At 69.0% G+C, this 57,332-nt stretch carries 53 protein-coding genes and 2 tRNA genes (2 of these 55 only partly in view); 26 read left to right on the top strand and 29 right to left on the bottom strand.

Annotated features, from left to right (window positions below):
• The 4 genes in view from KE274_RS12625 to KE274_RS12610 are tightly spaced (at most 9 nt apart) and all read left to right on the top strand, a layout consistent with a single transcriptional unit that may run on beyond the window.
• Positions 1-1,377: the 3' portion of an acetyl/propionyl/methylcrotonyl-CoA carboxylase subunit alpha gene (locus KE274_RS12625; RefSeq protein ID WP_211544241.1), read on the top strand. It extends 543 nt beyond the left edge of the window; only the last 1,377 of its 1,920 coding nucleotides appear in the window; the start codon falls outside the window, past its left edge; it ends in the stop codon at positions 1,375-1,377.
• A complete protein-coding gene (locus tag KE274_RS12620) occupies positions 1,374-2,525 on the top strand; it encodes an acyl-CoA dehydrogenase family protein (protein ID WP_211544239.1) in 1,152 nt (383 codons plus the stop codon). Before KE274_RS12625 ends, KE274_RS12620 begins: the two co-directional genes overlap by 4 nt.
• A gap of 9 nt (positions 2,526-2,534) precedes the next feature.
• Positions 2,535-3,020: a MaoC family dehydratase gene (locus tag KE274_RS12615; RefSeq protein WP_211544237.1), complete on the top strand. Its 486-nt coding sequence runs from the start codon at positions 2,535-2,537 to the stop codon at positions 3,018-3,020.
• Entirely contained in the window at positions 3,017-3,823 is an 807-nt protein-coding gene (locus tag KE274_RS12610) for an HpcH/HpaI aldolase/citrate lyase family protein (protein ID WP_211544235.1), read from the top strand. Before KE274_RS12615 ends, KE274_RS12610 begins: the two co-directional genes overlap by 4 nt.
• A 25-nt stretch (positions 3,824-3,848) precedes the next feature.
• Here KE274_RS12610 and KE274_RS12605 read toward each other — a convergent pair whose 3' ends face one another.
• The gene (locus KE274_RS12605) at positions 3,849-4,436 is read right to left on the bottom strand and encodes a histidine phosphatase family protein (protein WP_211544233.1); all 588 of its coding nucleotides are present in this window, start codon (positions 4,434-4,436) and stop codon (positions 3,849-3,851) included.
• Entirely contained in the window at positions 4,433-5,272 is an 840-nt protein-coding gene (locus KE274_RS12600; protein WP_211544231.1) for a Sir2 family NAD-dependent protein deacetylase, read from the bottom strand. The genes KE274_RS12605 and KE274_RS12600 overlap by 4 nt, the downstream gene beginning before the upstream one ends.
• Before the next feature lie 74 nt (positions 5,273-5,346).
• On the opposite strand from KE274_RS12600, the gene KE274_RS12595 reads away from it, so the two are divergent.
• Positions 5,347-6,138 (top strand): TrmH family RNA methyltransferase, encoded by a 792-nt coding sequence (locus KE274_RS12595; protein WP_211544229.1) that lies wholly within the window; start codon positions 5,347-5,349, stop codon positions 6,136-6,138.
• Between the two features lie 4 nt (positions 6,139-6,142).
• Here the strand turns inward: KE274_RS12595 and KE274_RS12590 are convergent, their stop codons facing one another.
• The gene (locus KE274_RS12590; RefSeq protein WP_211544227.1) at positions 6,143-6,970 is read right to left on the bottom strand and encodes an SGNH/GDSL hydrolase family protein; all 828 of its coding nucleotides are present in this window, start codon (positions 6,968-6,970) and stop codon (positions 6,143-6,145) included.
• A gap of 145 nt (positions 6,971-7,115) precedes the next feature.
• Between KE274_RS12590 and KE274_RS12585 the strand changes: the two genes are divergently transcribed.
• The gene (locus KE274_RS12585; protein WP_211544225.1) at positions 7,116-8,858 is read left to right on the top strand and encodes a DEAD/DEAH box helicase; all 1,743 of its coding nucleotides are present in this window, start codon (positions 7,116-7,118) and stop codon (positions 8,856-8,858) included.
• Between the two features lie 129 nt (positions 8,859-8,987).
• On the top strand, positions 8,988-10,085 hold the full coding sequence (locus tag KE274_RS12580) for a VIT1/CCC1 transporter family protein (protein ID WP_211544223.1): 1,098 nt from the start codon (positions 8,988-8,990) through the stop codon (positions 10,083-10,085).
• Between the two features lie 53 nt (positions 10,086-10,138).
• On the opposite strand, the gene KE274_RS12575 is transcribed toward KE274_RS12580, so the two are convergent.
• Positions 10,139-10,221, bottom strand: a tRNA-Leu gene (locus tag KE274_RS12575).
• A 113-nt stretch (positions 10,222-10,334) separates the two neighbouring features.
• Here KE274_RS12575 and KE274_RS12570 point away from each other — a divergent pair.
• Positions 10,335-11,630: a M20/M25/M40 family metallo-hydrolase gene (locus KE274_RS12570; protein ID WP_211544221.1), complete on the top strand. Its 1,296-nt coding sequence runs from the start codon at positions 10,335-10,337 to the stop codon at positions 11,628-11,630.
• A 49-nt stretch (positions 11,631-11,679) separates the two neighbouring features.
• Positions 11,680-12,504, top strand: a complete 825-nt coding sequence (locus KE274_RS12565; protein ID WP_211544219.1) for an undecaprenyl-diphosphate phosphatase — start codon at positions 11,680-11,682, stop codon at positions 12,502-12,504.
• Between the two features lie 15 nt (positions 12,505-12,519).
• On the opposite strand, the gene KE274_RS12560 is transcribed toward KE274_RS12565, so the two are convergent.
• Complete coding sequence (locus KE274_RS12560; RefSeq protein ID WP_211544958.1) at positions 12,520-13,368, bottom strand: PAC2 family protein; 849 nt, start codon at positions 13,366-13,368, stop codon at positions 12,520-12,522.
• 122 nt (positions 13,369-13,490) lie between these two features.
• Here KE274_RS12560 and KE274_RS12555 point away from each other — a divergent pair, with 122 nt between their 5' ends.
• Genes KE274_RS12555 through lnt form a run of 9 tightly spaced genes read left to right on the top strand, consistent with a single transcriptional unit; the run spans position 13,491 to position 23,173 of the window.
• Positions 13,491-14,138, top strand: a complete 648-nt coding sequence (locus tag KE274_RS12555) for an HAD family hydrolase (protein WP_211544957.1) — start codon at positions 13,491-13,493, stop codon at positions 14,136-14,138.
• Positions 14,135-15,148 carry a tRNA (adenine-N1)-methyltransferase gene (locus tag KE274_RS12550; protein WP_211544217.1) on the top strand — a complete coding sequence of 338 codons (1,014 nt, stop codon included), beginning with the start codon at positions 14,135-14,137 and terminating at the stop codon, positions 15,146-15,148. Before KE274_RS12555 ends, KE274_RS12550 begins: the two co-directional genes overlap by 4 nt.
• Before the next feature lie 10 nt (positions 15,149-15,158).
• The gene (locus tag KE274_RS12545; RefSeq protein ID WP_211544215.1) at positions 15,159-16,091 is read left to right on the top strand and encodes a hypothetical protein; all 933 of its coding nucleotides are present in this window, start codon (positions 15,159-15,161) and stop codon (positions 16,089-16,091) included.
• On the top strand, positions 16,091-17,083 hold the full coding sequence (locus KE274_RS12540) for a helix-turn-helix transcriptional regulator (protein ID WP_211544213.1): 993 nt from the start codon (positions 16,091-16,093) through the stop codon (positions 17,081-17,083). The genes KE274_RS12545 and KE274_RS12540 overlap by 1 nt, the downstream gene beginning before the upstream one ends.
• Complete coding sequence (locus tag KE274_RS12535) at positions 17,080-18,063, top strand: helix-turn-helix transcriptional regulator (protein ID WP_211544211.1); 984 nt, start codon at positions 17,080-17,082, stop codon at positions 18,061-18,063. The genes KE274_RS12540 and KE274_RS12535 overlap by 4 nt, the downstream gene beginning before the upstream one ends.
• A gap of 45 nt (positions 18,064-18,108) precedes the next feature.
• Positions 18,109-18,345: a Sec-independent protein translocase subunit TatA gene (gene tatA, locus KE274_RS12530; RefSeq protein ID WP_211544209.1), complete on the top strand. Its 237-nt coding sequence runs from the start codon at positions 18,109-18,111 to the stop codon at positions 18,343-18,345.
• A gap of 57 nt (positions 18,346-18,402) precedes the next feature.
• Positions 18,403-19,161 (top strand): twin-arginine translocase subunit TatC, encoded by a 759-nt coding sequence (gene tatC, locus KE274_RS12525; RefSeq protein ID WP_211544955.1) that lies wholly within the window; start codon positions 18,403-18,405, stop codon positions 19,159-19,161.
• Positions 19,158-21,632 (top strand): DEAD/DEAH box helicase, encoded by a 2,475-nt coding sequence (locus KE274_RS12520; RefSeq protein WP_211544207.1) that lies wholly within the window; start codon positions 19,158-19,160, stop codon positions 21,630-21,632. The genes tatC and KE274_RS12520 overlap by 4 nt, the downstream gene beginning before the upstream one ends.
• Positions 21,633-21,643: 11 nt before the next feature.
• Positions 21,644-23,173, top strand: a complete 1,530-nt coding sequence (gene lnt / locus KE274_RS12515) for an apolipoprotein N-acyltransferase (protein ID WP_307872208.1) — start codon at positions 21,644-21,646, stop codon at positions 23,171-23,173.
• On the opposite strand, the gene KE274_RS12510 is transcribed toward lnt, so the two are convergent.
• The 4 genes from KE274_RS12510 to KE274_RS12495 all read right to left on the bottom strand — a co-directional run bounded on the left by KE274_RS12510 (position 23,170) and on the right by KE274_RS12495 (position 25,857).
• Positions 23,170-23,553 (bottom strand): RNA polymerase-binding protein RbpA, encoded by a 384-nt coding sequence (locus KE274_RS12510; protein ID WP_136032364.1) that lies wholly within the window; start codon positions 23,551-23,553, stop codon positions 23,170-23,172. The genes lnt and KE274_RS12510 overlap by 4 nt on opposite strands.
• Before the next feature lie 119 nt (positions 23,554-23,672).
• On the bottom strand, positions 23,673-24,449 hold the full coding sequence (locus tag KE274_RS12505) for a glycerophosphodiester phosphodiesterase family protein (RefSeq protein ID WP_211544205.1): 777 nt from the start codon (positions 24,447-24,449) through the stop codon (positions 23,673-23,675).
• The gene (locus KE274_RS12500) at positions 24,446-25,375 is read right to left on the bottom strand and encodes an SPFH domain-containing protein (RefSeq protein ID WP_211544203.1); all 930 of its coding nucleotides are present in this window, start codon (positions 25,373-25,375) and stop codon (positions 24,446-24,448) included. The genes KE274_RS12505 and KE274_RS12500 overlap by 4 nt, the downstream gene beginning before the upstream one ends.
• Positions 25,376-25,383: 8 nt before the next feature.
• On the bottom strand, positions 25,384-25,857 hold the full coding sequence (locus KE274_RS12495; protein WP_211544201.1) for an NfeD family protein: 474 nt from the start codon (positions 25,855-25,857) through the stop codon (positions 25,384-25,386).
• Positions 25,858-25,977: 120 nt separating this feature from the next.
• On the opposite strand from KE274_RS12495, the gene KE274_RS12490 reads away from it, so the two are divergent.
• Positions 25,978-26,742: an SDR family oxidoreductase gene (locus KE274_RS12490; protein ID WP_211544200.1), complete on the top strand. Its 765-nt coding sequence runs from the start codon at positions 25,978-25,980 to the stop codon at positions 26,740-26,742.
• Between the two features lie 63 nt (positions 26,743-26,805).
• On the opposite strand, the gene KE274_RS12485 is transcribed toward KE274_RS12490, so the two are convergent.
• A complete protein-coding gene (locus KE274_RS12485) occupies positions 26,806-27,402 on the bottom strand; it encodes an HdeD family acid-resistance protein (RefSeq protein ID WP_211544198.1) in 597 nt (198 codons plus the stop codon).
• Between the two features lie 140 nt (positions 27,403-27,542).
• Between KE274_RS12485 and KE274_RS12480 the strand changes: the two genes are divergently transcribed.
• From KE274_RS12480 to KE274_RS12470, 3 genes are read left to right on the top strand one after another with little or no spacing between them, the layout of a single operon-like run.
• A complete protein-coding gene (locus KE274_RS12480; RefSeq protein ID WP_211544196.1) occupies positions 27,543-27,980 on the top strand; it encodes a helix-turn-helix transcriptional regulator in 438 nt (145 codons plus the stop codon).
• Between the two features lie 5 nt (positions 27,981-27,985).
• Positions 27,986-28,396, top strand: a complete 411-nt coding sequence (locus KE274_RS12475; RefSeq protein WP_211544193.1) for a VOC family protein — start codon at positions 27,986-27,988, stop codon at positions 28,394-28,396.
• A 37-nt stretch (positions 28,397-28,433) separates the two neighbouring features.
• Positions 28,434-30,794 (top strand): ATP-binding cassette domain-containing protein, encoded by a 2,361-nt coding sequence (locus tag KE274_RS12470; protein WP_211544953.1) that lies wholly within the window; start codon positions 28,434-28,436, stop codon positions 30,792-30,794.
• Between the two features lie 541 nt (positions 30,795-31,335).
• Here the strand turns inward: KE274_RS12470 and KE274_RS12465 are convergent.
• On the bottom strand, positions 31,336-31,764 hold the full coding sequence (locus tag KE274_RS12465) for a pyridoxamine 5'-phosphate oxidase family protein (RefSeq protein WP_211544191.1): 429 nt from the start codon (positions 31,762-31,764) through the stop codon (positions 31,336-31,338).
• A gap of 30 nt (positions 31,765-31,794) precedes the next feature.
• The gene (locus KE274_RS12460) at positions 31,795-32,163 is read right to left on the bottom strand and encodes a VOC family protein (RefSeq protein WP_211544189.1); all 369 of its coding nucleotides are present in this window, start codon (positions 32,161-32,163) and stop codon (positions 31,795-31,797) included.
• Between the two features lie 73 nt (positions 32,164-32,236).
• Between KE274_RS12460 and KE274_RS12455 the strand changes: the two genes are divergently transcribed.
• Positions 32,237-33,559: an MFS transporter gene (locus KE274_RS12455; protein WP_211544187.1), complete on the top strand. Its 1,323-nt coding sequence runs from the start codon at positions 32,237-32,239 to the stop codon at positions 33,557-33,559.
• Between the two features lie 18 nt (positions 33,560-33,577).
• On the top strand, positions 33,578-34,756 hold the full coding sequence (locus KE274_RS12450) for a DUF4232 domain-containing protein (protein WP_211544185.1): 1,179 nt from the start codon (positions 33,578-33,580) through the stop codon (positions 34,754-34,756).
• Positions 34,757-34,780: 24 nt separating this feature from the next.
• Here the strand turns inward: KE274_RS12450 and KE274_RS12445 are convergent, their stop codons facing one another.
• The 7 genes from KE274_RS12445 to polA are packed head-to-tail and all read right to left on the bottom strand — an operon-like array spanning position 34,781 to position 44,011.
• Complete coding sequence (locus KE274_RS12445) at positions 34,781-35,593, bottom strand: arginase family protein (protein WP_211544183.1); 813 nt, start codon at positions 35,591-35,593, stop codon at positions 34,781-34,783.
• Between the two features lie 47 nt (positions 35,594-35,640).
• On the bottom strand, positions 35,641-36,387 hold the full coding sequence (locus tag KE274_RS12440; RefSeq protein WP_211544181.1) for a formylglycine-generating enzyme family protein: 747 nt from the start codon (positions 36,385-36,387) through the stop codon (positions 35,641-35,643).
• Positions 36,384-37,130 carry an SGNH/GDSL hydrolase family protein gene (locus tag KE274_RS12435; RefSeq protein ID WP_211544952.1) on the bottom strand — a complete coding sequence of 249 codons (747 nt, stop codon included), beginning with the start codon at positions 37,128-37,130 and terminating at the stop codon, positions 36,384-36,386. Before KE274_RS12435 ends, KE274_RS12440 begins: the two co-directional genes overlap by 4 nt.
• 43 nt (positions 37,131-37,173) lie before the next feature.
• The gene (locus KE274_RS12430; RefSeq protein WP_211544179.1) at positions 37,174-38,526 is read right to left on the bottom strand and encodes an MFS transporter; all 1,353 of its coding nucleotides are present in this window, start codon (positions 38,524-38,526) and stop codon (positions 37,174-37,176) included.
• A gap of 41 nt (positions 38,527-38,567) precedes the next feature.
• Positions 38,568-39,602 carry an LLM class flavin-dependent oxidoreductase gene (locus KE274_RS12425; RefSeq protein WP_211544178.1) on the bottom strand — a complete coding sequence of 345 codons (1,035 nt, stop codon included), beginning with the start codon at positions 39,600-39,602 and terminating at the stop codon, positions 38,568-38,570.
• Between the two features lie 60 nt (positions 39,603-39,662).
• Entirely contained in the window at positions 39,663-41,339 is a 1,677-nt protein-coding gene (locus KE274_RS12420; protein ID WP_211544176.1) for a DUF885 domain-containing protein, read from the bottom strand.
• A 38-nt stretch (positions 41,340-41,377) separates the two neighbouring features.
• On the bottom strand, positions 41,378-44,011 hold the full coding sequence (polA, locus tag KE274_RS12415; RefSeq protein ID WP_211544174.1) for a DNA polymerase I: 2,634 nt from the start codon (positions 44,009-44,011) through the stop codon (positions 41,378-41,380).
• A 45-nt stretch (positions 44,012-44,056) separates the two neighbouring features.
• Between polA and KE274_RS12410 the strand changes: the two genes are divergently transcribed.
• Positions 44,057-44,485 carry a hotdog fold thioesterase gene (locus tag KE274_RS12410; protein ID WP_211544172.1) on the top strand — a complete coding sequence of 143 codons (429 nt, stop codon included), beginning with the start codon at positions 44,057-44,059 and terminating at the stop codon, positions 44,483-44,485.
• On the opposite strand, the gene KE274_RS12405 is transcribed toward KE274_RS12410, so the two are convergent.
• Both KE274_RS12405 and KE274_RS12400 read right to left on the bottom strand, forming a co-directional pair.
• Positions 44,460-45,029, bottom strand: a complete 570-nt coding sequence (locus KE274_RS12405; RefSeq protein ID WP_211544170.1) for a GNAT family N-acetyltransferase — start codon at positions 45,027-45,029, stop codon at positions 44,460-44,462. The genes KE274_RS12410 and KE274_RS12405 overlap by 26 nt on opposite strands.
• Positions 45,030-45,031: 2 nt before the next feature.
• Positions 45,032-45,658 carry an ANTAR domain-containing response regulator gene (locus KE274_RS12400; protein ID WP_206253382.1) on the bottom strand — a complete coding sequence of 209 codons (627 nt, stop codon included), beginning with the start codon at positions 45,656-45,658 and terminating at the stop codon, positions 45,032-45,034.
• Positions 45,659-45,750: 92 nt separating this feature from the next.
• Here KE274_RS12400 and KE274_RS12395 point away from each other — a divergent pair.
• A tRNA-Leu gene (locus tag KE274_RS12395) sits at positions 45,751-45,833 on the top strand.
• 14 nt (positions 45,834-45,847) lie between these two features.
• On the opposite strand, the gene KE274_RS12390 is transcribed toward KE274_RS12395, so the two are convergent.
• The 8 genes from KE274_RS12390 to trpB all read right to left on the bottom strand — a co-directional run.
• Complete coding sequence (locus KE274_RS12390; RefSeq protein ID WP_307872207.1) at positions 45,848-46,384, bottom strand: esterase/lipase family protein; 537 nt, start codon at positions 46,382-46,384, stop codon at positions 45,848-45,850.
• A gap of 125 nt (positions 46,385-46,509) precedes the next feature.
• Entirely contained in the window at positions 46,510-47,298 is a 789-nt protein-coding gene (locus KE274_RS12385) for an alpha/beta fold hydrolase (protein WP_211544166.1), read from the bottom strand.
• A gap of 107 nt (positions 47,299-47,405) precedes the next feature.
• A complete protein-coding gene (pyk, locus tag KE274_RS12380; protein WP_211544165.1) occupies positions 47,406-48,854 on the bottom strand; it encodes a pyruvate kinase in 1,449 nt (482 codons plus the stop codon).
• Positions 48,855-48,913: 59 nt separating this feature from the next.
• A complete protein-coding gene (locus tag KE274_RS12375) occupies positions 48,914-50,380 on the bottom strand; it encodes a glutamate synthase subunit beta (RefSeq protein WP_211544164.1) in 1,467 nt (488 codons plus the stop codon).
• Positions 50,373-54,896, bottom strand: coding sequence for a glutamate synthase large subunit (gene gltB / locus KE274_RS12370; RefSeq protein ID WP_211544951.1), 4,524 nt, complete (start codon positions 54,894-54,896; stop codon positions 50,373-50,375). Before gltB ends, KE274_RS12375 begins: the two co-directional genes overlap by 8 nt.
• Positions 54,897-55,040: 144 nt before the next feature.
• Positions 55,041-56,066 (bottom strand): prolipoprotein diacylglyceryl transferase, encoded by a 1,026-nt coding sequence (gene lgt, locus KE274_RS12365; protein ID WP_211544163.1) that lies wholly within the window; start codon positions 56,064-56,066, stop codon positions 55,041-55,043.
• A 10-nt stretch (positions 56,067-56,076) separates the two neighbouring features.
• Positions 56,077-56,880 (bottom strand): tryptophan synthase subunit alpha, encoded by an 804-nt coding sequence (gene trpA, locus KE274_RS12360; protein ID WP_211544162.1) that lies wholly within the window; start codon positions 56,878-56,880, stop codon positions 56,077-56,079.
• Positions 56,877-57,332, bottom strand: the 3' end of a protein-coding gene (gene trpB / locus KE274_RS12355; RefSeq protein WP_211544161.1) for a tryptophan synthase subunit beta. 813 nt of this gene lie beyond the right edge of the window; only the last 456 of its 1,269 coding nucleotides appear in the window; its start codon lies off the right edge, out of view; it ends in the stop codon at positions 56,877-56,879. The genes trpA and trpB overlap by 4 nt, the downstream gene beginning before the upstream one ends.

Here is a 57,332-nt window from a genome sequence, read left to right as displayed (position 1 = left end):
ACAGCCCTCCGGTCGGCGCTGGCCTCGGCGCGACGGGTCGCCGCGGCGGCGTTCGGCGACGACGCCCTCATCCTGGAACGGCTCATCGCGCGGCCACGGCACATCGAGGTGCAGGTGTTCGGGGATGCGCACGGGACGGTGATCGCGCTCGGTGAGCGGGAGTGCACGCTGCAGCGGCGACACCAGAAGGTGATCGAGGAGGCGCCGTCGGCCGGGATCTCCGACGCAACGCGCGCGCTGCTCCTGAGTGCCGCGGTCCGGGCGGCCGAGAGCGTCGCATACGTGGGAGCCGGCACGGTGGAGTTCCTCGTGGATGCGGACGCGCCCGAGAATGTGTACTTCATCGAGATGAACACGCGACTCCAGGTCGAGCACCCGGTGACCGAGGAGGTGACCGGACTGGACCTCGTGGCGCTGCAGCTGCGCGTCGCCGACGGTCGCCCGCTGGAGGTGCAGCCGCACGTGCACGGTCATGCGGTCGAGGCGCGCGTGTACGCCGAAGCGCCCGAGCGGGGCTTCCTGCCCTCCACCGGCACCGTTCTGCTGTTCGAGGTTCCCGATGGCGTCCGCGTCGATGCCGCGGTCGAGACGGGTAGCGAGGTGACCGGCTACTACGACCCGATGATCGCGAAGGTGATCGCCCACGCGGACGACCGGGCGACCGCGCTGCGGCGACTCGACGAGGCTCTGGCTCGCACCGTCGTGCTCGGCGTGGACACCAACATCGGTTTCCTGCGCCGTCTGCTGCGCGATGAGCGCGTCGCTGCGGGCGACCTCGACACCGGGCTGATCGAGACGCTGCTGCCGCTCGAACCGACCAGGCCGTCCGCGGCGCACCTGGCTGCGGCGGCCGCGGTGGCCGGAGCCGCGGAGCCGTCTCCCGCGAGCACGCTGTGGCAGAGCCTCTCCGGGTGGCGTCTCGGTGCCGCGCCCGCGCCCGTGACTCCCTTCGCCGTCCTGACCGATGACGACACGGTCGTGGAACTGCCCCGGACGGACGTCGGGCATTCGCACGTGCGGGCCGCTGTGGCCGAGGACGGTGCCGTGTGGGTGGCTGAGGACGGGAGCACGCTGCGGCTACGGCCCCTGGACCGGCGCGCGCGTCTACGGCATCGGCTCGCTGCGGCCGGGAACGGCGATCGGGCGACGGAGCCGGAGGGTCGCGCACCCATGCCGGGCAGCGTGGTGGCCGTGCACGTCGAGGACGGCTCGCTCGTGTCTGCGGGCGACCCGCTCGTGGCGATCGAGGCGATGAAGATGGAGCACCAGGTGCTCGCTCCACACGACGGCGTGGTGCACCTGCTGGTCGCGATCGGCGACCAGGTGCGGCGCGACCAACCGGTCGCCCGCGTGACGACGACGGAGGACAACCGATGATCGAGAGCTTGACCGACGAGGAGCGCGAGCTCGCAGCCATGGTGCGGGAGTTCGCCGATACCGTCGTCGCCCCGCAGTCCTACGAGGCCGACCGCACGCACACCCTGTCGATGGACGTCGTCGGGCAGATGGGCGAGCTGGGGCTGTTCGGGCTTCCCTTCCCCGAGGAGTACGGGGGGCAGGGCGGTGACTACATGGCGCTGGGCATCGCGATCGAGGCGTTGGGGCGGGTCGACCAGTCCATCGCGATCACGCTAGAGGCCGGCGTGAGCCTGGGGGCCATGCCGATCTTCCGCTTCGGCACGGAAGAGCAGAAGCGCGAACTGCTGCCCGAACTGCTCGCCGGGCGCGCCCTCGCCGGGTTCGGACTGACCGAGCCGGAAGCCGGGAGCGATGCGGGGGCCACGCGCACCACGGCGCGGCTGGACGGCGACGCGTGGGTGATCGATGGGTCCAAGCAGTTCATCACCAACTCGGGCACCCCGATCACCCGCTTCGTGACCGTGACGGCCGTCACGGGTGTGCACGAAGGGCGCAAGGAGATCTCGACGATTATCGTGCCCAACGGCACGCCCGGTTTCACGGTCGAGCCGCCGTATGACAAGGTCGGCTGGAACGCGTCCGACACCCACCCGCTCACGTTCGACGGGGCCAGGGTTCCGGCGGCGAACCTGCTGGGGGAGCGGGGCAGCGGGTTCCGCAACTTCCTGAGCATCCTCGACGAGGGGCGCATCGCGATCGCCGCGCTCTCCACCGGTGCCGCCGAGGGATGCCTGGAGGCCGCGGTCGAGTACGCGAAGAGCCGCACCATCTTCGGCAGCGCTCTCAGCACGCGCCAGAACGCCCAGTTCACTCTCGCCCGCATGCGCGCCCGCGTGCACACGGCGCGGCTCGCATGGCACCACGCCGCCCGGTTGCGCGACACCGGAGCGCCCTTCGCCGAGGCGGCGGCGATCGCGAAGCTGGTGGCCGGTGAGGCCGCGATGGACAACGCCCGGGATGCGACGCAGATCTTCGGCGGCAACGGCTTCATGAACGAGTTCCCCGTGGCGCGGCACTACCGGGACTCTAAGATCCTCGAGATCGGCGAGGGCACCACGGAGGTCCAGCTGCTCGTGATCGCCAGGGCCCTAGGGCTCGCCGGGTAGCGTGAGGGGATGGGCATGCGCGACATCGAGCAGCGCGGGTTGTACTTCGAGGAGTTCGACACGGACGCGCGGTACCTGCACCGGCCGGGGCGCACAGCGACCGAGGCCGACAACGTCCTGTTCACCACGCTCACCATGAACACGCAGGCGCTGCACCTCGACGCGGCCTTCGCCGACGCGAGCGAGCCGTTCCACGCGCGGCTGATCAACTCGATGTGGACCCTGTCGACGATGGTGGGCGCGTCGGTCGCGCAGCTCACGCAGGGCACGCTCGTGGCGCAGCTCGGTATGGGCGACATCGCGTTCCCGCACCCGCTGTTCGCCGGCGACACCCTCACCACGGAGACGGTGGTGGAGGAGAAGCGGCTGTCGTCGTCGCGGCCGGGCACGGGGATCGTGCGGCTCGCCCACACCGGTCGCAATCAGGACGGGACGGTGGTGGCGACGGCCACGCGCACGGTGCTGGTCCGCTGTCTCCCGGAGGGATCTGCATGAGATTCGATCTCGGCCCCGCGCTGCTGTTCTGCCCCGCTGACCGGCCGGAGCGGTTCACGAAGGCGCTCGACCGTGCCGACGCGGTGATCCTCGACCTGGAAGACGCGGTGCTTCCCGCCGCGAAGGCCGCTGCTCGGGCGAACGTGCGCGACGCCGCGCTCGACCCCGCACGCGTGATCGTGCGGGTCAATGCCCCGGGCACGGCGGACTTCGACGCCGACCTCACCGCCCTCGCGTCGACGCCGTTCCGGACGGTCATGGTCGCGAAGACCGAGAGCGCGACCGCCCTCGACATGTTCGGCGTCGGATACGACCTGATCGCGCTGTGCGAGACGGCTCGCGGCATCCACGCCGCGGCGGACATCGCCGCGCACCCGGGCGTGGTCGGGATGATGTGGGGCGCAGAGGATCTGGTCGCCTCGCTCGGCGGCACCTCGTCGCGGACGCCGGGAGGCGAGTACCGGGACGTCGCCCGCTACGCCCGCTCCCGCGTGCTGCTGGAGGCCGGAGCACACGGCAAGGCGGCGATCGACGCGGTGCACGTCGACATCGGCGACCTGGAGGGGCTGCAGCGCGAGGCGACCGATGCCGCGGCGTCCGGCTTCCGTGCCACCGCGTGCATCCACCCGAGCCAGGTGACGGTCGTCCGCGAGGCCTACCGCCCCGACGCGGAGACCGTGGCGTGGGCGAGGGCTGTGCTCGACGCGGCGGCGAGCGAGCGCGGGGTCTTCCGGTTCGACGGGCGCATGGTCGACGAGCCCGTGCTGCGACACGCCCGCTTCGTGCTCACCCGCGTGCGCTGAGCCCGCGGCGGCCGCGGCAGGTCGGTCAGAGGACGGGGGATTCGTCGAGCAGACGCAGGTAGCCGGGTGCCGCCACGAAGCGGTGCGCCGAGCCGTTGCGCAGCACATCGCCGTCGCGGGGAAGGGTGCCCCCGGAGACGTGGTCGATCACCGCGCGGATCACCCCTCCGTGCGTGACGACGAGCACCGACTCGGCTTGCGGAGCCGAGCGACGGCGGGCTTCCCTGGCGATGCGGTGAAGCGCGGCGATCGCCCGCACTCCGACGTCGGGAAGGGACTCGGCGCCGGGGACTTCCGCGTGCCAGTCGCCGTACGTGGCGATGTAGTCCGGGACGAGCAGGCCCTCGCCCTCGCCGAACTCGCGCTCGCGCAGATCGGGCACGACCCCGGCGATCTCGAGCCCGAGTCGCGCGGCGATGATCTCCGCGGTCTCTCGCGCGCGGGAGAGGGGGCTGGTGTACACCGCGTGGTGCGTGGTGCCGGCGAGCTTCTCAGCGGCCCAGCGCGCATCCTCCCGACCGGTCTCGTTGAGGGGGATGTCCGTGGACCCCTGGATGCGCCTCGCGAGGTTCCAGTCCGTCTGTCCGTGGCGGATGAGGGTGAGATGGGTCACTGCAGCAGCTCCAGGAGGGCGGGGAGGACGTCGCTTGTGCCGGCGGCGAGCGTGGCGTCCGCCCAGGCATCGGCGCGCGTCGCCTCACGGTTGACGATGATCAGCGGGATGCCGCGACGACGGGCGCGGTCGACGAGCCGCACACCCGAGTTCACGACGAGCGAGGAGCCGGCGACGACCAGGGCCGTGCTGGAGCGCAGCAGCGACTCGGCAGCGCGGAAGCGGTCCTGCGGGACGTATTCGCCGAAGAAGACCACGTCGGGCTTGAGCATGCCGTCGCACACCGTGCACGTTGGGATCACGAAGCCCTCCGTGCTCTCCGGGAGTACATCGCCGTCGGGTGCGAGCGCCACATTCTCCGGGACGGCGATCCAGGGGTTGAGCTCCTCGATCTGCACCGCGATGTCGCGTCGGTCGAACACCTGGCCGCAGTGCAGGCACAGCACGCGGCGCATGGTGCCGTGCACCTCGATGACGTGCGAGCTCCCGGCCCGCAGGTGCAGCCCATCGACGTTCTGGGTGATGACGCCGGAGACGTGACCGGCGGACTCCATCGCGGCGACGGCGAGGTGACCCGGGTTCGGCGAGGCCTGGGCGAAGGCCCGCCAGCCGAGGTGCCCGCCCACCCAGTACCGCCGGCGCGCGGCCTCGTCGCCGAGATAGGTCTGGATCGTCATCGGGTTGCTGCGCGTGCGAGCGCCCTCGCCCCGGTAGGCGGGGATGCCGGAGTCGGTCGAGATCCCGGCGCCGGTGAGGAAGGCGATACGTCGACCGCGGAGCAGGTCGGCGACCCTGGCGAGTGTGGCCGACGACTCGGCAGTGTTCGACGCGCTCACAGGACCTCCCCGAGCGAGTCTACGGGGCGCCGATGACACGGGCTCCCGGCTGGCAGAGTGGAGGGGTGCAGCTGATGGCAGTGACCCACCTCGATGATCCGCGACTCGACGACTATCGCGGCCTCACGGATTCCGCGCTGCGGGCCGTCAGCGAGCCGGCCGGGGGCCTCTACATCGCCGAGACCGTGACCGTGATCGAACGGGCCGTGGCGGCGGGTCACCGCCCGCGTTCCGTGCTCGTGGCGGAGCGCCGGGTCGAGGAGATGCGGCGTGTGCTGGGCGACCTGCCGGTGCCGGTGCTGGTCGTGGCCGATGACCTGGCGGAACAGGTCACGGGCTTCGCGGTCCACCGTGGCGCCCTGGCGTCGATGGAGCGGCCCGCCCTCGCTCCGGTCGCCGACGTGATCCGCAGGGCCCGGCTCGCGCTGGTGCTCGAGGGGCTGGGCGACCACGCGAACGTCGGCGCCGCGTTCCGCGCGGCCGCGGGGCTGGGCGCCGACGCAGTGCTGGTGTCGGCTCGCTGCGCCGACCCGTTCTACCGCCGGAGCGTCCGGGTGAGCATGGGCACGGTGTTCCAGGTGCCGTGGACCCGCATGGACGATGGGGCCGCCGGGCTGGGGGAACTCAGCGCACAGGGTTTCGACATCGCCGCGCTGGCCCTCGACGAGCGGGCGGTGCCGCTCGACGTGTACGCCGCCGAGCGCCCGGACAGAGTCGCCCTGCTGCTGGGATCCGAGGGCGAGGGGCTGTCGCAGGATGCCCTTGCCGCGGCGGACACCGTGGTGACCATCCCGATGTCGGGCGGCGTCGACTCGCTCAACGTGGCATCGGCCGCCGCCGTCGCGCTGTGGGCGCTGCGCAGCTGACCGCTCAGCTGCGGTCGGGCAGGATGACCGGACTCGGCTCGGGGCGCTTGGCGGCGATGTTGTCGCCGGACGACTGGTGCCGGAGGCGTCGCAGCACCCAGGGTACGAGGTGCTCCCGCGCCCAGCCCAGGTCCTCGGCCCGTGCGGCGCGCCAGGTGCGCAGGGGGACCGGTTCCGGTTGCATGGCCTCCAGGTCGTTCGGGACGTTGAGAGCGCGCAGCACCATGCGGGCGACCTCGTGGTGGCCGAGGGCGTTGTAGTGCAACCGGTCGTCGTCGAAGAACCGCGGGTCCTGCACGACCTTGAGCGCCCACTGGTCCGCGACGATGCAGTCGTGCCGCTCCGCGATCGCGCGCACGTTCTCGTTGTAGATCGCGACCTTCCCGCGGAAGGGCCGGAACACGGGCGTGAACCCGGTATCGATCCCGGTGAAGAGGATCACCGCGGCGCCCGTGGACGACAGGCGCGCCACCGCGTCGTCGAGCTGGGCGGCGATCGCGTCGGGGTCGGTGCCGGGGCGGATGACGTCGTTGCCCCCGGCGCAGATGGAGATGAGGTCGGGACGCAGCGCGACAGCGGGTTCGACCTGGTCGGCGACGATCTGCGCGATCAGCTTGCCGCGCACCGCGAGGTTGGCGTACGCGAAGTCGTCGACCTGCTTCGCCAGGACCTCGGCGACCCGGTCGGCCCATCCGCGGTGCCCTCCCGGGTTCAGCGGGTCGGGGTCGCCGATGCCCTCGGTGAACGAGTCGCCGATGGCGACGAAACGCCGCCACGGGTGCGGTGTGTCGTTGGGGACGTAGGGGCTCCTGGTCGATTCCTGGTCGCTCATGCGGCTCTCCTTCGCGGGGCTCGCGGGCGGCGATCGGCCGCTGCGCAGTGACCGAGCCTACCCGTCGGGGGTACCGCGCGGGCGGACGCGCGCGGCGATCGCGTCGGATGCCTCGGTGTCTGCGGCAGCGATTATCGTGGAGTCGATGCTCTCTCCGTCCTTTCCTCAGCGCGCCCCGTGGGGAACGGCGAGCAAGCTGCGCGCGTGGCAGCAGGAGGCCCTCGACGCCTACTTCCAGGCTGACCAGCGCGACTTCCTCGTCGCCGCGACACCGGGCGCAGGCAAGACCACCTTCGCCCTCACCCTGGCCGTCGAACTCATGCGCATGGGCGAGGTCAACCGCGTGATCGTGGTCGCTCCGACCGAGCACCTCAAGACGCAGTGGGCCGATGCGGCGGCGCGTGTGCACATCCGCCTCGACCCGCGTTTCCGCAACAGCCATTGGGCGCCGGCTCGCCACTATCACGGCGTGGTCGTCACCTACGCGCAGGTAGCGGCGAAGTCGTCCGTGCATCGGCACCTGACGGAAGACGCCAAGACCCTCGTGATCCTCGACGAGGTGCATCACGGCGGCGACGCGTTGAGCTGGGGCGATGCGATCCGCGACGCCTACGGGCCGGCGAAGCGCCGCCTCCTCCTCTCCGGGACGCCGTTCCGCAGCGACACGGCGCCCATCCCCTTCGTGGAGTATCTGCCCGACGAGACCGGGGCGCGGGTCTCGAGCACCGACTACGCATACGGGTACGGGCGTGCTCTCGCCGACGGCGTGGTCCGCCCTGTCCTGTTCCACATGTACGCGGGCAAGATGCGGTGGCGCACCAGTGCGGGCGACGAGCTGGAGACGCATCTAGGGCAGGACAACACGAAAGACGTGACGTCCCAGGCGTGGCGCACCGCCCTCGACCCCGAGGGCGACTGGATGCCCGCGGTGCTGTCCGCCGCGGATCGTCGCCTCACCGAGATCCGGCACCACGTCCCGGACGCGGGCGGGCTCGTGCTGGCGACCGACCAGACCGTGGCCAGGGCATACGCGAAGATCCTGCACAGCATCACCCGAGAGCAGCCGACGATCGTGCTCTCCGACGACGCCACAGCATCCGAGCGGATCGAGAAGTTCTCCGCCGGCACGCAACGGTGGATGGTCGCGGTGCGGATGGTGTCCGAGGGCGTGGACGTGCCGCGGCTCGCCGTAGGCGTGTATGCCACGTCGTCGTCGACTCCGCTGTTCTTCGCCCAGGCGATCGGCCGCTTCGTGCGTGCTCGCCGGCGTGGGGAGGCGGCCAGCGTCTTCCTCCCGCACGTGCCCGTGCTCATGAAGCTCGCGAACGAGATGGAGAAGCAGCGCGATCACGCACTCGATCGCGGGTCGAAGGACGAGGACGGCCTGGACGATTCTCTGCTGGAGAGCGCGAACCGTGAGGAGGAGACCTCCGACGCGCTCACGCAGGAGTTCAGCTACCAGGCGATCTCCTCGGTCGCGCACTTCGACCGCGTGGTGTTCGAAGGCAAGGAGTTCGGCCAGCTCGCGGAGCCGAACACCCCGGAGGAGGAGGAGTTCATCGGCTTCCCGGGGCTGCTCGAGCCGGAGCACGTGCACGAGCTCCTGATGCAGCGGCAGGCACGGCAGTCGCGGCATCGGGAAGTACGAGAGGCCGCCGAGCCGCCGACGGCGACCAGCACGCTCCCGGCGCCACTGCATCGGACGTTGCGCGAGCAGAGGCAGCTCTTGAACAGCCTCGTCGGGCTCTATGCGCGGCAGTCGGGACAACCGCACGGGGCGGTGCACGCCGAGCTTCGGCGCATCTGCGGAGGTCCGGCAGTAGCGCAGGCCACGGTGACGCAGTTGCAGTCGCGCATCGAGGTGCTGCGCAAGCGCGTACGTTCCTGAGGGCACGGAAGGGTCGCTTCGGATCCCCGAAATGCTGGCAATCGGTGCCAGGACGGGGTCGCGCGCGGTTCCCGCGGATAGCGTGGAACGGTTGCCCGCGCACCGGGCACCGTGATTTCTGGAGGACCCATGACTGCCCCTGTCGCCGCCGAATCGACAGCTTCGGATCGCCGCCGATGGGCGCGCTACCTCGTGGAGGAGCGTGCCGAGGGAGCCGTGTACAGTCGCCTCGCCGCCCGCCGGACGGGGGAGGAGCGCGCGATCCTGCTCGGGCTCGCCGAGGCCGAGCGCCGGCACGAGAAGCACTGGCTCGACCTGCTCGGCGGTGAGCCGCGGCGGCTTCCCCGTGCGGGTCTCCGCTCACGCCTGCTCGGCTGGATGGCCGGCCGTTTCGGCTCGATCTTCGTGCTCGCGCTGGCGCAGAGTGCAGAGGCGCGGTCGCCGTACGACGCGGAGCGCTGGGCGACGCCCGCGATGCGCGCCGACGAGAAGGTGCACCACGAGGTCGTGCGTGGTCTGGCAGCGCGTGGGCGGAGACGACTCTCCGGCTCTTTCCGAGCGGCCGTGTTCGGCGCGAACGACGGTCTGGTGAGCAATCTGGCGCTCGTGCTCGGCATCGGCGCGACCGGCGTGAGCTCGGGATTCGTGCTGTTCAGCGGGATCGCCGGGCTGCTGGCGGGGGCCCTGTCCATGGGGGCGGGGGAATTCGTGTCCGTACGATCGCAGCGCGAGCTGCTCGCTGCCACCGAGGCCAACGAGGATGCTGCGGCGTCCGCCGCCGACCTCGACATCGACGAGAACGAACTGGCGTTGGTGTACCGTGCCCGCGGCATGGATCAGGCGGAGTCGCTCGCCCGGGCACGCCGCATCGTGTCGGCGGCGCAGGAGGGCGTGCGACGCTCCGCTACGGGGCCGGTCGCGATTCAGGGCGGCGACGACCACGAGATCGTCGGCAGCGACTGGACGGCCGCGATCTCGAGCTTCCTGTTGTTCGCCTCGGGCGCGATCGTGCCGGTGTTGCCGTGGATCTTCGGGCTCGAGGGCCCGACGGCCATCGTGGTGGCGCTCGTGCTGGTCGGCGTGGCGCTGCTGAGCACGGGAGCGATGGTCGGTGTGCTGTCGGGCGGCCCGCCCCTGCGGCGCGCTCTGCGTCAGCTGGCGATCGGCTTCGGGGCCGCCGCGATCACCTACGCGCTCGGGCTGCTGTTCGGCGTCGGGGCGGTGTGACGGAGGAGGTACGACGAAGGCCCCGGATCCGTGATCCGGGGCCTTCGTGTCTGTGCGCGGAGGGGGACTTGAACCCCCACGCCCTATCGGGCACTAGCACCTCAAGCTAGCGCGTCTACCATTCCGCCACCCGCGCAGGTGTGGGATGTGTCGTTGCCGACCGAAGAATGACATTAGCACGTTCTGAGGGGGCGATCGAACCGAGCGCGACGCCCGGGCGTGGCTCGCCGCTTCGATAGCCTGGGTCGCATGACCGATCCCTCCCTGCCCGAGGTCGCGCGCGTCGCGGGCGACCTCATCCGCTTCGACACCTCCAACTACGGCGGCGGAAACGCGAAGGGGGAGCGGGAGGCCGCGGAGTACGTCGGGGCCTATCTGGAGGCGCTCGGGCTCCCGGTCGAGTACTACGAGCCGGTGCCTCGGCGCACCAACGTCATGGCGCGGGTGCCCGGACGTGACGCGAGCAAGTCGGCGCTCGTCGTGCACGGTCACCTCGACGTGGTGCCGGCCGTCGCAGAGGACTGGACCGTGGACCCGTTCGCCGGCATCGTGCGTGACGGCATGCTCTGGGGTCGCGGTGCCGTCGACATGAAGAACATGGACGCCATGATCCTCACGTCGGTGGCCGACCTCCTTCGTGCGGGGGAGCAGCCGGAGCGCGATCTCGTGCTGGCGTTCTTCGCCGACGAGGAGAACGGCGGGGTCGAGGGCTCGGCGCTGGTCGTGAAGGACCGCCCGGACTGGTTCGCCGGGGCGACGGCGGCGATCAGTGAGGTGGGCGGCTACTCGATCTCGGTCGATGACCGCCGCGCATACCTGCTCCAGGTGGGGGAGAAGGCACTGATCTGGATCCGACTGGTCGCCACGGGGCGAGCGGGCCACGGGAGCCGTCTTCACGAGGAGAACGCGGTGACGAGGCTCGCCGAGGCCGTTGCCGCCATCGGTCGCACGCGCTGGCCCATCCGGCTCACGCCGACCACCGCGGCGCTCCTCGAAGGGCTCAGCGCCCTGACCGGGCGCAGCGCCGACGACCCGGACGCACTGGCGGCGGCTGCCGGTCCGGCCGAGGCGTTCCTGCGCTCGACGTTCCGCACCACGACCAACCCCACGGCACTGACCGCGGGCTACAAGCACAATGTGATCCCCGAGCGCGCCGAGGCTCTGATCGATGTCCGCGTGATCCCCGGCACCGAGGACGACGTGCTCGCGGAGCTGCAGGCCATCGTGGGAGACGACGTACGCATCGAGACGGTGGTGCGCGACATCGGGATGGAGACGCCATTCTCGGGTGACCTCGTCGACGCGATGGTCGCGGCTCTCGGGCGCCACGACCCGGGCGTTCCGGTGATCCCGTATCTCCTCGGCGCGGGAACCGACAACAAGGCGCTGGCGTCTCTCGGCATCACCGGCTACGGCTTCGCCCCGCTGCGCCTGCCCGCCGACCTGGATTTCACGGGCATGTTCCATGGAGTCGACGAGCGGGTACCCGTAGACTCACTTGTCTTCGGTCAGCGGGTGCTGGCCGATCTGCTGCGCACGTACTGAGTGGCGCTCGGCCCCCTCCGTGCCCTCCCCGAGACTTGAAGGCCCTGTCATGCATCTGTTCGAAGCGCTCATCCTCGGAATCGTCCAGGGACTGACCGAATTCCTCCCGATCTCGTCGAGTGCCCATCTGCGCATCCTCGGCACTTTCCTGCCGTCGGGGGAGGACCCCGGGGCGGCGTTCACCGCCATCACCCAGATCGGCACGGAGGCGGCCGTCGTCGTGTTCTTCTGGCGCGACATCGTGCGCATCGTGTCGCAGTGGTTCCGCTCGCTCGTCGGCTCGGTACCGCGCAACGATCCGGATGCGCGCATGGGCTGGCTGATCATCATCGGCAGCATTCCCATCGTGGTGCTCGGGCTCCTGTTCCAGGACCAGATCGAGACGGTGTTCCGGTCGCTGTGGCTCGTGGCGATCATGCTGATCCTGTTCGGCATCCTGCTCGGGATCGCCGATTACGTGGGCGCCAAGCGGCGCAAGCTCGGGGACCTTACGTACCCGCACGGCATCGCTTTCGGTTTCGCGCAGGCGCTGGCCCTCATTCCCGGAGTGTCGCGTTCGGGCGGCACCATCACGATGGGATTGTTCCTGGGCTATGAGCGCGCGGCGGCGGCGCGCTATGCGTTCCTGCTCGCCATCCCGGCGGTGTTCGGAAGCGGCTTCTACCAGCTGTTCAAGAGCTGGGACGAGCCCTCGTTCTTCTCGTTCGGCGACACCCTTGCGGCGACCGGCATCGCCTTCGTCGTCGCCCTCGGCGTGATCGCCTTCTTCATGAACTGGATCTCGAAGCGCAGCTTCCTGCCGTTCGTGATCTACCGCATCCTGCTGGGCGGCGTGCTGCTCGTGCTGCTCGGCATGGGGGTCATTCCCGCCTGACGCCGGGAGCTCTGATCAGCGCTTGCGGTCGCCCGGCCCGTCGTCTCGGCGGCGGAGGTAGCGCTCGAAGGCCTGGGCGATCGCATCACCCGAGGCATCGGGGGAGTCCCAGGTGTCGCGCGTGCGCTCCAGCTGACGGATGTACTCCGCCATCTCTTCGTCTTCAGAGGCTGCAGCGTCGATGGATGCCTCCCACGCCGCTGCCTCAGTGCGGAGGTGCCGGCGATCGACGTCGACCCCGGTGAGCTCTTCGAGCCTGTCGAGCAGGGCGAGCGTCACCTTCGGTGAGGGGGCGGCGGACGCGACATAGTGGGGCACGCTGGCCCAGAGACTGACCGAGGGGATCCCCGCGTTCTCCGCGAAGTGCTCGAACACGGTGAGGATGCCGACCGGCCCCTCGTACACCGAGCGCTCCAGTCCGTGGGCCTCGCGCACCTGGTCGTTCTGACTCGAGGCGAAGATCGAGATGGGGCGGGTGTGCGGCACATCGGAGAGCATGGCGCCGAGCGTCACGAAGCCGGTGACATCGTCCCGCAGTGCGACATCGATGAACTCCGAGGCGAACGCCTGCCAGGTGCGGGCGGGCTCGGCCCCCGTCAGGAGCCAGAACTCGGGTCCCGGTCCGGGGTTCCGCGGCCGCCACAGTCCCGCCTCCGGCCAGGTGAGCTGACGCCGTCCCTCGGCATCCAAGCGGGTGGCGGGACGCGTGTACTGGTAGTCGAAGTACAGTTCGGGGTCGACCGAGTGCACCAGGTCGTAGTCGCCGGAGGACCGCAATGCCGCGATCGCGCCACTGGCGGCTTCGCCCGCGTCGTTCCAGCCGTCGAAGGCGGCGATGACGATGCGGGGACCGAGGACATCCACCATGTGCTCCCATCGGGTCGGCGATTCCGGTCACCCCAGGCTAGTCCGCGGCGAGGGGATGTGGGCCGCGCCCGGCTAGCATGGGTTCAGTGAGCAGCAAGCCCCGCGCGGTCCTCTGGGACATGGATGGAACACTCGTCGACACCGAGCCGTACTGGATGGCGGCCGAGACCGCGCTGGTCGAATCGTTCGGGGGGACCTGGACGCATGAGGACGCTCTGCGACTCGTGGGCAGCGGGCTCATCGACAGCGCGATCATCCTGCAGGAAGCGGGGGTGGAGATGGATCCGGAGGCGATCGTCTCCCACCTGACCGACGCGGTGCAGCAGGCGCTGCGCAGCCAGGGCGTGCCGTTCCGCCCCGGTGCCCGTGAGCTGCTCAGCGACCTGCGGGCCGCCGGCATCCGCACGGGTCTCGTGACGATGTCGCTGCGCCGGATGGCGCTGGACGTCGTGGATCTGATCGACTTCGAGGCGTTCGATGTGGTCGTCGCGGGCGACGACGTGGACAACCCGAAGCCCCACCCCGAGCCGTACCTGCAGGCGGCGGCTCTGCTCGACGTCGACATCGCGGAGGTCGTCGTCATCGAGGACTCGCCGACCGGCGTGCGCGCGGGCCTCGCGTCCGGTGCGCTCACGCTGGGAGTGCCCCACATCGTGCCGCTCGACGGCCTCGGCGCGCACGAGCTGTGGCCGACGCTGCACCTCCGCAGTGCGGCGGACATCGTCGAGCTGTTCGGCGCACGCACGATCACGGAGGCGACGCGATGACGACGACGCAGCGACCGAGCGGTCCCTTCCGCGAGGGCGACCGGGTGCAGCTGACCGGTCCGAAGGGGCGCCTGCACACGGTGACCCTCCGGGAGGACGGCGAACTGCACACCCATCACGGTGTGCTGCGGCATCGCGATCTGATCGGTCTCCCCGACGGCTCCGTCGTGGCGAACAGCTCCGGGCACGAGTACCTGGCGCTGCGGCCCCTGCTGCGCGACTTCGCGATGTCGATGCCGCGCGGTGCCGCGATCGTGTATCCGAAGGACGCGGCGCAGATCGTGATGCAGGCGGATGTCTTCCCCGGGGCCACGGTGGTGGAGGCGGGCGTCGGCTCCGGCGCCCTGTCTCTGTCCCTGCTGCGAGCGATCGGTCCGGCGGGAACTCTGATGTCGTTCGAGCGGCGCGAGGAGTTTGCCGATGTCGCGCGGAGCAACGTCGAGACCTTCTTCGGGGAGACCCCCGATACCTGGCGCGTAGTCGTGGGCGATCTGGTCGAGGCTCTGCCGCAGGAGGTCGAGCCGGGGTCGGTGGACCGGGTCGTGCTCGACATGCTGGCGCCCTGGGAGTGCATCGACGTGGTGGCCGAGGCACTCACGCCCGGCGGGGTCGTGCTGTGTTACATCGCTACCGCCACGCAGCTCTCGAGAGTGGCCGAGTACATCCGCGGAACGGGTCTGTTCACCGAGCCCGACGCGTCCGAGACCATGGTGCGCGGGTGGCACGTCGAGGGACTCGCGGTGCGCCCGGACCACCGGATGGTCGCGCACACGGGCTTTCTGCTGACGGCGCGGCGGCTCGCGCCCGGTGCCGTGGCACCGTCGGTCAAGAGGCGCGCGTCCAAGAGCAGCTACAGCGACGCGGACGTCGAGCTGTGGACGCCGGGGGCCGTCGGGGACCGGGAGATCACCGATAAGAACCTGCGCAAGCGGGCCCGGGAGGCGGGCAGGGCTGCCGAAGGCGCGCGCCAGGCCGCCGCGTCGCGCGAATCCGAGCAGTCGACGGAATAGACTGGAGCGCGTGCGTAAATCGTCCGCCGTTCTGGCCACCCTCAGTCTCGCCGCCGTCGCTCTGACCGGGTGCAGCGTGGCTGCGCCTTCCGCCGACGCTTCCTGCGATCGGACGAGCCACGCGAATGGCATCGGCGACGCCGTGACGGTCGAGGGCGACGTCGGCTCGGCACCCGATGTCGAGATCTACAGTCCCCTCCGCCTCACCGAGACCTCGTTCACCGACGCCGTGACCGGTGAGGGGCGGCGCATCGTCGACGACACGCAGCCCCTCATCATCCAGCTCTCGATCTACAGTGGTGAGACGGGAGAGCAGGTCTTCAAGACCTCCTACGACAGCGACAGCACCCGCGCGTCCAGCATCGACTCGTGGGCATCGCAGGCGCCCGGGCTTGCGGAAGTCCTCGAGTGCGCGACCGCCGGCACACGCGTCGTGGCCGGCCTCACGCCCAAGGACTTCGGTGCCGCGAACCTGCAGGGCTTCGGGATGGCGGAGGACGACATCGCGGTGTTCGTCGTCGATGTCGTGAAGGCGTTCCACTCCCGCGCCGAGGGCTCGCTGCAGTTCAATGACGCTCAGGGGATGCCGACGGTCGTCCGCGCCCCTGACGGGACCCCCGGCGTGATCATCCCCGACAGTGCCGCGCCGAAGAAGCAGGTCGTGCAGAACCTCATCCTGGGCGACGGTGAGAAGGTCGCGAAGGACGATGCTCCGCTCGTGCATTTCACGGCCGTGGGGTGGGACGACAAGAAGGTGATCCAGAGTTCCTGGGGTCAGCAGGCCGTCGACCAGATGGCGCAGATCGCACCGCCCGTCGCCGAGGCCCTCGTCGGGCAGCCGGTCGGCTCGCAGGTGCTCGTCGTGCTTCCGAAGACCGAGAATTCCGTCGCGATGGCCGTTGTCGTCGACATTCTCGGCATCGCCCCCGCCTCCGCTCCCTGATGGCCGCCCGAATCCCTGCCGAAGAGCGCCTGACGAACCTCGTCGTGGCGCTGATGGCGACGGAGATCGGGCTCACGAAGCAGCAGATCCTCGACAATGTGTCGGGGTACCGGCAGCGGGCCGACGCGGGCACACGCTCGGACGCCCTTGAGAAGATGTTCGAACGAGACAAGGACGAGCTCCGCTCGCTCGGCGTTCCCATTGAGACGATCGGTGACGCTGCCGACCCCAACGATCTCCGGGAGGCCCGGTATCGCATTCCGCAGGCGGAATACGATCTGCCGAGTGACATCGAGTTCAGCGCGGCCGAGTTGGCTGTGCTCCGGCTCGCGGGAAGTGTGTGGAGCGCCGAATCGGTGTCGGGCGATGCGCAGTCCGGTGTGCGGAAGATTCGTGCGCTGGGTATTGACGGTGACGAGCCCATCATCGGGTTCGCGCCGCGCATCACGACACGCGATCCCGCGTTCGCACCGCTGCAGGATGCGATCGAGCGCAGTCGGGTCGTCTCCTTCGACTACCTGAAGCCCGGAGAGGACGCTCCGCGCCGCCGACGCATGCGACCGCTGGCGCTGGTGGACTACGAGGCACGGTGGCACGTGTATGGCGTGGACGTCGATATCGAGGAAGACCGCACGTTCCTGCTGAGTCGTATCGTCGGTGATGTCGCCGTCGGCACGACCTCGTTCGATCCCGCGCTGCGCGAAGGGGCGGGGGAGCGGGCGCTGAGCGGACTCGAACAGGTCGCGGCGGCGAACTCCGCCCTGCTCGAGGTCACCCCTGGTACCGAGGCCTCCCTGCGTCTCGGACGACGCGCGACGCCCGCGGCGCAGGGCATCCGGGTGCCGTTCGTCGACCTGCACATCCTCGCCGATGAACTCGCCTCATATGGACCCGAGGTGCGCGTGGTGGAGCCGGCACCGCTGCGAGACGCGGTGGTCGCCCGTCTGACGGCGGTCGTGGACGCACATTCCGGTGAGGGGGTGCGCGCATGAGCCCGCAGCAGAAGCCGCTCCTGGCTGCTGACCGGGTCCGCCTCTACCTGACGCTGGTGCCGTACCTGCTGGAGCACGGGCAGGTGTCCCTGGTGGAGGCGGCTGAGGATTTCGGGGTCACGCCGCGGGAGATGCGCGCGATGGTCGAGAAGCTCACGGTGATCGGTCTGCCCGGCGAGGCGGGTTTCTGGCAGCAGCCGCAGGAGATGTTCGACATCAACTGGGACCTGCTCGAGCTCGAGGACGTGATCGAGATCACGAACGACGTCGCCCTCCGGCGGGTGCCTCGGTTCACCGCTCGTGAGGCGGCCGCCCTGCTGGCGGGGCTGCAGATGGTGGCGGCGGTTCCCGCGGTGTCCGATTCCGGCCTCGTCGCCGGACTGATTTCGAAGCTGTCGCGCGGGGCGGCGGACGCACCTGCGGACGTGGTCGTCGCGCCGAGTGCGGTCGACGAGGTGCGCGCCGTGGTGTCACGCGGGCTGCAGGAGGGCGTCGCCGTCTCCTTCACGTATCAGGCGCCCGACGCCGCGCCGATGACTCGCACGGTCGACCCGGTCCAGATCCTCATCACGAACGGTCAGTGGTACCTGCAGGGCTGGTGTCACATGCGCGAGGCCATGCGCACGTTCCATCTGGATCGCGTGAGCGAGCCCACGCTCACGGACATTCCGAGCACCCACGGGGGCGATCAGGTTCCCGAGGCCTTCGCGGGGCTGGAGGACGAGGGCGAGGTCACGGTGCGGGTGCCGGAGCGAATGGCCCCGCTACTCAGCGGCTTCCTGCCTGCCGAGGCCCTGGAGCCCGCAGGTGGCGTGGTCACGGCGCGCCTGCATCTCGCGGATCCGCGTGGCATCAAGCGCCTCGCCGCACGGTTCGGCGGTGCGATGGAGGTGCTGGAGCCGGGTGTCGCTCGGGTGGCAACGCGCGAGTGGGCGGCGGCGGGACTCGCGCTCTACCACCAGCCCGAAGCGCAGGATTGATCTGTAGACTGGGGCGGAAAGCCCCCCGACGACGGGAATGTCGATATGTTCGCTGGAATGCAAGGCTGGCACCTGCTGATCGTGCTCGCCGTCATCCTCCTTCTCTTCGGCGCTGCGAAGCTGCCGGCGCTCGCCAAGAGCATGGGCCAGTCTGCCCGTGTGTTCAAGGGTGAGATGAAGGCGATGAAGGAAGAAGATGCGACGCGCGCCGAGTCCGCCGCCGCTGAGCCCACCTCGGTGAAGGACACGGGCGTCGAACCCGAGACTCCGCCTCGCGCCTGACCGGCCGTGGCAGCCATCGAACCGACCGTGAAGCCGAAGGCCGACCGGGATCGGCGGATGTCGCTGGGCGCGCATCTCGTCGAGCTGCGGAAGCGTCTCATGTACGCGGCCCTGGCGCTGGTGGTCGGCATGGTGATCGCGTTCATCGTTGCGGACCCGGTCATCCACTTCATCACGGAGCCCATCCGGATCATCACCGAGAAGCGTGGTGATGACTTCAGCGCCCTGAACTTCGGCACGGTCACCGCGGCCTTCGACATGCGGATGCGCATCGCGTTCTCGATCGGGCTGTTCCTCTCCGCGCCGGTCTGGCTGTGGCAGGTCTGGGCGTTTATCATGCCCGGCCTCACGCGCAAGGAGATCAAGTACACGGTCGGCTTCGTGCTCGCGGCCGTTCCGTTGTTCTTCGCCGGCTGCTACCTGGGCATCATGATCATGCCGCACGTGATCGAGCTCATGTGGAGCTTCACCCCTGAGGGCGGCACGAATTTCTACTACGCGCAGGAGTACTACGACTTCGTCTTCAAGCTGATGATCGTGATCGGCGTCTCGTTCGTGCTGCCGGTGTTCCTCGTGGCACTGAACCTCGCCGGTGTGATGTCCGGTCGCGCGATCCTCAAGGGCTGGCGCGTCGCCGTGCTGATCGCGACGATCTTCGCCGCCCTCGCCACTCCCGCGGCGGATGTCGTGAGCATGCTGATGCTGGCGGGCATCCTGATCGTGCTCTTCTTCGCGGCCGCGGGGCTCTCGCTGCTCTTCGACCGCCGCAAGCGGAAGAGGGACGCCGCCGCCGGCATCGTCCCGGACGCCGCATGAGTTCGCCATCGGATCGCTACGCGCAGGCCCAGGAGGCCGCGAGTCATCCACAGACCGTGGCGTTCGCTGCTCGACAGCGGTTCCAGCTCGACCCGTTCCAGGTCGCCGGGTGTCATGCGCTCGAGAACGGACGCAGCGTTCTGGTGGCGGCGCCCACCGGCGCGGGCAAGACGATCGTCGGTGAGTTCGCGATCCACCTCGCGATGCAGAGCCCGACGGACAAGGCGTTCTACACGACGCCGATGAAGGCGCTGTCGAACCAGAAGTTCCGTGAGCTCGTCGAGGTCTACGGCGCCGAGGACGTGGGACTCCTCACGGGCGACACGAACATCAACGGCAATGCGCGCATCGTGGTCATGACGACCGAGGTGCTGCGCAACATGATCTACGCCGATTCGGCGGCGCTCCGCGATCTGCGATACGTCGTGATGGACGAGGTGCACTACCTCGCCGACCGCTTCCGCGGTGCGGTGTGGGAAGAGGTCATCATCCATCTCCCGCAGCGGGTGCGCCTGGTGTCGCTCAGCGCGACCGTGTCGAACGCAGAGGAGTTCGGCGACTGGCTCGACACGGTCCGCGGCGACACCGAGGTGATCGTGTCGGAGGTGCGACCGGTGCCGCTCGAGCAGCACGTGCTCGTGCGCGACGACCTGCTCCCGCTGTTCGACGATCGGGCGGGGCTGGCGACCGCGCAGGTCAACCAGGAGCTGATGCGCATCCGCTCCTTCACCGGTTCGACCTACGAGGCGAACCGACAGGCGCAGTCGTATCGCAGCAACCGCCATGCTGGGCGGCAGGCGCAGCGGCCGCCCCGAGGCGGACGTCGTCCCGTGCGCTCTGCCAATGCCCGCCGCATCGAGCGGATGGACCGGCCTGACGTGGTCGAGCTGCTGGAGCGGTCGAACCTTCTGCCGGCGATCTTCTTCATCTTCAGTCGCGTGGGTTGCGATGCCGCGGTCCAGCAGGTCCGGCGCGGGGGCATCCGGCTCACCACCAACGAGGAACGGGCGGAGATCCGCGCGATCGTGGAGGATCGTACGCGCACCCTGCAGGACGAGGACCTCGGCGTCCTCGGCTACTGGGAGTGGCTGGACAACCTGGAGCGCGGTGTGGCCGCCCATCACGCCGGATTGCTTCCGGCGTTCAAGGAGGTCGTCGAGGAGCTGTTCCAGCGCAAGCTCGTCAAGGTCGTGTTCGCCACCGAGACGCTCGCACTCGGCATCAACATGCCGGCGCGGACCGTCGTGCTGGAGAAGATGGAGAAGTTCAACGGCGAGGCCAGGGTCGCGATCACCTCCGGTGAGTACACCCAGCTCACGGGGCGGGCGGGACGGCGAGGGATCGACGTCGAGGGCCACGCGGTCGTGCAGTGGACCGAGGGCATGGACCCGCAGGCGGTTGCCGCTCTCGCGTCTCGGCGCACGTATCCGCTCAACTCCAGTTTCCGTCCGACGTACAACATGGCGGTCAACCTGATCGATCTGTTCGGCAAGGTCAGGGCCCGTCAGATCCTCGAGTCGTCGTTCGCTCAGTTCCAGGCCGACCGGGCGGTGGTCGGCCTGGCGCGTCAGGTGCGCGAGGCCGAGGAGTCCCTGGCCGGTTACCGCTCGGCGATGGCCTGCGAGCACGGCGACTTCCCGGAGTACGCGGCCATCCGGCGCGAGCTGAGCGACCTCGAGAAGAAGAACCGTCAGGACGCGAATGCGCCACGGGCCGCGCGAGACAAGCGGATGAAGCGCATCCAGTCGCTGCGCACGCAGATGCAGCGTCATCCCTGCCATCGCTGCCCGGATCGCGAGGCGCACGCACGCTGGGCGGAGCGCTATTGGAAGCTGAAGCGCCAGACCGACCGTACGCGCCGCCAGATCGAGACCCGCACCGGCACGGTCGCACGCGTGTTCGACCGCGTCGTGGAGGTGTTGGAGACCCTCGACTACCTGCACCGCGACGGCGAGGAGACGGTGCTGACCGAGGCGGGCCGCACCATGCGGCGAATCTACGGAGAGCGCGACCTGCTCGTCGCCGAGTCGCTGCGTCAAGACCTCTGGAAGAACCTCGACGCCCCGTCCCTCGCCGCCATGGCCTGCTGTCTGGTGTACGAGCCGCGCAGGGACGAGGCGAACACGGGGGAGCGGGGACTGCCCCGAGGGCCGTTCCGTGCCGCCTACGATCGGACGACCGCACTGTGGGCCGAGCTCGACGATCTCGAGCGCGACCATCAGCTTCCCGGCAGCGAGCCCCTGGCCGCAGGCCTTGCCGGTGCGATGCACACCTGGGCGCGAGGCGGCGCCCTGGACCGTGTGCTGATCGACGCCGACATGGCCGCGGGTGACTTCGTGCGCTGGGCCAAGCAGACGATCGACCTGCTGGATCAGCTCTCCATCGTCGCTGAAGACGCCGCACTCGCTCGTACGGCGCGCCTTGCCCTCGACGGAGTACGACGCGGCATCGTCGCCTACTCGTCGATGTGAGCGTGAGCACCGTGCCTGAACCGTCCGTCGCGGTGCGCCCGCGCGCCCTGCTGCCGTTGTGGGCTGCCGTGCTCGCCGCGGTCGGCGCAGCGGTGCTGATGGATCTCGCGTTCCCCGAAGCGGGCGTATGGGTCCTCGCCTTCCCCGCGACCGCGTTGCTGCTGCTCGCGCTGATCGGTCGGCGCGCAGGCGGCGCTCTTCTGGTCGGCCTGGTGTACGGCGTCGCGTTCTTCGGGCTGTTGGTGTCGTGGACCTCTCGCTATCTCGGGCCGCTTCCGTGGGCGGCGCTGAGCGTGGTGGAGGGAGCACTGACCGCTGTCGCGCTGATCCCCATCGCCCTGGCCTACCGGTGGCTGCCGCGCGCGTTCCCCGGCTCCGTGGGGCGGCTCCTCGCGCTGCCGACGGTGGTCGCGGCTCTCTGGGTCGGGCGAGAGCTGTTCCTCGGGTGGTGGCCCTACGGCGGCTTCCCGTGGGCGCGGCTCGGGATGAGCCAGGCCGAGAGTCCGCTCGCGTCCATGACCTCGTGGGTGGGCGTCAGCGGGCTGAGCTTCCTGATGGTGCTCCTCACCGCGATGCTCATCGAGGTCGTCCGTACCGGTTCGTGGAGGCGTCCGTGGCGCCTGCTCGCACCCGCGGCGCTTGTGGTCGCGCTCGTGTTCACCCCGCTGTTCCCCACGGCGCCGACGGGGACGATGCGCATCGGTGCGGTGCAGGGGAACGGACCAACCGGTTACTTCGACACCCGAGAGCCGTTCTCCGTGATTCAAGCCCAGACGGAGGCGACCGAGCCGCTGTACGGCGAGGACCTCGACCTGCTGGTGTGGCCCGAGGGTTCGCTCGACGGCGATCCCGCGGAGAGCACCGCTCTGGCACGACGGATGACCCTTGTCGCCAACCGCGTGGGAGCGCCGCTGCTCGCGAACGCGGCCACGGGGCGCGGAGACCGCTTCTACAACACCTCGATGCTCTGGACTCAGGACGGCGAGGCCACCCAGACGCACGACAAGCGTCACCCGGTCCCGTTCGGCGAGTACGTCCCGGATCGCGCCTTCTTCAACGCGCTCGTCCCCGATCTCATCGGCCTGATCCAGCGCGAGTACACCCCGGGAACGAATGCGCCGATCATCGACGTCGACGGCGTGAAAGTGGGTCTGGCGATCTGTTTCGACGTGATCTACGACGATGTGATCCTCGAGGGCGTCGGAGATGGCGCGCAGGTCCTGGTGTTCCAGACCAACAACGCAGACTTCCGTGGGACGGACGAGAACTTGCAGCAGCTCGCGTTCGCGCGGATGCGAGCGATCGAGACCGGGCGCAGCGTCGTGAATATCTCGACGGTCGGCACGAGCCAGGTGATCCGTCACGACGGCCGGACCGTCACCAGCCTGGACGCAGATGAGGCCGGGGCGATGCTCGAGGATGTCGAGCTCCGCTCCGGCCTCACGGCGAGTGTCGTTCTGGGCCCCTGGGTGCAGCACGTGCTGCTCTGGGGCGGTCTGGGCGCGCTGGTGTTCGGGTGGTGGCGCGCCCGTCGGCGTTAGGCGCCGATCTTCTCCCGGGTGGGGTCCTCGCCAGCACCGCGGCGGGCACGGATGAAAGCAAGACGCTCCTCCAGAAGCTCTTCGAGCTCGGCGCGGGTGCGGCGCTCCATCAGCATGTCCCAGTGGGTGCGAGCCGACTTCTCGTCGCTCGCCTCGATGGTGACGGACTGGCCATCGACCTGCAGTCGGGCCTCGGCGCCGCATGCGCGGCACTCCCAAGTCTGCGGGGGCTCGGCGTCAGCCGCGAACATCAGGGTGGTGTCGTGTCCGCACGTGTCACAGGTATAGGTTGTCTCACGGCGCTCCATGAAAACGACGCCCTCTTCGCTCTGTAGGCTCTGGGCGCCGAGTCGGATGCCGCGCAGGCTGCGATCTGCCATTGTGTGGTCCTCTCGTCGCTGTCAGGTATAACGCTCGAGCCTGTGCACTTCATCCACGCAGGCGCGATCTCGGTGGTATTCACAGTGGAATCCCAGCGCCGGAGGACAGGTGCGGCGTGTCAGGCCGGGCGGAGTGCAGACATCGCCAGGTCACCGCGGTCGGAGACGATCCCATCGACCCCCATCGCCACGAGGCGACGCATGTCATCGGGGTCGTTGACCGTCCACACGTGGACCTCGACCCCGGATCGCTGAGCGGCGCGCAGCAGCGCAGAGGTGAGAACGGTGACCGCACCGTGCCGCTCCGGAATCTGAAGGGCGTCGATGCCCCGCAGCACGCGCGCGGGGGAGAGGCGGAGGGCGGACAGCGCGCGCGCGGATGCGATCGTGCGGCTGCCGGCCGAGGTCGCGGGCCGCAGAGCGGCGCCGGCACGCATCACCGACTCGAGCGTTGCTCGACGGTTCGCGTCGGAGAAGCTCGTCACGAGGACCCGGTGCGCGTGCGGAGCCAGGATCGGGCCGAGAGGGTCGGACGCGGACGCTGTCTTGACGTCTATGTTGAAGCGCACATCGGGAAAGGAGGAGAGCGCATCGGCGACCGTGAGCAGACCGCCGTGATCCGCGAACAGGTCCCGGAGTTCTCGCGTGCGAACGTCGCTCACGGCACGAGCATCGCCGGCGAGGCGCCGAAGGTCAGGGTCATGCGCGAGAACGACGTCGCCATCAGCCGTCACCTGGCAGTCCGTCTCGATGTACTCGATGCCTGCGGCGTGCGCGGCGGCGAAGGAGGCCGCGGTGTTCTCCCAGATCCCGGACGCCCCGCCGGAGGCTGTGACCAGGCCGCGGTGCGCGAGGATCCGGGGAGAACCGGCCTTCGTGAAGAAGGGATGGGTCACGCGCGGGGCGGGGTCTCGCCGAGCCCCTGACCGGGCTTCGGCGTGAATGCGCTGCCGATACCCTTCAGTGCCTCCGTCAGTTCGCTGGGGACGATCCAGAGCTTGTTGGACGGACCCTCGCTGATCTTGGGGAGCATCTGGAGGTACTGATAGGCGAGGAGCTTGTCGTCGGGCGCTCCCTGGTGGATCGCGCTGAACACGTTCTGGATCGCCTCGGCCTCACCCTGGGCGCGGAGCACAGCGGCTTGCTTGTCGCCCTCCGCGCGGAGGATCTCCGCCTGTCGCAGGCCCTCCGCCTCGAGGATCGCCGACTGCTTGGTGCCCTCAGCCGTGAGGATCGCCGCACGACGGTCTCGCTCTGCCCGCATCTGCTTCTCCATCGAGTCCTGGATGGACACGGGCGGGTCGATCGCCTTGAGCTCGACGCGGCCGACGCGGATGCCCCACTTGCCGGTCGCCTCGTCGAGCACCACGCGCAGCTGTCCGTTGATGTTGTCGCGGCTCGTCAGCGCCTCTTCGAGGTTGAGACCACCGACGACGTTACGAAGCGTCGTCGTGGTCAGCTGCTCGACAGCGCCGAGGTAGTTGGCAATCTCATAGGTCGCGGCCCGCGCATCGGTCACCTGGAAGTAGACCACGGTGTCGATCGAGACCACGAGGTTGTCCTCCGTGATCACCGGCTGCGGCGGGAACGACACCACCTGCTCACGCATGTCGATCAGCGGTCGAAGCCGGTCGATGAATGGGACCAGCAGATTCAGACCGGGTGTGAGGGTCTTGTGATACCGCCCGAGCCGCTCGACGACGCCCGCGGTGGCCTGCGGGATGATGCGGATGGCTCTCGCGATCGTGACGATCACGAAGATGATGACCGCGATCACCAGAATCCAGATGATCACCGTGGGGATGAACGATGCGTCGTCCACGAGTTCTCCTAGTCGTTGAGGGGGCGGACGATCGCCGTCGCGCCGTTGATGGCGGTGACAGCGATCGGGGCACCCTGGGGGATGGGCACGGGCGAGGACGCGCGGGCGGTCCACGTGTCGCCGTTGGCGAGCTTGGCCTGACCGGAGACCTGCGTGATCTCACTGAGCGCGAAGCCGCGCAGGTCTACCAGCGCTTCCACGTTCGACCGGGTCGGATCGGCGCCGCGGTGCAGTCGACGAAGCAGCGGAGGGCGGAGGAAGAGGATGAAGAGCGCGGCAGCGGCGGCCGCAATGATGATCTGGATCCAGACCGGCACCCCGAGGAAGTCCGTGACGAGTCCGACCACGCTGCCGAAGCTCAGCATCAGGAAGGTGAAGTCCAACGACAGCATCTCGATCACGAGGAAGACGGCGATCAGGACCACCCATCCGATCCACGCCCACTGGTCGATGAACACGACGAAAGTCGAGAAGTTGTCCATTCGGCCTCCTTTGTGGTCAACGTACCATGTGGGGCACCGTGGCCCTGGGCCCCGCGCGGGCGCTTGGTAATGTGAGAGAGCCGTGCGCTCACGGCGTTTCACGCATCATGAGGAGTCACCGTGACCGACGTTCTTCCCGCAGGATCCCTCGACGGCAAGGTCGCCCTCGTGACCGGCTCGTCCCGGGGCATCGGTGCCGACACCGTCCGCTACCTCGCTGAGGCGGGCGCCGACGTCGTGATCAACTTCCGCAACAAGGCTCCCCGCGCCGAGAAGCTCGCGGGCGCGCTGAGGGAGCTCGGTCGGCGAGTGCTGGTCGTCGGAGCAGACCTGACCGATCCCGCCTCGGTCTCCGCCATGTTCGACGCGGTGAGCGCCGAGTTCGGGCGCCTCGACGTGCTCGTGCTCAACGCCTCTGGCGGCATGGAGTCGGGTATGGCCGAGGACTACGCCCTGACGTTGAACCGTGACGCCCAGCTGAACGTGCTGAACGCGGCCACCCCCCTCCTCGGCGACGGCGCGCGGGTCGTGTTCGTCACGAGTCACCAGGCGCACTTTATCCGCACGACCCCGACGATGCCGGAGTACGAGCCGGTCGCTCTGTCCAAGCGCGCGGGTGAGGATGCCCTGCGTGAGCTCATCCCCGGTCTCGCCGAGAAGGGCATCGGGTTCACCGTTGTTTCCGGCGACATGATCGAGGGCACCATCACCGCCACGCTGCTCGAGCGCGCCAACCCCGGCGCCATCGCCGAACGACGGGAGTCCGCGGGTCGGCTCTACAACGTCTCCGAGTTCGCGGCCGAAGTGGCCAAGGCCGTCATCGACCCGGTGCCCGCGGACAACACGCGACTGGTTGGCGACGTGAGCGCTTTCGTCGCCTCCTGATTGTGAGACGACTCCGCCCCGGCTCCGCAGATGCGGCGCCGGGGCGGAGTCGTCTCGACGGTGTCAGACGGCGGGGGATCCCTGCACGTCCGCGATCACGTTCTTCTCGTCCTTGCCGAGCGTGATGGCGCGGACGATCTGAATGATGCCGAGCACCACCAGGGAGATGCCGAGCAGCAGCCAGAAGGCGAAGCCCGCGATCGCCGGCGAGAACAGCACGACGATACCGGCGACGATGCTCAGGATGGCGTAGAGGACCGTCCAGACGCGCGAGCCGTCGCTGCCCAGCAGCGACAGTGCCACGACGCCGTCGACGATCCAGCTGACGCCGATGAAGATGACAACCACCAGCGCGAGGGTGGCGGCCGCGACGTTCAGGTTGAAGAACGCGATGACGCCGGCGGCGATGTAGAGGAGGCCCAGCACGATGTGGCCGACGCGCGCCCACCCGCCCTTCGCCTGCGAGAAGATGCCGAGCCCGATGTAGACGATGCCCGCGACGATGAGGTAGGACGCGAAGATCGCGGTGACGATGACGGCCGACTTGACGGGCCAGACCAGCAGGACGATACCCGCGAGGAGCGCCAGGACACCAGAAACGGCCAGTGCGACGCGGATGGAGGAGAAGAACGACTTCGTCTCGTTGATTGCTTCAGACATGGTTGGGGACCCTTTCTGAGAAGATCCTGTGAGGATGCCCCCAGGGTAGCGCTCTGCCGGCGTTCGCGGGGGAGGACCGCCGAAGCGCGTCGCAGTCGGACACCACGCGACACCGGGCGTCATGGCAAGATCATCACGTGATGGCGGTGGATGAAGCCCGGTTGCGCGAGCTCATCGTGATGCGGAAGGTTCGTGATCGCATTGATCGGGAGTACGCCAAGCCGCTCGACGTGGAGGCGCTGGCACGTGGCGTACACATGTCAGCGGGACATCTGAGCCGTCGGTTCCGCGAGACCTACGGCGAGTCGCCCTACTCCTACCTCATGACCCGTCGGATCGAACGGGCGATGGCGCTGTTGCGTCGCGGGGACCTCAGCGTCACCGAGGTGTGCTTCGCGGTGGGCTGCTCCTCGCTGGGCACCTTCAGCACCCGGTTCTCGGAGCTCGTGGGTGTCCCACCCAGCGTGTACCGTGAACGCGCTGCCACCGTCGAAGGGATTCCGTCGTTCCAGGCGAAGCAGGTCACCCGACCGATCAGGAATAGAGAAGCGCCCCGACGCGACACCGATCTAACGTGAGCACCATGAACATCAGCATCCACTACGCCTTCCTCCCGCACACCGACGCCGACGCTGCGCTCGGCTTCTATCGCGATGCCCTCGGTTTCGAGGTGCGCAACGACGTCGGGTACGAGGGCCTGCGCTGGTTGACCGTCGGTCCCGCGGGTCAACCGGAGACCTCGATCGTGTTGCACCCGCCGGCAGCCGACCCTGGCATCACCGACGCCGAACGGCAGACCATCCTCGAACTGATGGCGAAGGGCAGCTATGGGGCGCTCACCCTCGCCAGCGACGACCTGGACGGGCTGTTCGATCGCCTCGTCGCGGCAGGCGCCGACGTCGTGCAGGAGCCGATGGATCAACCCTACGGCGTGCGAGACTGCGCCTTCCGAGACCCCGCGGGCAACCTGCTCCGTATCAACCAGGCCGGTTGACGTCGGCCTGACGTCACCCCGATCACGAAGGACGCCGATGACCGACGCAGCACACCCCGCCGACACGCACGATCTCATTCGCGTGCAGGGTGCCCGCGAGAACAACCTCAAGGACGTCAGCGTCGACATCCCGAAGCGACGGCTCACGGTCTTCACCGGCGTCTCCGGTTCCGGGAAGAGCTCCCTGGTGTTCGACACGATCGCCGCGGAGTCGCGACGCATGATCGACGAGACGTACAGTGCTTTCGTTCAGGGCTTCATGCCGTCGGTGCCACGTCCCGACGTCGACGTCTTGGAGGGCCTGACGACGGCCATCATCGTGGATCAGGAGCGTTTCGGGGCGAACCCACGCTCGACCGTCGGCACCGTGACCGATGCGAACGCGATGCTGCGCATCCTGTTCAGCAAGCTCGGGCAGCCCTACATCGGCGGACCGACCGCGTTCTCGTTCAACATCCCCACGCAGAAGGCCAGCGGGGTGATGACGGGGCCCGGCGGTGAGAAGAAGATCGTGAAGGACGCGATCTACCTGGGCGGGATGTGTCCCCGGTGCGAGGGGAGAGGGGCGGTATCGGACCTCGACCTCTCGCAGATCGTCGACGAGTCGAAGTCTCTCGACGAGGGCGCCATCATGGTGCCCGGGTACACAGCGGACGGCTGGATGGTGAAGGGCTTCTCACAGTCCGGCTTCTATCCCGCTGACAAGCCCATCGCGGAGTTCACCGAGAAGCAGCGGCATCTCTTCCTCTACGGGGAGGTCACCAAGGTGAAGATCTCGGGCATCAACATGACCTATGAGGGTTTGATCCCCAAGATCACGAAGTCCATGCTCGCGAAGGACCTGGACGCTCTGCAGCCGCATGTCCGCGCTTTCGTGGAACGCGTGGCGACGTTCGCCGTGTGTCCGGAGTGCGACGGAACGCGCCTCACCGAAGGCGCGCGATCGTCGAAGATCGACGGGATCAGCATCGCCGACGCGTGTCGCATGCAGGTCACGGATCTCGCCGCGTGGGTGCGCGCCCTCACGATGCCCGGTGCCGCACCGCTGCTGGAGGCGCTCAGCGCCAACCTGGATGCGTTCGTCACGCTGGGTCTGGGCTACCTCAGTCTCGAGCGGCCATCCGGCACGCTGTCCGGGGGAGAGGCGCAGCGCATCAAGATGCTGCGCCACCTCGGTTCTTCCCTCACCGACGTCACCTATGTGTTCGATGAACCGACGATCGGTCTGCATCCGCATGACATCCAACGCATGAACGGCTTGCTTCTTCGGCTACGGGACAAGGGGAACACGGTGCTCGTCGTCGAGCACAAGCCCGAGACGATCGCGATCGCCGACCACGTGATCGACCTGGGGCCAGGTGCCGGAAGTGCTGGCGGGGAGATCTGTTACGAAGGCACCGTCGACGGGCTCAAGGCCAGCGGGACCCGCACGGGGGACCACCTGGATGATCGTGCACAGCTCAAGCCCGCGGTGCGCACGGGCGACGGCCGTATCGAGGTCCGCGGTGCCTCGACCAACAACCTCCAGAACGTCGACGTCGATATCCCGACCGGTGTGCTGACCGTCGTCACGGGCGTGGCCGGATCCGGAAAGAGCTCACTCATCCACGGCTCGATCTCGGGGCGGGAAGGCGTCGTCGCGATCGATCAGTCGGCGATCAAGGGCTCGCGGCGCAGCAACCCCGCGACCTACACGGGTCTGTTGGAACCGATCCGCAAGGCCTTCGCGAAAGCCAACGGAGTGAAGCCGGCCCTGTTCAGCGCGAACTCGGAGGGCGCGTGTCCCACGTGCAAGGGCGCCGGCGTAATCATCACGGAACTGGGGTTCATGGACACGATCGAGACCCCGTGCGAGGACTGCGGCGGTAAGCGCTTCCAGGCTGCAGTACTCGAGTACACCCTCGGCGGCAAGGACATCACCGAGGTGCTCGACCTGCCCGTATCCGAGGCCCGCGTGTTCTTTAGCGAGGGTGATGCGAAGTTGCCAGCCGCCGCGGCGATCCTGGGGCGTCTGGACGACGTCGGTCTCGGCTATCTGTCCCTGGGGCAGCCGCTGTCGACGCTGTCGGGCGGCGAGCGTCAGCGCATCAAGTTGGCGATCCAGATGGGGGAGAAGGGCGACATCTACGTGCTCGACGAGCCCACCACGGGCCTTCACCTTGCCGACGTCAACACGATCCTGGCGCTGTTGGACAGGCTGGTCGACGCGGGCAAGACCGTGATCGTGATCGAGCACCATCAGGCCGTCATGGCCCACGCCGACTGGATCGTCGACGTGGGCCCTGGTGCGGGCCATGACGGAGGCCGGATCGTCTTCGAAGGAACACCTGCGGATTTGGTATCCCAAAAATCGACCCTCACGGGGGAGCACCTGGCGGATTACGTGAACGGGCGTTGACCGCTTGGTCCCGGCGGCCGCGGTGCTCGCGTGTTGGGCGACGCCTTGTCGGTTCCAGATATCTCTGACACCAAAGTCGTCAGCCATGTGCCCAGCCGCCTCCAGTCCGTCAGCTTGTTCGCTCAGGCCGCCGGGCGCCGGTCATATAGCAGTACGCCGTCACATCACCGAGCGTTCGTATCGATGGAGTCCTGTCGCGAATCCGCCACGGTTGGCCTTGTCGCGCCGTGCGTGCCGCATCTCAGGCCAGCCAGTGCGCGAGCGACGAGCCAGTACGAGCGTCTTGCGCGTGGACTCGCGCGCGCGTCTTACGCCGCGAGAATCGCATGCGCTGAGCGCGGGCACCGCTCTTGGGCATTATCCGATAATGCACATTATGTCAGTTCGGGGAAAACGCTGATGCTGGAAGCCACCCTGCCTCCGATGCGCCAGCGCTCCGAAGAGACCTGCACGGCCTGCGAATGCGACAGCCGTTGACTTGGCCGCCATTCGGGCGTCGGGCCGCGAGGGGCCCCGAGCGGCCGCGCCTCCTCACCACTGCTCACGTCCAGCGCGCTTCAAGCACCACCGGTTCAGCACCGGATACGTCATAGGAGCGGACCCACCGCGGTCGCACGACGACGAGGGCGAATCCGGGATCGGTGACACGAGACCCCGGGGCGTGCTGCAGAAACAGCGGCTCCAGCTCATGCGCTTGAGCAGCCGAAGCCACCACACCGCTCCCCTCCACCTGAAGCGACACCGGCCCCTCTGTGCCGACGACGAGCGCTACCGAGCCGGCGTCGCGCAGGTTCGCGATCTTGCGCGACGACGAGCGGCTCGTGAACAGGATCGTGCCGTCGTCGAGCGCCACCAGACCGACCAGTGCCGCTTCCGGAGCGGCGGCCTCCGACACGGTCGCCACGACACCGCGCCCCTGCGCGCGGACGAACCTGACGACGGCGCCAAGGTCGTGGGGGTCGAGGGCCATGTCCACGACACTAGCGCCGTCATCGTCGGCTCACTCGGAGGACCAGACTCCCAGCTCGTTCCCTGACGGGTCAGCGAAGTGCAGGCGCCGTCCACCGGGGAATGCATACGGCTCCTGCAGGATGCGGCCACCCGCCGACTCGATCCCGTCTCGCGTCGTATCGAGGTCGTCGGAGTACAACAGGACGAGGGGTCCGCCGACGGGTCGTGGCTGTTCGGCAAGGAGCAGCCCACCGACCTCACCGCCCTCTCCCCTGCCGGAAACGATTCCTGCGTACGTCGGGCCGTAATCCACGAACTCCCACCCGAACGCCGCGCGGTAGAAGCTCTGCGCGGCGGCGAGATCGGTGACGACGAGCTCGACGTAGTCAATGGTGTGGTGCTGCGAGGTACCTGTCATGCGTCGCACCGTAGCGGGTGCTGCCGACATCGCGTGCCACCTCGGCGTCAGCGGGCAGGAGTAGCGTGGAACGGTGCCGCCCCTCTCCCCCGTGTCCGCCTCTCCGGGGTGGCGCGCGTGGACGATCTGGGCGGTCGGTGTCGCGGCGTACGTCCTCGCGATCACGAACCGCACCTCGCTCGGCGCTGTCGGCGTCGAGGCAGCCGACCGCTTCCAGGCCGACGCCTCAACCCTCGCGCTGTTCGCCGTCGTGCAGCTCGCGGTATACGGAGGTATGCAGATCCCCGTCGGGGTACTCCTCGACCGGTACGGCTCTCGCCCCATCATCACGATCGGCATGCTCCTCATGGCGGCGGGGCAGCTCACGATGGCACTCTCCCCGAGCGTCGGCGTCGCGATCATCGCGCGGGTCCTGCTCGGTGCGGGCGACGCCGCGGTGTTCCCGGCCGTCCTCCGTCTCGTCGCCACGTGGTTCCCAGCGCAGCGCGGACCGCTCATGGTGCAGTTCACCGGCATCATCGGTCAGGCGGGACAGCTCATCGCCCTCGTCCCCGTCGCCGCGCTGCTGCACGCCACGACCTGGACCATCACGTTCGGCAGCATCGCCGGTCTCGGGCTGCTGTTCACGGTGCTGGTATGGGTCGTGATCCGCAACCACCCTGCAGAGCGCGGGGCCGACGTAAGCGTGAACACGGACACCGGGGTCGTCCGCGTCGTCACCTCCTCCATCGACACGGGCGTCGGCATCCGGGCGGCCTGGGCGCATCCCGGCACCAGGCTCGCCTTCTGGTCCCACTTCACCACGCCGTTCGCCGGTACCGCCTTCGTGCTGCTCTGGGGAATGCCGTTCCTCACGGTCGGCGAAGGACTACGCCCCGCGGCGGCAGCCGGCATCATCTCGATCTACGTGGTCGCCGGAATGGTGCTGGGACCCGTGATCGGAGATCTCTCCCGTCGACTGCCGAATCAACGTTCCCTGGCTCTCGTGCTTCCTGCCGTCGGTGTGCAGGCCGCCGCGTGGATCGCCGTCATCGCCTTCCCCGGTCCCGCTCCGACCTGGCTGCTGACGGTGCTCGCCGTCGCTCTCGCCACCGGCGGTCCCGCCTCCATGATCGCCTTCGACCATGCCCGCACGCACAACCCCAGCCACCGCCTGAGCACGGCGACCGGCGTGACGAACGCGGGCGGCTTCATCGCAGCACTGCTGGCGATCTTCCTGATCGGTCTGCTGCTGGACGTGCAGGGTGCAGGCACCCCCGAGACCTACTCGCTCGAAGCCTTCCGGCTCGCGTTCCTCGCGCCACTCCCCCTCTGGGCTCTCGGCGTCACGTTCATCGTGATCGAACGCAAGCGCACGCGTATCCGGATGGGGCTCGATCCCGAGCGGCGCCGGTGACCGTCCTAGGATGAGCGGATGACCTCCGCTCCCCCGTCGGCTGCCCCACAACTTGACGAGCCCGAGCGGCGGTGGACCGCCCGGCTGCCCCGCAGCATCGCCGCTGGGCTGATCCTCGCCGGGCTGTGGGTGCTCGCCGGAGGCGCCGCGCGCCTGTTCGGCGCGGACGTCGTCGTGACCCGGCTGCTGAGCTTCGTCGGGATCGGCCCCGTCCAGGCCAACACGTGGAGCCTTCCCGGGGTGTGGACGCCCCTCATGCTCGTGCTCGTCGCTGCAGTGCTGACCACGGTCACCTGCGTCGTCGCCGACCGCGTCGCCCCGAACGGACGGATGTTCTGGGCGCTGTGGTGCGGCGCGGTCCTGGCCGGCACCGTGCTCGGCCTCTGCTTCGACGGGATCCGGGCGATCTCCTACCTGCAGGATTTCGGCGTGCGCGGGCTCAGCGTCCCCGTGGTCGAGACCGCTCCCGTCACGACGTACTGGGCGGTGATGAGCGGGTGGATCCCGGCTCTCCTCCTCGGCCACGACCGCGTGGGAACACGGCGTCCTGTTCCTGCCCGCCTTGCCCTGCTCAGCGCGCTCGTGAGCATCGTGCTGCTTATCATCGGGGGCGGGTTCGCCGATGAGGCACGGCAGCAGGACATCATCCGCGAGAACGCCGCGCAGCAGAGCACCACCGACGACACCGGTGCCCTGATCGATCCGAACGCCGTCGGCGACCCGGTGGCCGAGACCGCACCGGGCGTCGACCCGCCGGCGCTCGATGCAGAGGCGTGCACGAAAGACCGCGCCACGCTGATCCTCGGCACCGCGGACGGCGCAACCGGACACCGCGCCCAGCTGATCCACCTCGTGAACGTGAGCGACCAACCGTGCGTGATCGAGGGGTACCCGGACATCGCGTTCGCCGACCAGAACGGCCACGCGCTCGACGTCGACGTGCAACCGGGTTCGTCGTTCATGGCGACCGACGAGGGCAGTGCCCGGATCACCGTCCCCGCCCAGGGTCAGGTCACCGCCGTGCTCGGGTGGGACGCGAACTCCACCGAGGGCGCCCTCGTGGCGCGACAGCTCTACGCGGCGCCACTGCCCGGACTCGAGCGTGGCTCGTGGCCCGTCGTGCTCGACATCACGGCGGGCTCCACGGTCGAGGTCACGGCCTGGAAGCTCGATCCGTCGGCCGGAGCAGCGCCCTAGCCGCACGACCACCGATGCCGCGGGTCAACGAAGAAGGTGCTGGAACGTCTCCACGATGAGCTCCACGCTGACCCGCTCCGGCACCTCGGCGTCTCCCGCCTCGAACTCCGCGAGCTCGACCCCGCGGACGCTCTCGACCGGCAACGCGGCGAACAGCGCCGCGACCTGATGCGGGAGCAGACCGTCGCCGACGCGGTACGCCGCGGGGATGTAGCCCGGCTCGAGCACGTCCCAGTCCACGTGGATCCACACCGGTCGTCCGGCCACCAGCTCGCTCACCCGCTCGGGCGTGCTCTCGGCCGGGCTCAGCACCGTGACGCCGTTCTCCTCCAGCAGCTCGGCCTCGGCGGGGTCGATGTCCCGCCCGCCCACGACGATCACCTGACGAGGATCCAGGCCGGCGCCATGGCCGCTGTCCCACAGACCGCAGGCTGCGGCGAGCACCATGCCGCCGAGGTAGCCCGACTCGGTGGTGTCAGGAGTGTTGAAGTCGCCATGCGCGTCGATCCACAGCACCACCGCGTCGGGATACTGCGCGGCCACGGTCGGGAGCGTGCCGAGGCTCGCCGCGCAGGTGTTGGTGACGAGCAGCGGGGTGGTTCCCGCGGCGATCGCCGACTCCACCGCGCCGCGGAGTCCGTGCAGCGTCTCGGACGCCGCGGGGAGAGCCTCGGCCCAGTCATCCTGGCGGCTGGGCTCCGGCGAACCCACCACCACGGGCGCTGCGCCCAGGAGTGCGGAGAGCGCGTCGGCCACGAGGCGGGCACCGACCAGAGCGCCGTCCGTACGGTCGGCGACACGGCCCTGGGACAGGATTAGGGAGAACGCGGAGGACATCCGATCATTCTCTCATCCGTGTTCTACCGGCAACAAAACGGCGGCGCTCATCGCCGGCGAGGCGTCCAGCCGTTCGGAAGCGGGCCGTCGATGCTCGCGCGCAGCCGGTCGTCGGCAGCAGACCAGCCCTGTGCCGCCTCTTCCGTGTCGAACCCGCCGCGCGCGACGCGGAACCCCACGTCCTCATGATGCATGCGAGGCGCTCCCCCGCGACGTACGGATGCCCGCACACTCCAGGCGTCGTCGGCGAAGCCGCCGCCCCGGAAGACCCGGTAGTCGTCGTATCGCGCGGGATCGAGCAGGTCCCAGCACCACTCCCAGACGTTGCCGAGAGTGTCGAACAGCCCGTGGAGGTTCGGCAGCTTGCCGCCGACGTCCTGGGGCGCGTCAACGTGGTCGCCCGCCGTCCATGCCGCGTCCGCGAGCGGGGCGTAGTGCGGCCCCACGGAGCCCGCACGGCACGCGAACTCCCACTCCGCCTCGGTCGGCAACCGGTAGCCGTCCGCCGTGGTGTCCCAGCTCACCTCCTCGCCCTGGAAGCGGTAGACAGGATCGAGTCCCTCCCATTCCGACGCCGCGTTGCAGAAGCGCACGGCGCGGAGCCAGCTCACGTCCGCGGCCGGACGCCGGGGGTGCCGCGCAGCCACACCCAAGATCTCGGCCTGTTGCTCCTCCGTCACCGCGAAGACGCCGATCAGGAACGGCTGCAGCGTCACCTCTCTGCTCGAGCGTGTGCGTGCGTCATGCAGGGTGATCTGTCCCGCAGGGATGCGCGTGAGTTCGATGTCGCTCACGAGGGCGCGCGCTCGACCCACGTCGGGTACTTCGCCGTACGACCGTCGCCCGAGGACGTCCGGGTGACGCGGCGGCGCACCCAGGGCCCCACGAACTCGCGGTAATACGCCAGACCCGAGGGCCCGAGACCGGGGCGGTCGAGCGGCGCCCACCACGACTCCGGCGGCTCGAAGCCCAGCGCATGCAGCACTCGCGCGGCCACGCGGTGATGCCCGGCGGCGTTCATGTGCAGGCGGTCTTCCGACCAGTACGGCGGCTTGGAAAGCTCGCGGTCCGGCCAGTTGAGCGCGCGGATCACGTCTGGACGGTCTTCGATACGGCGCAGTACGGCCTCGGACAGCAGATCCCCGCGGCGCTGCACCAGCGCGCCCATCGGCAGCTGCCCACTCGGGTTCGCACCGGACAGCAGGATCATCGTCACGCCCTCCTCGTCGCAACGCCGCAGCACGCGACTGAAGGCGTCGGCGATGTGCTCGAGATCGGCGCGCGGTCGCAGCATGTCGTTGCCACCCCCGTTGAACGACAGATGCGTGGGGCGCAGAGCCAGAGCGGGCTCGAGCTGCTGTTCCACGATCGGCCACGCGAGCTTTCCGCGGATCGCGAGGTTCGCGTATTGGATCGGGTGCCCAGCCGCGTCGGCCCAGCCCTGCGCGGCGATGTCCGCCCATCCGCGCTCTCGCCCATCGGGCAGCACATCGCCCACTCCCTCCGTGAAGGAGTCGCCAATCGCCACGAATCGCACATCTGCCACCGCCCCAGCCTATTGCGGGGTGCGGACACGGGCGTCAGCGGTCGTCGAGAGAAGCGCCGCGTCGATCGACGAGTCCCCAGGATGCTGCGGCCGCAACGAGGAAGCACGCGGCGAACACGACGAACAGCACCGGGGCCCCGCCGGCGAGCAGCAGCACGGGTGCCGCGACCGGCGCCACGATCGACGCGAGACGTCCCACACCCGCGGCCCATCCAGCGCCCGTGCCGCGCAGCGAGGTCGGGTAGATCTCCGGCGTCACCGCGTACAGCGCTCCCCACGCACCGAGGTTGAAGAACGACAGCGCCATGCCGGTCGCGATGATCGCCGTCGCCGACGTCGCTGTTCCGAACAGGACAGCCGACACCGCAGAGCCGGCGAGGAACACGGACAGCGTGACCCGCCGCCCCCACCGCTCGATCAGCCATGCCGCCACGGCATAGCCCGGCAGCTGCGCCAGGGTGATGATGAGGGTGAAGCCGAACGAGCGAACGAGATCGAAACCGGCGTCGACGAGGATGCTCGGGATCCAGATGAAGGCGCCGTAGTACGCGAAGTTCACGCACAACCACACCAGCCACAGACACAGCGTGCGCACGCGGAACTCACGATTCCACAGTGTCGCGAGCCGGGCGCCCGCCGTGGCTGCGATCGCTCGCGAGGCCGGCTCTTTGCGAATCGCGGGCGCTGCCGGCATGCCGGCGTCGGCCTCGAACGCGGACACGATCCTCTCGGCTTCCGCGATCCGGCCGCGGGATGCGAGCCAGCGCGGCGACTCCGGAAGACCCCATCGCACGACCAGCGCATAGACGGCCGGGATCGCGCCCACCGCGAATGCCCAGCGCCATCCGGACTCGGACGCCGGGATCACGAGGAAGCCGATCAGGGCAGACGCCGTCCATCCCACCGCCCAGAACGCCTCCAGGATCACGATCAGCCGGCCACGGATCCGCGCCGGGGCGAACTCGCTGACGTAGGTCGATGCGACCGGGAGCTCCGCTCCCAGCCCCAAGCCCACGAAGAAGCGCAGCACGAGCAGCGCCGCCACTCCCCCGACGAGAGCGCTCGCCCCGGTGGCCACCCCGTAGACGAGCAGCGTCAGCGCGAAAACCTGACGGCGACCGAACCGGTCGGCCAGCAGACCCCCCAGCGTCGCCCCCACGGCCATGCCGACGAAGCCGAGCGACGCGATCAGGCCCGCCTCGCTCTTCGACAGGTCCCACTGCTGCGTGAGTGCAGCGATGATGAACGAGATGAGGCCCACGTCCATGGCGTCCAGCGCCCAGCCCACCCCTGAGCCGGTGAGCAGCCGCAGGTGACGCCGCGTGAACGGAAGGACATCGAGGCGCTGAGCGAGCGACGTGCGGCTCGGCAGGGCGGTGTTGGCCATGCCCCTCATCGTAGAGGCGGGGCGCACCCGTCTCGGAGTCCTCAGTCGCGAGCGGCCAGCAGGCGGCGAACGCGCGGAATCACCTCGGTGCCGTACAGCTCGATACTGCGCATCATGGCCTCGTGCGAGAGCGTCCCGGTCGCGTACTTCAGGTCGAAGCGGCCCAGGCCGAGTGTCGTGACCGTGTCCGCGATCTTCGCAGCCACGCGATCGGGGGAACCGGCGTACAGCGCCCCCTCCGGTCCGACGTCGTTCTGGAAGCGCGCACGGCTGTAGGGCGGCCACCCGCGCTCGCGTCCGATGGTGTTGTTCATCGCCTCGAAGCCCGAATAGGCGCCGTCCCACGCCTCGGCATCGGTGTCGGCGATGTGCCCGGGCGAATGCACGGCCACCGGATGAGCGGTCGTACCGAACGACGCGACGGACCGGTGATACAGATCGACGAACGGGCGGAAGCGCGCCGCGGGTCCACCGATGATCGCGAGCATCAGTCCGAGTCCGTGGCGCGCCACGCGCACGACCGACTCCGGGCTGCCACCGACGCCGACCCAGGTGCGCAGGCCCTTCTCGGTCTTCGGGAACACATCGGCGTTCTCGAGGGACGCCCGCATGGTGCCCGACCACGTGACCGGCTTCTCCTCCAGAAGCTGCACGAACAGGTCGAGCTTCTCCTCGAAGAGTGTGTCGTAGTCGCGCAGGTCGTAGCCGAACAGGGGGAAGGACTCGATGAAGGAGCCGCGACCGAGCACCACTTCGGCGCGGCCGTTCGACAGGGCATCGAGGGTGGAGAACCGCTCGAACACGCGCACGGGGTCATCGGACGAGAGCACCGTGACCGCGGTGCCCAGCCGGATGTTCTTCGTGCGGGCGGCGATGGCCGCGAGCACCATCTCCGGAGACGACACCGCGAACTCCCGGCGGTGGTGCTCCCCCACCCCGAAGAAGTCGACCCCGACGGTGTCGGCCAGTTCGGCCTGCGCGACGACGTTGCGGATCGTCTGCGCTCCCGTCAGCGGCTCGCCATTCGGATCCGTCGTGATGTCGCCGAACGTGTCCAGCCCGAACTCGATGTCCATGTCATGCCTCTCTATTCAGCTGAATGAACACGAGATCGCCCGTTGGCATTCCCGCCCGTGTCAGCGCGGGAGCAGAGCGCTGCGCAAGGTGTCCAGACCCACGCCGCCCAGGTCGAGTGCGCGCTTGTGGAAGTCCTTGAAGGAGAATGCCTCGCCTTCCGCCTGCTGCACGGACTCCCGCACCTGCTCCCAGATGCGCTGACCGACCTTGTACGACGGGGCCTGGCCGGGCCAGCCGAGGTAGCGGTTCACCTCGAACTGCACGAACTGATCGGACATGTTCACGTTGCGGCGCATGAAGTCCAGCGCGTAGTCCGCATCCCAGATGCCGTCGCCGTCGAGGCGCGGCTTGCCGAGGTGCACGCCGATGTCGAGCACCACGCGGGCTGCACGCATGCGCTGGCCGTCGAGCATGCCCAGCCGGTCAGCGGGGTCGTCCAGATACCCGAGCTGCTCCATCAGGCGCTCGGCATACAGCGCCCATCCCTCCGCGTGCCCCGACGTTCCCGCCAGCAGCCGCCGCCAGGAGTTCAGCTCGGCACGGTTGTACACCGCCTGCGCGATCTGCAGGTGGTGACCCGGTACGCCCTCGTGATACACGGTCGTCAGCTCGCGCCACGTGTCGAACTCGGTGACGCCCTCGGGCACCGACCACCACATGCGGCCGGGGCGCGAGAAGTCGTCCGTGGGACCCGTGTAGTAGATGCCGCCCTCCTGGGTGGGGGCGATCATGCACTCGAGCGTGCGGATGGCTTCGGGAATGTCGAAGTGCGACGCGCCGAGCTCGGCGACCGCACGGTCACTCGTCTCCTGCATCCACGCCTGCAGGGCCTCGGTGCCGACGACCTTGCGCGCCGGGTCTGCCTCGAGGTGCGCGACCGCCTCCTCGACCGATGCCCCGGGGAGGATCTCGTTCGCGATCGACGTCTGCTCCGCAACCATCCGCGCGAGCTCCTCGCGGCCCCACTCGTAGGTCTCGTCGAGGTCGATCGTGGCCCCGAGGAAGCGACGTGAGTTCAGGGCGTACAGCTCGCGTCCGACCGCGTCCTGCTCCCCCGCCTCCGGCGCCAGCTCCTCCGCGAGGAACCGGCGCAGCTCGCCATACGCCACCCGGGCGGCAGCGGAGTTGTCGGCAAGGGTGCGCGCGAGCGAGGCGGGCAGCTGGCCCTCGTCCGGATCGGCATGCGCGACGAAGGCGGCGAAGAACCCGTCGTCGGCGATGTAGCGGTCGATCTGCGTCGCGACCTCGGTCACCTGACGACGGGCGGGAGTGACGCCCTCCGCGATGCCCGTGCGCAGCGTCTCGATGTACCCGCGCAGGGCGTTCGGCACGGCCGCAAGACGCGTGGAGATGACCTCCCAGTCGTCGACCGTCGATGTCGGCATCAGGTCGAACACGGCCCGCACGTCTTGCGCCGCGGAGGCGATCACGTTCAGGTCGCGCAGGTGCCACTTCGCGTCATGGAGCTCGAGGTCCAGGCGCAGCTCGGCACTCAGGTCGGTCTTCGTCACCTCGTCGATCGCGTCGACCGGCTCCAGCGCGGCCAGCTTGTCGAGCGTCGCGCGCGTCGCGGCTGCGATCTCCTCATGGCCCTCGGGGCTCAGGTCGCCGAACCGATCGTTGACCTCCGAGCGACCGATGTAAGTGCCGAGGGTCGGGGCGAGCACGGCGATCGTGTCGACCCACTCATCAGCGACCTTGTCGATGGCGGAGGGGGTGCGGGGTGCGGAAGTCATAGCTTCCAGCCTAATCCCCGGCCCCCTCGCCGATCAGGTCAGTGCGCCGCCTCGTTCCAATCACGGCCCCGCCCCACCTGCACATCGAGTGGCACGGAGAGCTGCGCGGCATCCCCCATGCGCGTGCGCACGATCTGCTCCACCTGATCCCACTCGCCCTGGGCCACCTCGACCACGAGCTCGTCGTGGATCTGGAGCAGCACTCGGGACGAGAGGTCGGCCGACTGGAGGTCATCGTGGATGTGGAACAGCGCGATCTTCATGATGTCGGCCGCGCTGCCCTGGATCGGGGCGTTGAGAGCCGCACGCTCGGCGTTCTCCCGCAGCACGCGGTTGGGGCTCGCGAGGTCGGGGAAGGGGCGACGGCGACCGAAGATGGTCTCGGTGTAGCCGTCCTCCTTCGCCTTCATCACGGAGGCGCGCAGGTAGTCGCGCACAGCACCGAAGCGAGCGAAGTACTCGATCATGAGCTGCTTGGCTTCGGACTGCTCGATGCGCAGCTGCTTCGACAGGCCGAACGCCGACAGCCCATACACCAGGCCGTACGACATCGCCTTGACCTTGGTACGCATGGCAGGCGTGACGTCGGCCGGCTCGACACCGAACACTCGGGCCCCGACGAAGCGGTGCAGATCTTCGCCGCTGTTGAACGCCTCGATCAGTCCCTCGTCGCCCGACAGGTGCGCCATGATGCGCATCTCGATCTGGGAGTAGTCCGCCGTGAGCAGCGTCTCGTAGCCCTCGCCCACCTCGAACGCGCTGCGGATGCGCCGGGACTCCTCGGTGCGCACCGGGATGTTCTGCAGGTTGGGGTCGGTGCTGGAGAGCCGCCCGGTCTGGCTGCCCGTCTGCACGTACGTGGTGTGCACGCGGTGGTCGGCACCGATCGCCGTGTCGAGCGACTCGATGATCTGACGCAGCTTGGTGGCCTCGCGGTGCTGCAGCAGCAGACTCAGGAACGGGTGCGGATTGGTCTCCTGCAGGTCGGCGAGCACCGCCGCATCTGTGGAGTAGCCCGTCTTCGTCTTGCGCGTCTTCGGCAGCTGCAGATCTTCGAAGAGCACCTCCTGCAGCTGCTTGGGCGAGCCGAGGTTGAACTCTCGCCCCACCACGGAGAATGCCTCCTGCGCGAGCACGTCCGCGCGGGCGGCCAGCTCGCCGGAGAAGGTCGACAGCACCTCGTGCGAGACCGCGACGCCGGCGAGCTCCATGTCGGCAAGCGTCAGCAGCGTCGGCAACTCGATGTCGGTGAGAACGGTGGCGACCGACTCGGGCAGGTCGCCCCGGAGCGCCTCGGCGACGCGCAGGATGAACCAGGCCTCCTGTGCCGGCGTCGCTCCCTCGGTCTCCGGAACGAGCTGGGACGGATCAGCCTCCGGCAGCTTCTCCCCGAGATAGCGCTGCACCAGGTCGGACAGGGTCTTGTCGGGGAAGCTCGGGCGCAGCAGCCAGCCCGCGAGGCTCGTGTCGTACGACAGGCCCCCGATCCGGATGCCCTGTCGCCGCAGCGCCTTGACCTGCGGCTTCGCGTCGTGCAGCACCTTGGGCGCCGCGGACTCGAGCCATTCCCGCAGCGCGGTCGCCGCGTCGTCCGACCAGTCGAGCTCGCGCAGCTCGGTCGCGGTGGCGGCGCCCAGCCGGACGGGGGCACCGGCCGCGGTCGTCACGCGCAGCGCGACGTCACCCTCCTGCGCGGCAGCCCACGAGGCGAGCTCGGCACCGGTCACCTGCACGGGCGCGGGCATCTCGACCACGGCTGCCGGGTCGTCAGCCACCTCGCCCGCACCCACGGCCTCGAACACGCGGGGCAGCAGCGTACGGAACTCGAGGCGCGCGAAGATGTCGCGCACGGCCTGCGCGTCGATCGGCGTGACGGCGAGGTCTGCGGGGCCGACGGGAAGCTCCACGTCGGTCAGGAGCCGGTTCAGCTTGCGGTTTCGGCGCACATCCTCGATGTGCTCACGGAGGTTGCCGCCGACGACACCCTTGATCTCGTCGGCGCGCTCGAGCAGTTCGTCGAGCGTGCCGAACTGCGTGAGCCACTTGACCGCGGTCTTCTCCCCCACCTTCGGCACGCCGGGCAGGTTGTCGCTCGTCTCGCCCACCAGCGCCGCGATGTCGGGGTACTGCTCCGGGCGGACGCCGTATCGCTCCTGCACGGTGGTCGGGTCGTAGCGCTTGAGCTGCGACACGCCCTGCACGGACGGGTACAGGAGCGTGATGTCGTCGGTCACGAGCTGGATCGTGTCCCGATCGCCCGAGACCACGAGCACGTCGTAACCCTGCGCAGCGCCCTGCGTGGACAGCGTCGCGAGGATGTCGTCGGCCTCGATGCCCTCCTGCGTCAGCACCGGGATGGACATCGCCGCGAGGCAATCCTGCAGCAGCGGGATCTGCCCCTTGAACTCCTGCGGAGTCTCCGAGCGGGTCGCCTTGTACTCCGGGTACTCATCCGTGCGGAACGAGTGCCGAGAGGTGTCGAACGCGATCGCGAGGTGCGTCGGCTGCTCGGCCTTGATGAGGTTCACCAGCATCGACAGAAAGCCGTAGATGGCGTTCGTGTGCTGGTTGTCCTTCGTCGTGAAGTTGTCGACCGGGAGCGCGAAGAACGCGCGATAGGCGAGCGAATGGCCGTCGACGACCATGAGGGTAGGCTTTGCGGAGTCCGTCACCCTGTCAGCCTAACGAGGAGCACGGACACCCGCAGAGGAGGATGCATGGGCGACGTCGCGACCAGCGAAGGGCTCGAGTGGGCGGCCGCCCGCGGCATGGGCGCACTGGCCGAGAAGATGGGCATGGAGTTCGTCGAGTTCGGGGTCGACCGATGCGTCGCGACCATGCCGGTCGCCGGCAACACCCAGCCCGTCGGCCTCATGCACGGCGGCGCCTACGTCGTGCTCGGCGAGTCGCTCGGCTCGATGGCGGCCAACCTCCACGCGGGTGAAGGACGCCTGGCCGTCGGTGTCGACATCAATGCCACCCACACGCGTTCCGCGACCTCCGGGATCGTCACCGGCGTTTGCACCCCGGTGCATCTCGGCCGCAGCATCACGGTGCACGAGATCGTGGTCACCGATGATCAGGGCCGCCGCTGCTCGACGATCCGGATTACGAACATGATCAAGGATGTTCCCGCCGGGGGCTGAGCGGTTCCTCCAGCAGGAGCTGGAACAGCACGTGGTCCTGCCACTCTCCCGCGATGCGCAGATACTTCGGCGCGAGCCCGATGCGCTCGAACCCGCTTCCCTCCAGCACGCGTTGCGACGCCACGTTGTGCAGCAGCGTCGCAGCCTGGAGCCGATGCAGGTGCAGTTCCGTTCGCGCGTGCTCCGCCACGAGCGTCACCGCCCGCCCGGCGAGCCCTCGGCGCAGGCGCGACGCATCGATCCAGTAGCCGAGGTCGGCGTTCCAGAACGCACCGCGCACGATCGTGTTGAGGTTGACGCGGCCCCGGATCGAACCGTCGTCGGCCACCACGAGGAATCGCAGGCTCCGTCCCGACTCCGCTTCCGCGAGGCACTGGGCGACGTGACGCTCTTGCCACTCGTCGGTGAAGAAGGCCGCGTCGCGCTCCGGCTCCCACGGTGCGAGGTGCTCGCGGTTCGCGCGGTAGGCCGCCGCGATGCCGGGGCCATCGCCCACACGCACGGGCCGCAGCAGGTGCTCGGCATCGAGGCGGAGCACCGTCATCGCTACTTCTTCGGTGCGAGCTGCTCGATGATCGCCTTCGCGACGTCCTGCATCGTGAGGCGACGGTCCATCGAAGCCTTCTGAATCCAGCGGAACGCCTCGGGCTCGCTGAGCCCCATCTTCTCGTTCAGCAGGCCCTTCGCGCGATCGACCAGCTTGCGGGTCTCGAAACGCTCGACCATGTCGGCCACCTCGGCCTCGAGCGTGATGATCTGCTCGTGCCTCGCCAGCGCGATCTCGATCGCCGGGAGCAGGTCGTTCGGGGTGAACGGCTTCACGACGTAGGCCAGCGCGCCGGCCTCGCTCGCCCGCTCCACGAGCTCCTTCTGGCTGAAGGCCGTCAGCAGCACCACCGGGGCGATGTTGCCCTTGTGCAGCTTCTCCGCGGCGCTGATGCCGTCGAGCTGAGGCATCTTGACGTCCATGATGACCAGGTCGGGGCGCAACTCGGTCGCGAGAGCGACGGCCGTCTCGCCGTCGCCGGCCTCACCGACGACATCGAAGCCGTTGTCGCGCAGGATCTCGACGATGTCGAGACGGATCAGCGACTCGTCTTCGGCGACGACGACGCGTCGGGGTGCGGATGCCGTGGGCTGCTCAGCCTGTTCTTGCTCGGTCACGGACTCCATCCTACTGGAGAGGGCACACGGCTCGGCTGAACCGCCCGCCCCGGCCCGGTGATCCGGCTCGGCTGCGCTACAGTCGAAGACGCGACACACGGGCCGGCGTGGCGGAATGGCAGACGCGGAGCACTCAAAATGCTTTGTCCGAAAGGGCGTGTGGGTTCGAGTCCCACCGCCGGCACACGGTGCGCGAGCTCACTCGGCAAGCGCTGCGAGCTCCGCCAGCACGCGCGGATGGGCCAGGATCCGGAAGTGACCGCCGGTGTCGAGCCGCACGTTCTTCGCCCCGGGAAGCTCACTGCCCTCCGGGATGTGGGGATCGAAGCCGGCGTACACCGACACGATCCTGCCGTTCACGTCGCGCTCCCTCGCGAGCGCGAGGATCGAGGGATCGTTCGGAGCGAAAGCGCGTAGCACGCGTCCGGGCATGCGGCGGGCATAGCGCGAACCGCCGAACGGCGTCGCGATCGCGAGCATCGCGCGGATCCGATACCCCTGTTCCCCCGTCATCGCGAGCTTGCCGGCGAGCCCGCCCTTGCTGTGCGCCACGAGGATGACGCCGGACAGCTCCTGAGCCCGGAGATACTCGGCGACCTGCGCCGCCTCGTCGACCACCGGATCGCGATTGCGGCGCAGCGCGTCCACGACGTGCACCGGATGTCCGCGTTCGTGCAGCGCCACGATCAACGGCTCCAGGAAGCGCCACGACTCGTACACGCCGGCAAGCACCACGATCGGTGCCCCGTCTCCCGACAAGAACCGTCGGGGATCGGAGCGCCCGAAAAAGGAACGCACCTGCCAGTACCCGGCGTAGACATAGTCGGCCGCCCACCAGCCGAGCCGTCTCCGCACACCGCTCACATCGCCTCCCCCGCCGCCGCGACCGACACAGGCCACGCCGCGGCCGTGTGCGTCAGGATCGCGCTCGCAACCGCGCGCGGCGAGGATTGCTGCGCCACATGATGGTGACCCGGGATCTCGACCAGTCGAGCGACCGGCGCAGCATCACGGAGGCGACGGCACCACCCCCGCCCGGCCACCGGATCCGCTCCCCCGCGCATCACCAACAGCGGCACCGCGAGCCCCGCGGCGCGACGCTCGATCGGATACGCCATCATGTGGCGCGCCTGGCGGAGATACCAGCGCACGCCGCAGCGCAGGTAGTCCGTGAATACGATCGCATTGATCGCGGGCGTCTCACCCAGGGTGTCGAGCGCGAGCGCCCGAGCCTGCGCGCCCAGCGTCTGATGCCGGGCGTCGACCACCGGACCGATCGCCACGACGGCGCGCACGAGCTCGGGATGGCGCAGCGCGGTCTCCACGGCCCACTGCGCCCCCATCGAATGACCGACCAGGACGATGCGATCGTCCTCGAGGGTGGCGATCGCCGTCGCCAGGCCGCTCGCCATGCGCTCCACGGACAGCTCGAAGGCGGGCCGGGGCAGCCCGCCGAATCCCGGCAGGTCCACCGACACGACCCGCGTCGAGGCCGCGAGACGCTCGTGCAGCCGGGACAGGTAGCGGTGGGACATCCCGATGCCGTGGACCAGCACGATCGTGGGCACCGATGAACCGGCTGGACGCGGACTCTCGAGGAGCCGGAACGTCATCCCCGAAACGAGGACGAGGCGGCGACGGGAGATCATGAGGTCACGCTATCCCGCCTATCGGTGGGCCCCCAGAGGCTTGACGCGGCACCGGAACATGCAGAAGGGGCGAGGCCGCAGCCCCGCCCCTTCCGACAGCTCGTGCGTCAGACGCCCGCCTTGTAGATCGGCGCGGCACCACGCATGGCGTCGCCGACCTTGTGCACACGGAGGTCGTTCGTCGAGCCCACGATCCCGGGAGGGGAACCGGAGATCACAACGACCTTGTCGCCCTCGACCGCCAGCCCGTTCTCCAACAGATACTCGTCGACCTGGTGGTACATCAGGTCGGTGTGCTGCACCATGTCGACCAGCGTGGAGCGCAGACCCCACGTGAGCGCCATGCGGCGCCGGATGGCCGGTTCGGGCGTGAACGCCAGCATCGGGATGCGAGAACGCAGACGCGACAGACGACGCGCAGAATCACCCGACTGGGTGAACACGCACAGGAACTTCGCGTCGACGAACTCGGCGACCTCGAGAGCCGCCAGCGTGATCGCGCCACCCTGAGTGCGAGGCTTCGTGGTGAGCGGCAGGATGCGCTCCAGACCGTGCTCCTCGGTGGACTCGATGATGCGTGCCATGGTCTCGACCACGACCACCGGGTAGTCGCCCACGCTGGTCTCGCCCGAGAGCATGACCGCGTCGGCACCGTCGAGCACCGCGTTCGCGACGTCGGAGGTCTCGGCGCGCGTCGGCACCGGGCTGTTGATCATCGACTCGAGCATCTGCGTGGCCACGATCACGGGCTTCGCGTTGCGGCGGGCCAGCTCGACGGCGCGCTTCTGCACGATCGGCACGGCCTCCAGCGGCAGTTCGACGCCCAGGTCGCCGCGGGCGACCATGATGCCGTCGAACGCGTCGACGATCTCCTCGAGCGCGTCGACCGCCTGCGGCTTCTCGATCTTGGCGATCACGGGGACGCGCACGCCCTCCTCCGCCATGATCTCGTGCACGCGCGTCACGTCGGCCGCGTTGCGCACGAACGACAGTGCGATCAGGTCGGCACCCGTGCGCAGGCCCCACCGCAGGTCGTCCTCGTCCTTCTCGCTTAGCGCCGGAACGTTGACGGCGACACCGGGCAGGTTGATGCCCTTGTTGTTGGAGACGGCACCGGCGACCACCACGCGCGTGGTGACCGTGACGCCATCGGTCTCGACGACCTCGACGCGCACCTTGCCGTCGTCGATCAGCAGGAAGTCGCCCGGCTTCACGTCGTGGGGCAGGCCCTTGAACGTGGTGCCGCAGATCTCCTTGTTGCCGATGATGTCCTCGGTGGTGATCTTGAAGATGTCGCCCTTGGCGAGCTCGTACGGCCCGTCCTCGAAACGCCCGAGGCGGATCTTCGGCCCCTGCAGGTCGACCAGGATCGCCACGGCACGACCGGAGTCCTCCGCCGCACGACGCACGTTCGCGTAGTTGTTCTCGTGCACGGAGTAGTCGCCGTGGCTGAGGTTCAGTCGGGCCACGTCCACACCCGCGTCGATCAGTGCACGCACCGTCTCATACGTGGAAGTGGCGGGGCCCAGGGTGGCGACGATTTTCGCGCGTCTCAAAGAACTCTCCAGGGTAGAAATCGGGGGATGGAAGAACAGGCGACGGTGCCCGCCCCAGCCTACGCGGGCTGGAGTCCGATCGCGACATCGCTCGGGCGCACCGGCTCCGGCAGCACCGTGGTGCCCATGAGGTACCGGTCGACGTTCGCGGCGGCCGCACGGCCCTCCGCGATCGCCCACACGATGAGCGACTGCCCGCGCCCGGCGTCACCGGCCACGAACACACCGGGAACCGAGGACTCGTAGGTCGCGTCACGGTGGAACGAGCCGCGCTCGGTCACCTGCGGACGCGTGTCCTCGGTGTACCCGTCCTGCTCGGGCCCCGTGAAGCCCATCGCGATCAGCACCAGGTCGGCCGGGATCTCACGCTCAGTGCCGCTCTTGGGAACACGGCGCCCGTCGATGTACTCGGTCTCGGCCACGCGGAGCGCGCGCACCTCCCCGACCTCGTTCGACAAGAACTCCACCGTCGAGGCGAGGAACACCCGCTCCCCGCCCTCCTCGTGCGCAGACTGCACCTCGAACACGGTCGGCATCATCGGCCACGGCTGGTGGTCGGGACGCGTCGCGCTGGGCTGCTTGCCGATCGCCAGGTTGGTGACGCTCAGGGCGCCCTGCCGGTGTGCGGTGCCGATGCAGTCGGCACCCGTGTCGCCACCGCCGATCACGATCACGTGCTTGCCCTCGGCCGAGATCTGACCGGGGACAGCGTCGCCCGCCACCGCGTGGTTGGACTCGACCAGGTACTCCATCGCGAAGTGCACGCCGTCGAGGTCGCGCCCAGGGATCGGGAGGTCGCGCGGCACCGTGGCGCCCGTCGCGATCACGACCGCGTCGTAGCGCGCACGCAGGTCGGCCCAGGAGATGTCCTTGCCGATCTCGACGCCGGCACGGAACCGCGTGCCCTCCTCCTGCATCTGGCGCAGGCGCGTCTCGAGCTGGGTCTTCTCCATCTTGAAGTCGGGGATCCCGTAGCGCAGCAGGCCGCCGATGCGGTCGTCACGCTCGAACACCGCAACCGTGTGTCCGGCGCGCGTCAGCTGCTGCGCGGCCGCGAGACCTGCGGGGCCGGAGCCCACCACGGCCACGGTCTTGCCGGTGAGGCGCTGCGGCGGCTCCGGCTCGACCCAGCCCTTCGCGAAGGCCTCGTCGATGATCGTGACCTCGATCTGCTTGATCGTCACCGCCGGCTGGTTGATCCCCAGCACGCACGAGCTCTCGCACGGCGCGGGGCACAGCCGACCCGTGAACTCCGGGAAGTTGTTCGTCGCGTGCAGACGCTCGATCGCGGCACGACCCTCGCCGCGCCAGGTGAGATCGTTCCACTCGGGGATGAGGTTCCCGAGCGGGCAGCCGGAGTGGCAGAACGGCACGCCACAGTCCATGCAGCGACTCGCCTGGCGGCGCAGGACCGCCTTGTCGCCCGGCTCGTAGACCTCTTTCCAGTCCATGATGCGCACGGGCACCGGTCGGCGAGCGGGAAGCTCCCGCTCGGTCACCTTCAGAAAGCCTTTGGGGTCAGCCACCGGTCACCTCCAGGATGCGGTTCCACACGATGTCGCCGTCGGGGTCGATCCCCTCGGCCAGCGCCTCCTCGCGCATGCTCCGCACGGCAGCGAAGTCACGAGGAAGCACCTTCACGAACTCCGCCGCACTCGCGTCGAAGTCCTCCAGCAGCTCGGCCGCACGCGGCGAGGCGGTGCGCTCGACGTGCTCGACGAGCAGTCCGCGCAGAACCTCCAGGTCGGCGCGGTCCAGCGGCTCGAGCCGCAGCTCCCCGCTGCCGAGCGACTGCGCGTTGACCTTCGCCGTGTCCAGGGCGTGCACGTACGCCACTCCCCCGGACATGCCGGCGCCGAAGTTGCGGCCGGTCGACCCGAGGATCACCGCGAGTCCGCCCGTCATGTACTCGAGTGCGTGGTCGCCCACACCCTCGACGACCGCGGTCGCCCCGGAGTTGCGCACCAGGAACCGCTCGCCGACGACACCCGAGATGAACATCGTGCCCGAGGTCGCACCGTAACCGATCACGTTGCCCGCGATCACGTTCTCGTGCGGCGCGATCGAGGAGCCACGCGGCGGACGGATCGTGATGTCGCCGCCCGAGAGACCCTTGCCGACGTAGTCGTTTGCGTCGCCCTCGAGTCGCAGGATGATGCCCGGCGGCAGGAACGCGCCGAGCGACTGCCCCGCGGTGCCGACGAGCGTGACGTCGATCGTCTCCTTCGGCAGCCCGGTCGCACCGTGACGCGAGGTCACCTGGTGGCCGAGCATCGTGCCGACGGCGCGCTCGGTGTTCGCGATCGGCAGCTCCACGACGACCGGTTCGCCGTTGAGCAGCGCGCTCTTGGCGATGTCGATGAGCTGCACGTCGAAGTGCTTGTCGAGCTCATGATCCTGCGCGCGACCGCTCCGACGCGGCTCACCGGCCGGGAACGCCGGGCCTTCCAGCACCGGGCTCAGGTCGAGGCCCTCGGCCTTCCAGTGCTCGATGGCCGCGTTCGTCTCCAGCAGCTCGGTGCGTCCGACGATCTCGTCGATCGAGCGGTAACCCAGCTCGGCGAGGAGTTCGCGCACCTCCTCGGCGATGAACTCCATGAAGTTCACGACGAACTCGGGCTTGCCGGTAAACCGGTCCCGCAGCACCGGGTTCTGGGTCGCCACCCCGACCGGGCAGGTGTCCAGATGGCAGACCCGCATCATGATGCAGCCGCTGACCACGAGGGGCGCGGTCGCGAAACCGAACTCCTCCGCGCCCAGCAGCGCGCCAATCACGACGTCGCGTCCGGTCTTGAGCTGGCCGTCGACCTGCACCACCACGCGGTCGCGCATGCCGTTGAGCATGAGCGTCTGCTGCGTCTCCGCGAGCCCGAGCTCCCACGGGGTACCCGCGTGCTTGAGCGAGTTCAAGGGGCTCGCGCCCGTGCCACCGTCGTGGCCGGACACCAGGATCACGTCGCTGAGCGCCTTCGCCACGCCCGCCGACACCGCACCGATCCCGGACTGGCTCACGAGCTTGGTATGGATGCGCGCCTCGGGGTTCGCCCGCTTCAGGTCGAAGATCAGCTGCTTCAGGTCTTCGATCGAGTAGATGTCGTGGTGCGGCGGCGGGGAGATGAGCCCGACGCCCGCGGTCGCGTGCCGCGTACGGGCGACCCACGGGTACACCTTCGCCGGCGGAAGCTGACCGCCCTCGCCGGGCTTCGCACCCTGGGCGAGCTTGATCTGGATGTCGTCCGCTTCGGTGAGATACAGGCTCGTGACACCGAAGCGGCCCGAGGCCACCTGCTTGATCGCGCTGCGCCGCTCGGGATCGACCAACCGGTCGGGATCCTCGCCGCCCTCACCGGTGTTCGACTTGCCGCCGATCCGGTTCATGGCGATCGCGAGCGTCTCGTGCGCCTCCTTCGAGATGGAGCCGTAGCTCATCGCCCCCGTGGAGAAGCGCTTCACGATCGCGGACACCGGCTCGACCTCGTCCAGCGGCACCGGCTTGCGGGTGCCGGTACGCAGCGTGAACAGACCGCGAAGGGTCTTCAGATCCGCCGCCTGCTCGTCCACCAGCTTCGTGTACTCGCGGAAGATGTCGTACCGCCGCGTCCGCGTGGAGTGCTGCAGCTTGAACACCGTCTCCGGGTTGAACAGGTGCGGGGAACCGTCGCGGCGCCACTGGTACTCGCCGCCGGTCCACAGCCGTTCGTGCGCGCGGGCCGCCGCATCCTCGGGGTAGGCGTAGTCGTGCCGTGCCTGGTTCTCGGCGAAGATCTCCTCGATCCCGATGCCGCCGAGCTTCGACTCCGTGCGGGTGAAGTACGCGTCGATGAACTCCTGGCTGAGGCCCACCGCCTCGAACACCTGAGCCCCCGCGTACGACGACACCGTGGAGATGCCCATCTTCGACATGATCTTCAGCACGCCCTTGCCGAGCGCGTAGATCAGGTTCTTGACGGCCTTCTCCGGCGTGATGCCGGTGATGTAGCCGGTACGCACGAGGTGCTCGACCGTCTCCATCGCGAGATAGGGGTTGATCGCCGATGCGCCGTAGCCGATCAGCGTGGCGACGTGGTGCACCTCGCGCACGTCTCCGGCCTCGACGATCAGGCCCACCTTCATGCGGTTCTCGCGCCGGATGAGGTGGTGGTGGATCGCCGACACCATGAGGAGCGACGGGATCGGGGTGAGGTCCTTGTTCGAATCGCGGTCGGACAGGATCAGGAACTCCGCGCCGTCCGCGATCGCCTGGTCGACCTCGGCGCACATCTCCGTCAGGCGCTCGGCGAGCGACTGAGGGCCCGAGTCGAAGTGGTAGAGGCCGCGGATGGTCGCGCTCGACCGACCCGGAAGCGCCTTGTCGATGTGGCGGATCTTCGCCAGCTCGTCGTTGTCGATCACGGGGAAGTCGAGCGACACCGTGCGGGTGTGCTCCGGACCCCAGCTCAGCAGGTTCGACTCGGGGCCGAGGCCGAGCTTGAGGCTGGTGACGACCTCCTCGCGGATCGAGTCCAGCGGCGGGTTCGTGACCTGAGCGAACTGCTGCGTGAAGTAGTCGAACAGCAGCCTCGGACGCTTGCTGAGCACCGCGATCGGAGTGTCCGACCCCATCGCGCCCAGCGGCTCCACGCCCGTCTGGCCCATCGGCGTCAGGAGGATGCGCACCTCCTCCTCCGTGTACCCGAACGTCCGCTGGCGCCGCGTGATCGACGCCGGCGGGTGCACGATGTGCTCACGCTCCGGCAGATCGGCCAGGCGGACGGCACCGGCGTCGAGCCACTCCTGCCAGGGGTGCAGCGTCGCCAGCTCGTGCTTGATCTCGCGGTCCTCCACGATGCGGCGCTGCGCGGTGTCGACCAGGAACATCTTGCCGGGCTGCAGACGGCCGCGGCGCTTGATGCGCTCGGGCTCGAAGTGCAGCACGCCGGTCTCCGAGCCGATCACGACCAGGCCGTCGGTGGTCTCCGTCCAGCGTCCAGGACGCAGGCCGTTGCGGTCGAGCGTCGCGCCGACCAGGGTGCCGTCGGTGAAGATGAGAGCGGCCGGACCGTCCCACGGCTCCATCTGGTTGGAGTGGTACTCGTAGAACGCGCGCAGCTCCGGCGAGATGTCGGCCTGCTTCTCGTACGCTTCCGGCACCATCATCATGATCGCGTGCGGCAGGCTGCGACCCGTGAGCGTGAGCAGCTCGAGCACCTCGTCGAAGGACGCCGAGTCGCTCGCACCATCGGTGCAGATCGGCAACAGCGGCGAGATGTCGCCGAGGAGCTCGGACTCGAGCTGCGACTGGCGGGCGCGCATCCAGTTCCGGTTGCCACCGACCGTGTTGATCTCGCCGTTGTGGGCCAGCATCCGCAGCGGCTGGGCGAGCGGCCACGACGGGAACGTGTTGGTCGAGTACCGCGAGTGCACCACCGCGAGCTCGGAGGCGAACCGCTCGTCCTGCAGGTCGGGGTAGAACGGCTCCAGCTGCAGCGTGGTGACCATGCCCTTGTAGCCGAGCGTGCGGCTCGACAGCGACACGAAGTACGCGCCGAGTTCGTGACCGGCACGCTTGCGCAGGCGATACGCCACCCGGTCGAGGGCGATACCCGTGAGCGGGGCGTCGGTGTGGGTCGCTCCGCCGGCGCTCACGAAGAGCTGCTCGAACGCGGGGCGGGCCTCGTCGGCGAGCTTGCCGAGGTTCTCGTTCGCGGTCGGCACCTCACGCCAGCCGAGCACGCGAAGGCCCTCGGAGCGGGCGATCTGCTCGATGCCGGCCTTCTGCTGGCGGCGCTCGCTCGAATCGCGAGGAAGGAAGGCCAGACCGGCGGCGTACTCCCCCACGGGCGGCAGTTCGAAGCCGGTGACCGCGCGGAGGAAGGCGTCCGGCATCTGCGTGAGGATGCCGGCTCCGTCACCCGTGCCCGCATCGGACCCGATGGCCCCGCGGTGCTCCAGGTTGCGCAGGGCCTCGAGGGCCAGCGCGATGATGTCGTGCCCGGCCTCGCCGCGCAGCGTCGCGACCATGGCCAGGCCGCAGGCGTCCTTCTCGAACACCGGGTTGTACATGCCCTGCTTCGGGGGGTATGCGCCGGAGGCGCCGTAAGGGGGCTGGAAGTACACCAGTTACCGTCCTCAGATCTTCAGTGAAACCCGGGGACGTCATCGGCCCGCTCGTTCAGTGCAATGGTTCTCCCGCCGCGGGGCGCGGCGTTATCGGGAGCCGCCCTCGCTCGTGGGAGCAGTGCTTGTGGCGGTGGCTCCTGCGGTGACCTCGTCGGACGGAGGCTCGCTCACGTCTACGAAATCAGAGGGATTGTCTTGCGATTGTACATCAGCGTCCAGGTCCTTCCGGCTGCGGCCCGGCTGGTAGGGCGAAGGCTCGAGACCGGGGTGACGGCGCGTCTGCACGACCAGGATCACGAGACCCACGACGACACCGATGATCGCGGCCCAGACGTTGCTGCGCAGACCGAGGATGATCTCGCTCGGATCGATGCGGATCGACTCCCATACGATGCGGCCGGCGCTGTACCAGATCAGGTAGATCGCGAACAGCCGGCCCCACTGGAAGAACAGCTTGCGGCCGAGCCACAGCAGCACCAGCACGCCGAGACCGTTCCAGATGACCTCGTACAGGAAGGTCGGGTGGAACAGCGTGCCCTCCGGGAGACCGGGAGGGAAGGCGGAGTTGGTGGACTCGATCTCCAGCCCCCACGGCAGGTCGGTGGGGAGACCGAACAGCTCGTGGTTGAACCAGTTGCCGAAACGACCCATCGCCTGGGCCAGCAGCAGGCCGGGAGCCAGGGCATCTGCGAACGTCCAGAAGCGGATCCCGGTCCAGCGGCAGCCGAGGTACGCGCCGACAGCGCCGCCGATCAGCGCACCGAAGATCGCGATGCCGCCCTCCCAGATCGCCCACACGGAGCCCGGCTCGAACGGGTTCCAGGTGTTCTTGCCCTCGCCGAAGTAGAAGTTCGGGTGCGTCAGCACGTGGAAGATACGCGCGCCGATGATCGCCAGCGGCACCGCGAGGATCGAGATGTCGATCACGACCCACGGCTCCGCACCCCGCTTGGTGAGGCGGTGGTTGGTCAGCAGCACCGCGACGATGATGCCGGCGATGATGCAGAGCGCGTAGAAGTGAATCCGCACCGGGCCGAGGTCGATGTAGGCGACGGGCGGACTCGGGATGCTGGCGAGCACGCCGGTGAAGCTGCTGGAGAGCGCGAGGGACATGAGTGCGATTCTAGTTCTCGGGGGCGGAGCGCACCGACGACGTGCCGGTGGCGAGGTTTCGGGCGACCTCAGCGAGGGCGGGTACGCCGCCATCGCGGAGGGCACGGACGAGGGCGGTGCCCACGATGGCGCCGTCGGCGTACTCGGACACCCCGGCGATCTGCTCGGCCGTGGAGATGCCGATGCCGACGCACGCACGGCGGGCGCCATGCGCGCGCAGGCGACCGACGAGCGTCCGGGCGGCGCGGTCGAGTTCGGCCCGCTCCCCCGTGATGCCCATCGTGGAGACCGTGTACACGAAGCCGGTCGACGATTTCACGACCAGATCGAGACGCTCGTCCGACGAGGTCGGCGCGGCGAGGAACACCCGGTCGAGTCCGGTGCGCTCACTCGCCGCGATCCACTCGGCCGCGGCGTCCGGAGTGATGTCCGGCGTGATCAGGCCGGCGCCGCCCGCCGCGAGCAGGTCGTCGGCGTAGCGATCGACGCCGTACTGCAGCACCGGGTTCCAGTAGGTCATGACCAGAACGGGCACATCGGTCGCGGCGGTGATCGCGCGGATGGCGGTGAAGAGGTCCTTCATGCGGAAGCCCGCGGCGAGGGCCGCCGTCGTGGCCTCCTGGATGATCGCGCCGTCCATGACGGGGTCGCTGTAGGGCGGGCCGAGCTCGATGATGTCGACGCCGTTCTCCGCCAGGGCGATCGCGGCCTGGATGCTCGTGTCGAGATCGGGGAAGCCGACCGGGAGGTAGCCGACGAAGGCGCTGCGCCCCGCGTCGTGTGCGCGCTGGATGGCCTGTTCGACGCGGCTCACAGCTGCGGCTCTCCCTTCGAGGCCGCTTCCTCGGCGGCACCCTCCTCGGACACGTCGTGCGCGAGCGCCGCCTCGTCGTAGAGCTCGAAGTAGCGCGCGGCCGTGTCCATGTCCTTGTCGCCGCGTCCGGACAGGCAGATCGCCAGGACCGCGTCGGGGCCGAGCTCGCGGCCGATGCGCAGCGCACCGGCGAGAGCATGGGCCGACTCGATGGCCGGGATGATGCCCTCGGTGCGGCTCAGCAGACGCAGCGCCTGCATCGCCTCGTCGTCCGTGGCGGGGATGTACTCCGCGCGACCGATGTCTGCCAGCCAGGAGTGCTCCGGGCCGACCCCGGGGTAGTCGAGCCCGGCGGAGATCGAGTGGGACTCGACGGTCTGACCGTCTTCGTCCTGGAGCACGTAGGTCTTCGCCCCGTGCAGCACACCGGGACGACCGCGCTCGATCGAGGC

This window comes from Microbacterium paraoxydans (genome assembly GCF_018224615.1).
GTDB lineage: Bacteria > Actinomycetota > Actinomycetes > Actinomycetales > Microbacteriaceae > Microbacterium > Microbacterium paraoxydans_B.
This window is presented reverse-complemented; position numbering and strand designations above follow the sequence as displayed.

Coding starts and splice junctions, on each gene's coding strand:
- KE274_RS12620 (WP_211544239.1), top strand. CDS start 1,374: ATGATCGAGAGCTTGACCGACGAGGAGCGCGAGCTCGCAGCCATGGTG.
- KE274_RS12615 (WP_211544237.1), top strand. CDS start 2,535: ATGGGCATGCGCGACATCGAGCAGCGCGGGTTGTACTTCGAGGAGTTC.
- KE274_RS12610 (WP_211544235.1), top strand. CDS start 3,017: ATGAGATTCGATCTCGGCCCCGCGCTGCTGTTCTGCCCCGCTGACCGG.
- KE274_RS12595 (WP_211544229.1), top strand. CDS start 5,347: ATGGCAGTGACCCACCTCGATGATCCGCGACTCGACGACTATCGCGGC.
- KE274_RS12590 (WP_211544227.1), bottom strand. CDS start 6,970: ATGAGCGACCAGGAATCGACCAGGAGCCCCTACGTCCCCAACGACACA.
- KE274_RS12585 (WP_211544225.1), top strand. CDS start 7,116: ATGCTCTCTCCGTCCTTTCCTCAGCGCGCCCCGTGGGGAACGGCGAGC.
- KE274_RS12580 (WP_211544223.1), top strand. CDS start 8,988: ATGACTGCCCCTGTCGCCGCCGAATCGACAGCTTCGGATCGCCGCCGA.
- KE274_RS12570 (WP_211544221.1), top strand. CDS start 10,335: ATGACCGATCCCTCCCTGCCCGAGGTCGCGCGCGTCGCGGGCGACCTC.
- KE274_RS12565 (WP_211544219.1), top strand. CDS start 11,680: ATGCATCTGTTCGAAGCGCTCATCCTCGGAATCGTCCAGGGACTGACC.
- KE274_RS12555 (WP_211544957.1), top strand. CDS start 13,491: ATGGATGGAACACTCGTCGACACCGAGCCGTACTGGATGGCGGCCGAG.
- KE274_RS12550 (WP_211544217.1), top strand. CDS start 14,135: ATGACGACGACGCAGCGACCGAGCGGTCCCTTCCGCGAGGGCGACCGG.
- KE274_RS12540 (WP_211544213.1), top strand. CDS start 16,091: ATGGCCGCCCGAATCCCTGCCGAAGAGCGCCTGACGAACCTCGTCGTG.
- KE274_RS12535 (WP_211544211.1), top strand. CDS start 17,080: ATGAGCCCGCAGCAGAAGCCGCTCCTGGCTGCTGACCGGGTCCGCCTC.
- tatA (WP_211544209.1), top strand. CDS start 18,109: ATGTTCGCTGGAATGCAAGGCTGGCACCTGCTGATCGTGCTCGCCGTC.
- tatC (WP_211544955.1), top strand. CDS start 18,403: ATGTCGCTGGGCGCGCATCTCGTCGAGCTGCGGAAGCGTCTCATGTAC.
- KE274_RS12520 (WP_211544207.1), top strand. CDS start 19,158: ATGAGTTCGCCATCGGATCGCTACGCGCAGGCCCAGGAGGCCGCGAGT.
- KE274_RS12510 (WP_136032364.1), bottom strand. CDS start 23,553: ATGGCAGATCGCAGCCTGCGCGGCATCCGACTCGGCGCCCAGAGCCTA.
- KE274_RS12495 (WP_211544201.1), bottom strand. CDS start 25,857: ATGGACAACTTCTCGACTTTCGTCGTGTTCATCGACCAGTGGGCGTGG.
- KE274_RS12485 (WP_211544198.1), bottom strand. CDS start 27,402: ATGTCTGAAGCAATCAACGAGACGAAGTCGTTCTTCTCCTCCATCCGC.
- KE274_RS12480 (WP_211544196.1), top strand. CDS start 27,543: ATGGCGGTGGATGAAGCCCGGTTGCGCGAGCTCATCGTGATGCGGAAG.
- KE274_RS12475 (WP_211544193.1), top strand. CDS start 27,986: ATGAACATCAGCATCCACTACGCCTTCCTCCCGCACACCGACGCCGAC.
- KE274_RS12470 (WP_211544953.1), top strand. CDS start 28,434: ATGACCGACGCAGCACACCCCGCCGACACGCACGATCTCATTCGCGTG.
- KE274_RS12465 (WP_211544191.1), bottom strand. CDS start 31,764: ATGGCCCTCGACCCCCACGACCTTGGCGCCGTCGTCAGGTTCGTCCGC.
- KE274_RS12460 (WP_211544189.1), bottom strand. CDS start 32,163: ATGACAGGTACCTCGCAGCACCACACCATTGACTACGTCGAGCTCGTC.
- KE274_RS12450 (WP_211544185.1), top strand. CDS start 33,578: ATGACCTCCGCTCCCCCGTCGGCTGCCCCACAACTTGACGAGCCCGAG.
- KE274_RS12445 (WP_211544183.1), bottom strand. CDS start 35,593: ATGTCCTCCGCGTTCTCCCTAATCCTGTCCCAGGGCCGTGTCGCCGAC.
- KE274_RS12430 (WP_211544179.1), bottom strand. CDS start 38,526: ATGGCCAACACCGCCCTGCCGAGCCGCACGTCGCTCGCTCAGCGCCTC.
- KE274_RS12425 (WP_211544178.1), bottom strand. CDS start 39,602: ATGGACATCGAGTTCGGGCTGGACACGTTCGGCGACATCACGACGGAT.
- KE274_RS12420 (WP_211544176.1), bottom strand. CDS start 41,339: ATGACTTCCGCACCCCGCACCCCCTCCGCCATCGACAAGGTCGCTGAT.
- KE274_RS12410 (WP_211544172.1), top strand. CDS start 44,057: ATGGGCGACGTCGCGACCAGCGAAGGGCTCGAGTGGGCGGCCGCCCGC.
- KE274_RS12405 (WP_211544170.1), bottom strand. CDS start 45,029: ATGACGGTGCTCCGCCTCGATGCCGAGCACCTGCTGCGGCCCGTGCGT.
- KE274_RS12400 (WP_206253382.1), bottom strand. CDS start 45,658: ATGGAGTCCGTGACCGAGCAAGAACAGGCTGAGCAGCCCACGGCATCC.
- KE274_RS12385 (WP_211544166.1), bottom strand. CDS start 47,298: ATGATCTCCCGTCGCCGCCTCGTCCTCGTTTCGGGGATGACGTTCCGG.
- gltB (WP_211544951.1), bottom strand. CDS start 54,896: ATGTACAACCCGGTGTTCGAGAAGGACGCCTGCGGCCTGGCCATGGTC.
- lgt (WP_211544163.1), bottom strand. CDS start 56,066: ATGTCCCTCGCGCTCTCCAGCAGCTTCACCGGCGTGCTCGCCAGCATC.